The sequence below is a fragment of the Thiothrix subterranea genome (genome assembly GCF_016772315.1).
In the GTDB taxonomy this organism is placed as follows: domain Bacteria; phylum Pseudomonadota; class Gammaproteobacteria; order Thiotrichales; family Thiotrichaceae; genus Thiothrix; species Thiothrix subterranea.
In genome coordinates this window covers 2,472,838-2,530,508 of the sequence record NZ_CP053482.1, presented here as the reverse complement: position 1 = coordinate 2,530,508, position 57,671 = coordinate 2,472,838, and the positions used below count along the sequence as shown (strand labels likewise).

The 57,671-nt window shown below is 52.2% G+C and carries 57 protein-coding genes and 2 tRNA genes (2 of these 59 only partly in view); 21 read left to right on the top strand and 38 right to left on the bottom strand.

What is annotated here, in order from left to right; translation table 11 throughout:
* The 3 genes in view from HMY34_RS12480 to HMY34_RS12470 are tightly spaced (at most 11 nt apart) and all read left to right on the top strand, a layout consistent with a single transcriptional unit that may run on beyond the window.
* Positions 1-498 carry the 3' portion of a DUF1538 domain-containing protein gene (locus HMY34_RS12480; protein WP_202715810.1) on the top strand. It extends 1,278 nt beyond the left edge of the window, so the window shows 498 of its 1,776 coding nt (coding positions 1,279-1,776); the start codon falls outside the window, past its left edge; the stop codon is at positions 496-498.
* Positions 495-872 (top strand): P-II family nitrogen regulator, encoded by a 378-nt coding sequence (locus HMY34_RS12475; protein ID WP_093064316.1) that lies wholly within the window; start codon positions 495-497, stop codon positions 870-872. The genes HMY34_RS12480 and HMY34_RS12475 overlap by 4 nt, the downstream gene beginning before the upstream one ends.
* Positions 873-883: 11 nt before the next feature.
* Positions 884-1,240 carry a hypothetical protein gene (locus HMY34_RS12470; protein ID WP_202715809.1) on the top strand — a complete coding sequence of 119 codons (357 nt, stop codon included), beginning with the start codon at positions 884-886 and terminating at the stop codon, positions 1,238-1,240.
* An 87-nt stretch (positions 1,241-1,327) separates the two neighbouring features.
* Here HMY34_RS12470 and HMY34_RS12465 read toward each other — a convergent pair.
* Together HMY34_RS12465 and dusA are read right to left on the bottom strand one after the other, a co-directional pair.
* Positions 1,328-1,403, bottom strand: a tRNA-Asn gene (locus HMY34_RS12465).
* Positions 1,404-1,448: 45 nt separating this feature from the next.
* Positions 1,449-2,417 carry a tRNA dihydrouridine(20/20a) synthase DusA gene (gene dusA / locus HMY34_RS12460; RefSeq protein ID WP_202715808.1) on the bottom strand — a complete coding sequence of 323 codons (969 nt, stop codon included), beginning with the start codon at positions 2,415-2,417 and terminating at the stop codon, positions 1,449-1,451.
* A gap of 90 nt (positions 2,418-2,507) precedes the next feature.
* Here dusA and HMY34_RS12455 point away from each other — a divergent pair, with 90 nt between their 5' ends.
* Positions 2,508-2,702: a hypothetical protein gene (locus HMY34_RS12455; RefSeq protein WP_202715807.1), complete on the top strand. Its 195-nt coding sequence runs from the start codon at positions 2,508-2,510 to the stop codon at positions 2,700-2,702.
* 33 nt (positions 2,703-2,735) lie between these two features.
* Here the strand turns inward: HMY34_RS12455 and mutM are convergent, their stop codons facing one another.
* Positions 2,736-3,548: a bifunctional DNA-formamidopyrimidine glycosylase/DNA-(apurinic or apyrimidinic site) lyase gene (gene mutM, locus HMY34_RS12450; protein ID WP_202715806.1), complete on the bottom strand. Its 813-nt coding sequence runs from the start codon at positions 3,546-3,548 to the stop codon at positions 2,736-2,738.
* 70 nt (positions 3,549-3,618) lie between these two features.
* On the opposite strand from mutM, the gene HMY34_RS12445 reads away from it, so the two are divergent.
* From HMY34_RS12445 to HMY34_RS12435, 3 genes are all read left to right on the top strand, one after another.
* Positions 3,619-4,890, top strand: a complete 1,272-nt coding sequence (locus tag HMY34_RS12445; RefSeq protein WP_202715805.1) for an O-acetylhomoserine aminocarboxypropyltransferase/cysteine synthase family protein — start codon at positions 3,619-3,621, stop codon at positions 4,888-4,890.
* 36 nt (positions 4,891-4,926) lie between these two features.
* Positions 4,927-5,421: a thiol peroxidase gene (gene tpx, locus HMY34_RS12440; RefSeq protein WP_202715804.1), complete on the top strand. Its 495-nt coding sequence runs from the start codon at positions 4,927-4,929 to the stop codon at positions 5,419-5,421.
* A gap of 73 nt (positions 5,422-5,494) precedes the next feature.
* On the top strand, positions 5,495-5,950 hold the full coding sequence (locus HMY34_RS12435; RefSeq protein WP_202715803.1) for a hypothetical protein: 456 nt from the start codon (positions 5,495-5,497) through the stop codon (positions 5,948-5,950).
* A 90-nt stretch (positions 5,951-6,040) separates the two neighbouring features.
* Here the strand turns inward: HMY34_RS12435 and HMY34_RS12430 are convergent, their stop codons facing one another.
* The 3 genes from HMY34_RS12430 to HMY34_RS12420 all read right to left on the bottom strand — a co-directional run bounded on the left by HMY34_RS12430 (position 6,041) and on the right by HMY34_RS12420 (position 11,148).
* On the bottom strand, positions 6,041-6,904 hold the full coding sequence (locus HMY34_RS12430) for an RpnC/YadD family protein (RefSeq protein WP_202715802.1): 864 nt from the start codon (positions 6,902-6,904) through the stop codon (positions 6,041-6,043).
* 66 nt (positions 6,905-6,970) lie between these two features.
* Positions 6,971-10,111, bottom strand: coding sequence for an efflux RND transporter permease subunit (locus HMY34_RS12425; protein WP_202715801.1), 3,141 nt, complete (start codon positions 10,109-10,111; stop codon positions 6,971-6,973).
* Entirely contained in the window at positions 10,111-11,148 is a 1,038-nt protein-coding gene (locus HMY34_RS12420) for an efflux RND transporter periplasmic adaptor subunit (protein WP_202715800.1), read from the bottom strand. The genes HMY34_RS12425 and HMY34_RS12420 overlap by 1 nt, the downstream gene beginning before the upstream one ends.
* A gap of 133 nt (positions 11,149-11,281) precedes the next feature.
* On the opposite strand from HMY34_RS12420, the gene HMY34_RS12415 reads away from it, so the two are divergent.
* Together HMY34_RS12415 and HMY34_RS12410 are read left to right on the top strand one after the other, a co-directional pair.
* Positions 11,282-11,686, top strand: a complete 405-nt coding sequence (locus HMY34_RS12415; protein ID WP_202715799.1) for an SCP-2 sterol transfer family protein — start codon at positions 11,282-11,284, stop codon at positions 11,684-11,686.
* Positions 11,687-11,771: 85 nt separating this feature from the next.
* Positions 11,772-12,395: a DUF302 domain-containing protein gene (locus HMY34_RS12410; RefSeq protein ID WP_202715798.1), complete on the top strand. Its 624-nt coding sequence runs from the start codon at positions 11,772-11,774 to the stop codon at positions 12,393-12,395.
* Positions 12,396-12,477: 82 nt separating this feature from the next.
* On the opposite strand, the gene HMY34_RS12405 is transcribed toward HMY34_RS12410, so the two are convergent.
* Positions 12,478-12,927, bottom strand: coding sequence for a hypothetical protein (locus HMY34_RS12405; protein ID WP_202715797.1), 450 nt, complete (start codon positions 12,925-12,927; stop codon positions 12,478-12,480).
* Between the two features lie 306 nt (positions 12,928-13,233).
* Between HMY34_RS12405 and HMY34_RS12400 the strand changes: the two genes are divergently transcribed.
* The gene (locus tag HMY34_RS12400) at positions 13,234-14,427 is read left to right on the top strand and encodes an ammonium transporter (protein WP_202715796.1); all 1,194 of its coding nucleotides are present in this window, start codon (positions 13,234-13,236) and stop codon (positions 14,425-14,427) included.
* A gap of 40 nt (positions 14,428-14,467) precedes the next feature.
* On the top strand, positions 14,468-14,842 hold the full coding sequence (locus HMY34_RS12395; RefSeq protein WP_202715795.1) for a PGPGW domain-containing protein: 375 nt from the start codon (positions 14,468-14,470) through the stop codon (positions 14,840-14,842).
* Here the strand turns inward: HMY34_RS12395 and HMY34_RS12390 are convergent.
* The 22 genes from HMY34_RS12390 to HMY34_RS12285 form a co-directional block, all read right to left on the bottom strand.
* Positions 14,839-18,693 carry a DUF3683 domain-containing protein gene (locus HMY34_RS12390; RefSeq protein WP_202719192.1) on the bottom strand — a complete coding sequence of 1,285 codons (3,855 nt, stop codon included), beginning with the start codon at positions 18,691-18,693 and terminating at the stop codon, positions 14,839-14,841. The genes HMY34_RS12395 and HMY34_RS12390 overlap by 4 nt on opposite strands.
* A 97-nt stretch (positions 18,694-18,790) precedes the next feature.
* On the bottom strand, positions 18,791-19,369 hold the full coding sequence (locus tag HMY34_RS12385; RefSeq protein ID WP_202715794.1) for a Uma2 family endonuclease: 579 nt from the start codon (positions 19,367-19,369) through the stop codon (positions 18,791-18,793).
* A 30-nt stretch (positions 19,370-19,399) separates the two neighbouring features.
* A complete protein-coding gene (locus HMY34_RS12380; RefSeq protein ID WP_202715793.1) occupies positions 19,400-19,894 on the bottom strand; it encodes a hypothetical protein in 495 nt (164 codons plus the stop codon).
* Between the two features lie 70 nt (positions 19,895-19,964).
* Positions 19,965-20,975 (bottom strand): porin, encoded by a 1,011-nt coding sequence (locus HMY34_RS12375; RefSeq protein WP_202715792.1) that lies wholly within the window; start codon positions 20,973-20,975, stop codon positions 19,965-19,967.
* Positions 20,976-21,284: 309 nt separating this feature from the next.
* Positions 21,285-21,677, bottom strand: a complete 393-nt coding sequence (gene rpsI, locus HMY34_RS12370) for a 30S ribosomal protein S9 (RefSeq protein WP_202715791.1) — start codon at positions 21,675-21,677, stop codon at positions 21,285-21,287.
* 17 nt (positions 21,678-21,694) lie between these two features.
* Positions 21,695-22,123 carry a 50S ribosomal protein L13 gene (rplM, locus tag HMY34_RS12365; RefSeq protein WP_202719191.1) on the bottom strand — a complete coding sequence of 143 codons (429 nt, stop codon included), beginning with the start codon at positions 22,121-22,123 and terminating at the stop codon, positions 21,695-21,697.
* A 306-nt stretch (positions 22,124-22,429) separates the two neighbouring features.
* Complete coding sequence (locus HMY34_RS12360) at positions 22,430-23,512, bottom strand: glycosyltransferase family 2 protein (protein WP_202715790.1); 1,083 nt, start codon at positions 23,510-23,512, stop codon at positions 22,430-22,432.
* A gap of 16 nt (positions 23,513-23,528) precedes the next feature.
* Positions 23,529-24,434, bottom strand: a complete 906-nt coding sequence (locus tag HMY34_RS12355; protein ID WP_228287844.1) for a glycosyltransferase family 2 protein — start codon at positions 24,432-24,434, stop codon at positions 23,529-23,531.
* Complete coding sequence (locus tag HMY34_RS12350) at positions 24,434-24,616, bottom strand: hypothetical protein (protein ID WP_202715789.1); 183 nt, start codon at positions 24,614-24,616, stop codon at positions 24,434-24,436. The genes HMY34_RS12355 and HMY34_RS12350 overlap by 1 nt, the downstream gene beginning before the upstream one ends.
* Before the next feature lie 13 nt (positions 24,617-24,629).
* On the bottom strand, positions 24,630-26,693 hold the full coding sequence (locus HMY34_RS12345) for an HAD family hydrolase (protein WP_202715788.1): 2,064 nt from the start codon (positions 26,691-26,693) through the stop codon (positions 24,630-24,632).
* Positions 26,678-28,039: a glycosyltransferase gene (locus tag HMY34_RS12340; protein ID WP_202715787.1), complete on the bottom strand. Its 1,362-nt coding sequence runs from the start codon at positions 28,037-28,039 to the stop codon at positions 26,678-26,680. Before HMY34_RS12340 ends, HMY34_RS12345 begins: the two co-directional genes overlap by 16 nt.
* Before the next feature lie 51 nt (positions 28,040-28,090).
* Positions 28,091-28,978, bottom strand: coding sequence for a class I SAM-dependent methyltransferase (locus tag HMY34_RS12335; RefSeq protein ID WP_202715786.1), 888 nt, complete (start codon positions 28,976-28,978; stop codon positions 28,091-28,093).
* Positions 28,947-29,876, bottom strand: a complete 930-nt coding sequence (locus HMY34_RS12330; RefSeq protein ID WP_202715785.1) for a lysophospholipid acyltransferase family protein — start codon at positions 29,874-29,876, stop codon at positions 28,947-28,949. The genes HMY34_RS12335 and HMY34_RS12330 overlap by 32 nt, the downstream gene beginning before the upstream one ends.
* Positions 29,857-31,056, bottom strand: coding sequence for an ABC transporter ATP-binding protein (locus tag HMY34_RS12325; RefSeq protein WP_202715784.1), 1,200 nt, complete (start codon positions 31,054-31,056; stop codon positions 29,857-29,859). Before HMY34_RS12325 ends, HMY34_RS12330 begins: the two co-directional genes overlap by 20 nt.
* Entirely contained in the window at positions 31,053-31,829 is a 777-nt protein-coding gene (locus tag HMY34_RS12320) for an ABC transporter permease (RefSeq protein WP_202715783.1), read from the bottom strand. The genes HMY34_RS12325 and HMY34_RS12320 overlap by 4 nt, the downstream gene beginning before the upstream one ends.
* Positions 31,822-32,601: a peptidylprolyl isomerase gene (locus tag HMY34_RS12315; protein ID WP_202715782.1), complete on the bottom strand. Its 780-nt coding sequence runs from the start codon at positions 32,599-32,601 to the stop codon at positions 31,822-31,824. Before HMY34_RS12315 ends, HMY34_RS12320 begins: the two co-directional genes overlap by 8 nt.
* Positions 32,602-32,810: 209 nt before the next feature.
* A complete protein-coding gene (locus HMY34_RS12310) occupies positions 32,811-34,772 on the bottom strand; it encodes a hypothetical protein (protein ID WP_202715781.1) in 1,962 nt (653 codons plus the stop codon).
* Between the two features lie 146 nt (positions 34,773-34,918).
* Positions 34,919-35,317, bottom strand: coding sequence for a hypothetical protein (locus HMY34_RS12305; RefSeq protein ID WP_202715780.1), 399 nt, complete (start codon positions 35,315-35,317; stop codon positions 34,919-34,921).
* Positions 35,307-37,577, bottom strand: a complete 2,271-nt coding sequence (gspD, locus tag HMY34_RS12300; RefSeq protein WP_202715779.1) for a type II secretion system secretin GspD — start codon at positions 37,575-37,577, stop codon at positions 35,307-35,309. Before gspD ends, HMY34_RS12305 begins: the two co-directional genes overlap by 11 nt.
* A 126-nt stretch (positions 37,578-37,703) precedes the next feature.
* A complete protein-coding gene (locus HMY34_RS12295) occupies positions 37,704-38,501 on the bottom strand; it encodes a hypothetical protein (RefSeq protein WP_202715778.1) in 798 nt (265 codons plus the stop codon).
* Positions 38,485-39,090, bottom strand: coding sequence for a type II secretion system protein GspM (gspM, locus tag HMY34_RS12290; protein WP_202715777.1), 606 nt, complete (start codon positions 39,088-39,090; stop codon positions 38,485-38,487). Before gspM ends, HMY34_RS12295 begins: the two co-directional genes overlap by 17 nt.
* Positions 39,080-40,135, bottom strand: coding sequence for a PilN domain-containing protein (locus HMY34_RS12285; protein WP_202715776.1), 1,056 nt, complete (start codon positions 40,133-40,135; stop codon positions 39,080-39,082). Before HMY34_RS12285 ends, gspM begins: the two co-directional genes overlap by 11 nt.
* 194 nt (positions 40,136-40,329) lie before the next feature.
* On the opposite strand from HMY34_RS12285, the gene HMY34_RS12280 reads away from it, so the two are divergent.
* The 4 genes from HMY34_RS12280 (at position 40,330) to HMY34_RS12265 (ending at position 44,092) form a co-directional block, all read left to right on the top strand.
* Positions 40,330-40,417 (top strand) — tRNA-Ser (locus HMY34_RS12280).
* Positions 40,418-40,577: 160 nt separating this feature from the next.
* Positions 40,578-41,423: an ethylbenzene dehydrogenase-related protein gene (locus HMY34_RS12275; protein WP_202715775.1), complete on the top strand. Its 846-nt coding sequence runs from the start codon at positions 40,578-40,580 to the stop codon at positions 41,421-41,423.
* A 28-nt stretch (positions 41,424-41,451) separates the two neighbouring features.
* A complete protein-coding gene (locus tag HMY34_RS12270; RefSeq protein WP_202715774.1) occupies positions 41,452-43,788 on the top strand; it encodes a hybrid sensor histidine kinase/response regulator in 2,337 nt (778 codons plus the stop codon).
* Positions 43,769-44,092, top strand: a complete 324-nt coding sequence (locus tag HMY34_RS12265; protein WP_202715773.1) for an Hpt domain-containing protein — start codon at positions 43,769-43,771, stop codon at positions 44,090-44,092. Before HMY34_RS12270 ends, HMY34_RS12265 begins: the two co-directional genes overlap by 20 nt.
* 11 nt (positions 44,093-44,103) lie before the next feature.
* Here HMY34_RS12265 and HMY34_RS12260 read toward each other — a convergent pair whose 3' ends face one another.
* The 3 genes from HMY34_RS12260 to HMY34_RS12250 are packed head-to-tail and all read right to left on the bottom strand — an operon-like array spanning position 44,104 to position 46,485.
* Positions 44,104-45,126, bottom strand: coding sequence for an ATP-binding protein (locus tag HMY34_RS12260; RefSeq protein ID WP_202715772.1), 1,023 nt, complete (start codon positions 45,124-45,126; stop codon positions 44,104-44,106).
* The gene (locus tag HMY34_RS12255) at positions 45,123-45,812 is read right to left on the bottom strand and encodes a response regulator transcription factor (protein ID WP_202715771.1); all 690 of its coding nucleotides are present in this window, start codon (positions 45,810-45,812) and stop codon (positions 45,123-45,125) included. Before HMY34_RS12255 ends, HMY34_RS12260 begins: the two co-directional genes overlap by 4 nt.
* Before the next feature lie 16 nt (positions 45,813-45,828).
* Positions 45,829-46,485: a hypothetical protein gene (locus HMY34_RS12250; protein WP_202715770.1), complete on the bottom strand. Its 657-nt coding sequence runs from the start codon at positions 46,483-46,485 to the stop codon at positions 45,829-45,831.
* A gap of 160 nt (positions 46,486-46,645) precedes the next feature.
* Here HMY34_RS12250 and HMY34_RS12245 point away from each other — a divergent pair, with 160 nt between their 5' ends.
* The 4 genes from HMY34_RS12245 (at position 46,646) to HMY34_RS12230 (ending at position 51,857) form a co-directional block, all read left to right on the top strand.
* The gene (locus tag HMY34_RS12245) at positions 46,646-47,149 is read left to right on the top strand and encodes a helix-turn-helix transcriptional regulator (RefSeq protein ID WP_202715769.1); all 504 of its coding nucleotides are present in this window, start codon (positions 46,646-46,648) and stop codon (positions 47,147-47,149) included.
* A gap of 104 nt (positions 47,150-47,253) precedes the next feature.
* Positions 47,254-48,333, top strand: a complete 1,080-nt coding sequence (locus HMY34_RS12240) for an efflux RND transporter periplasmic adaptor subunit (RefSeq protein ID WP_202715768.1) — start codon at positions 47,254-47,256, stop codon at positions 48,331-48,333.
* A gap of 3 nt (positions 48,334-48,336) precedes the next feature.
* Positions 48,337-51,432: an efflux RND transporter permease subunit gene (locus HMY34_RS12235; RefSeq protein WP_202715767.1), complete on the top strand. Its 3,096-nt coding sequence runs from the start codon at positions 48,337-48,339 to the stop codon at positions 51,430-51,432.
* 17 nt (positions 51,433-51,449) lie between these two features.
* Positions 51,450-51,857, top strand: a complete 408-nt coding sequence (locus HMY34_RS12230) for a hypothetical protein (RefSeq protein WP_202715766.1) — start codon at positions 51,450-51,452, stop codon at positions 51,855-51,857.
* A gap of 4 nt (positions 51,858-51,861) precedes the next feature.
* Here the strand turns inward: HMY34_RS12230 and HMY34_RS12225 are convergent, their stop codons facing one another.
* On the bottom strand, positions 51,862-53,409 hold the full coding sequence (locus HMY34_RS12225; protein WP_202715765.1) for a hypothetical protein: 1,548 nt from the start codon (positions 53,407-53,409) through the stop codon (positions 51,862-51,864).
* Positions 53,410-53,745: 336 nt separating this feature from the next.
* On the opposite strand from HMY34_RS12225, the gene HMY34_RS12220 reads away from it, so the two are divergent.
* Together HMY34_RS12220 and HMY34_RS12215 are read left to right on the top strand one after the other, a co-directional pair.
* Complete coding sequence (locus tag HMY34_RS12220; RefSeq protein ID WP_202715764.1) at positions 53,746-54,258, top strand: DUF302 domain-containing protein; 513 nt, start codon at positions 53,746-53,748, stop codon at positions 54,256-54,258.
* A gap of 11 nt (positions 54,259-54,269) precedes the next feature.
* Positions 54,270-54,782 carry a DUF302 domain-containing protein gene (locus HMY34_RS12215; RefSeq protein ID WP_202715763.1) on the top strand — a complete coding sequence of 171 codons (513 nt, stop codon included), beginning with the start codon at positions 54,270-54,272 and terminating at the stop codon, positions 54,780-54,782.
* Between the two features lie 46 nt (positions 54,783-54,828).
* Here the strand turns inward: HMY34_RS12215 and HMY34_RS12210 are convergent, their stop codons facing one another.
* From HMY34_RS12210 to HMY34_RS12190, 5 genes are all read right to left on the bottom strand, one after another.
* Positions 54,829-55,509: a DUF2202 domain-containing protein gene (locus HMY34_RS12210; RefSeq protein WP_202715762.1), complete on the bottom strand. Its 681-nt coding sequence runs from the start codon at positions 55,507-55,509 to the stop codon at positions 54,829-54,831.
* 47 nt (positions 55,510-55,556) lie between these two features.
* Positions 55,557-56,318, bottom strand: a complete 762-nt coding sequence (locus HMY34_RS12205; protein ID WP_202715761.1) for a DUF2202 domain-containing protein — start codon at positions 56,316-56,318, stop codon at positions 55,557-55,559.
* A gap of 84 nt (positions 56,319-56,402) precedes the next feature.
* Positions 56,403-57,014, bottom strand: a complete 612-nt coding sequence (locus HMY34_RS12200) for a cytochrome b/b6 domain-containing protein (RefSeq protein WP_202715760.1) — start codon at positions 57,012-57,014, stop codon at positions 56,403-56,405.
* Between the two features lie 11 nt (positions 57,015-57,025).
* Positions 57,026-57,553: a diheme cytochrome c gene (locus HMY34_RS12195; protein WP_202715759.1), complete on the bottom strand. Its 528-nt coding sequence runs from the start codon at positions 57,551-57,553 to the stop codon at positions 57,026-57,028.
* A 4-nt stretch (positions 57,554-57,557) separates the two neighbouring features.
* Positions 57,558-57,671: the final stretch of a DUF1924 domain-containing protein gene (locus HMY34_RS12190; protein ID WP_202715758.1), read on the bottom strand. It continues 303 nt past the right edge of the window; 114 of the gene's 417 nt are visible here — the last part of the coding sequence; the start codon falls outside the window, past its right edge — the gene reads right to left on this strand; its stop codon occupies positions 57,558-57,560.

The window sequence follows — 57,671 nt, the reverse complement described above, 5'->3', positions numbered from 1 at the left end:
GCGTGGTTGCTGGGGTTTGGGGCGACCTTGGCAGAACCCGCCCTCAATGCCCTCGGTTTGACGGTTGAAACGCTCACCAACGGTGCATTCCGCAAATCCTTACTCATGTATGCAGTATCATTTGGCGTAGCGTTTGGCATTGCCTTGGGAGTCGCGAAAATCATCTTCGACCTCCCGCTGGCCTGGTTGCTGATTCCGGGTTATTTATTCGCGGTCATCCTCACTTACCTGTCTAGCGAAGAATTCGTCAATATCGCGTGGGATAGCGCCGGAGTCACCACCGGCCCCGTGACCGTGCCACTGGTGTTAGCGATGGGGCTGGGCGTGGGTAATGCGGTCGAGGCAATTGAAGGTTTTGGCATTCTTTCAATGGCGTCGATTTGCCCGATTATCTCGGTCATGCTCACCGGCTTGTGGATACGCTGGAAAGTCAGCCGTAAGCAACGTTACTATGACCAAGCCCCCAAACACGCTTCAACCCAAGGTAAACCCGCATGAGCAAACGTGAAATTGTTGTCTTGACCGATGTCGCCCTGATCACTGCGATTGTGCAACGCGGTCTAGCGGATGAAATCGTCAAAGCCGCCCAAGAAGCAGGCGCACAAGGGGCAAGCATCCATTACGCACGCGGGCGCGGGGTGCGCGAACGCCTCGGCATTATGGGCTTAGCCATCGAAGCGGAAAAAGAAGTCATCAATATTGTGGTGTCCACCGACCAGCTCGACCGCGTGTTTGAAAAAATGTATTTAGCAGGCAAAATGGATACGCCCGGCATGGGCTTTATGTGGGTCACGCCGCTGGAAAAAGCCGCCACCTTCATTCCCCCCGAAATCGTCGAACGCCTCACCGATTACCCACGTCAAGGCTCATGAGTCCGCCCAACATGTTAAGCGTTACCCCCACCCTCATTTCACAAAAAGTCATTACCTGCATCCTGCCCAAAGGCCGCGCCATGAAGGTAGCCAAAGCCTTAACCAAAGAACGCGGGCTGACCGCAGTGGATATTCATTACGCACGCGGCAACGGGCGATTAACCCCGCTACGCTATCGCGGCATTGGCGAAACCTCGGAAAAAGAAGTGCTGACGGTCGCCGTCCCCACCGAACAAGCGGACGAGGTGTTTGCATACATCTACGAACTAGCTGAGATCAATCGCCCGCACGGTGGCTTGATGTACATGCACGGCTTACTCGCCGCCACGCCTTACACCTTGCCGGAATTGCCCGAAGAAGAGGCATAATGGTCACAAGCTGACGCACAAAAGCCCTTGCAGATTGCGACCTGCAAAGGCTTTTGAATCATCATGGTACACCATGATATAGAATGTTGGCTCCTCGAACTGGACTCGAACCAGTGACCCACGGATTAACAGTCCGTTGCTCTACCGACTGAGCTATCGAGGAACTGTCGGTTTGAGGCGCATATAATATAGAGCAAACAGAGATCGGTCAAGCAATTTTTTCAGCCGCATTACACAATAATTCAACACCCGCGTTTTGCTTATGCGCATTCTCGCTAATCAGCCGCCGAAACGACCGCGCTCCCGGCATCCCCTGAAACAAACCGAGAATGTGACGGCTCATGTGGTTCAATGCCACACCCGCTGCTTGTTGCGCCTGCACATAATCCAAAAACGCTGCCAACACCGCTTTGCGATCCTGAAACGCATCATCTACCCCGTAAAGCGCCGAATCCACCTGCGCCAACAACCACGGATTATGGTAAGCCTCGCGCCCCACCATTACCCCATCGACGTGCTGCAAATGCTGCTGGCATTGTTCCAGCGTCGTAATGCCACCGTTGATAATAATCTCCAGATGCGGAAACGCTTGCTTGAGTTCATACACCAAGTCGTAACGCAAAGGCGGAATCTCGCGGTTTTCCTTAGGACTCAGCCCCTTCAGCCACGCCTTACGCGCATGAATAATAAACGTCTGGCAACCGGCTTGCGACACCGTGCTAACAAAGTGATGCAAGCCCGCGTAATCATCCTGATCATCAATCCCAATCCGATTTTTGACCGTCACTGGAATATTCACGGTGGCTTGCATGGCGCTGACACATTCCGCAATCAAATCCGGTTCCGCCATCAAGCAAGCGCCAAACGCGCCTTTTTGCACCCTCTCGCTAGGGCAACCGACGTTAATATTCACTTCATCATAACCGTAACTTTCCGCCAGACGCGCACATTCCGCCATTTCCTGCGGCTCACTGCCACCCAATTGCAACGCCACCGGGTGTTCTTCTTGATTGAAGCGTAAATGACGCTCAAGGTCGCCATGTAAGAGTGCGCCGGTCGTCACCATTTCGGTGTACAGCACCGATTTTTTGGTCAATAAACGGTGAAAATAACGGCAATGGCGGTCAGTCCAATCCAGCATTGGCGCAACGGTAAATTTCCTGTTCAGCTTAGTCATATAATATTCTTATTTAAGAGCGGCTCTGTTTATTTCGCTTAAAAAACAATCGAATCAATCGCACAACGGCACATTAAGCAAGGGGCTTTTATGTTGGATACAGAAGTTATCATGTATTTTATGATCGGGTTGGTCATTATCGGGATTCCCTCCTTCCTTTTCTACCGCATTGGCATGGATATTGGTGTGAACAAAGGCATCCGCAGGCAGTTAATTCGCGAATTGATGGCGAATGGCGTGCTGGAAGAAGCCGATATGTCGATCAGGGGTACGCGCCATACTTGACTCAGCGGCAAGCCGCAAGGCGATTTCCCTTCATCAAGTTTGGCAGATGGGGCAGAACCAAGTGGAACGCTGCCCTTGGGTGATTTGAACAATGGGATTCTGGCACACGACGCACGGCAACTTAGCCCGGTCGTAAACCTTCAGCTCCAGCTTAAAATACCCCGGCGCCCCATCTTCACGTACAAAATCACGCAGGGTTGTTCCCCCGCATTCAATGGCATAGGTCAGAATCTGGCGGATAGTTTGCGCAAGTTTAGCGTAACGTTCGCGGGATACGCCCCCCGCCGCCAGCCGTGGGTCTATCCCCGCTAGAAACAGCGCTTCGTTGGCGTAGATATTGCCTACGCCAACGACAATGTGCGCATTCATAATGAACGCTTTCACGCTCACACTGCGGTTACGCGAACGTTCAAACAAATAATCCCCATCGAAACCGTCTTCCAACGGCTCCGGCCCCAATTCGCGCAATAAAGCGTGTTGCAGCGGGTCGCCCTCTGCCCACAAAAACGCCCCGAAACGGCGCGGGTCGTGGTAACGCACCGCCTTGCCACTGTCTAACACCAAATCAAAATGGTCATGCTTACGCGGCGCTAAATCCGCCTCCACAATCCGCAAACTGCCGGACATTCCCAAATGAATCAGCCCCACGCCCGCATCGGTATGCAGCAAAATGTATTTGCCCCGCCGCGTCAACTCATGCACCACCTGCCCTGCCAATGCGCCAACCGCATCCGGCACAGGCCAGCGTAATTGCGGCTGACGGATGCACACGTTCTTCACCGTATGCTCCTTTAACCAAGGCTCAATGCCACGACGGGTGGTTTCGACTTCGGGCAATTCAGGCATCGCATATCCTTTCTGTGGTCAATATTATGGACGTATGTTATACCTTATGACTCCACCAAGGAGGACTCCCATGAAAAAAGAAACACTATCCATCCACGCTGGCTATACCACCGACCCGACCACCAAGTCGGTAGCCGTGCCAATTTACCAGACCGTGGCTTACGAATTCGACGATGCCCAACACGGCGCGGATTTATTCAATCTCGCAGTACCCGGCAATATTTACACCCGCCTGATGAACCCCACCAATGACGTGCTGGAAAAGCGTGTCGCTGCACTCGAAGGCGGCGTGGGCGGCTTAGTCGTCAGCTCCGGCATGGCAGCCATCAATTACGCCATCCTCAATATCGCCGAAGCGGGCGATAATATCGTCGCCACTCCGCAATTGTACGGCGGCACGTATACATTATTTGCACACATGCTCCCCAAGCAAGGCATTGAAGTGCGCTTTGCCGAAAACGACAGCCCTGAAGCCATCGAAAAGCTGATTGATGCCAAAACCAAAGCCGTTTTCTGCGAAACCATCGGCAACCCGGCGGGCAATATCGTCGACATTGAAGCGATTGCCAGCGCCGCGCACAAACACGGCGTCGCGGTGATTGTGGATAACACTGTCGCCACCCCGATTTTGTGTACCCCGATTGATTACGGCGCGGACATCGTGGTTCACGCCCTCACCAAATACATCGGCGGTCACGGCAATTCACTCGGCGGCATTATTGTCGATTCCGGCAAATTTCCTTGGGCAGAAAACAAAGAACGCTACGCCGCCATTAATAGCCCCGAACCGTCTTACCACGGTGTGGTATACACCGAAGCCCTCGGTGCCGCCGCTTATATCGGTCGCGCCCGCACCGTACCCTTGCGCAATACCGGCTCGGCACTCTCGCCATTCAACGCCTTCCTGATTCTGCAAGGCTTGGAAACGCTGGCACTGCGCATGGAACGCCACTGCGATAACGCCATTGCCGTTGCGCATTACCTGAAAAATCATGCCAAGGTCGAGTGGGTGAATTTTGCTGCACTGCCCGATGACCCGTATCATGCATTGGCGTTGAAATATTTCAACGGCAAACCTGCGTCACTGATGACGTTTGGGATCAAAGGCGGGTTTGATGCGGGGGTGAAATTCTACGACCAGTTACAGATGATCAAACGGCTGGTGAATATCGGCGATGCAAAATCACTGGCTTGCCACCCCGCTTCCACCACGCACCGCCAGTTGACCGAAGCGGAACAATTGCGGGCAGGTGTCAAACCCGAAACCATCCGTTTGAGTGTTGGCATTGAACACATTGACGACATTATTGCCGACCTCGAACAAGCGTTTGCAAGCGTATAAATACAGATTCACATCAATCACTCAAGGAGATTTCAGATGGCAACCATCACCTTACAAGGCAACCCCATTGATACCTGCGGCGAACTGCCCGCCGTGGGCAGCGCAGCCCCTGCGTTTACCCTGACCAAAACTGACCTGTCTGACGTTACCCTGCAAGACTTTGCAGGCAAAACGGTGATCCTCAACATTTACCCCAGTGTGGACACAGGCGTTTGTGCCGCATCCACCCGCAAATTCAACGAACTCGCCAGCGGCAAAGCGGATGTGGCGGTATTGTGCGTGTCGGCTGACCTGCCGTTTGCGCATAGCCGTTTCTGTGGCGCAGAAGGCTTGGACAATGTGGTGTCCCTCTCCGACTTCCGCAACAAGGATTTTGGCAACGCTTACGGCGCAACCATTACCACGGGTGTGTTAGCTGGCTTGCTCTCCCGCGCTATCGTGGTCATTAAAGACGGCATGGTCACTTACACAGAACAAGTGCCGGAAATCGCACAAGAGCCGGACTACGACGCAGCCCTCGCCGCAGTATAAATATCAAGCAGATAGCAGCAGAAATTCGTAATCTTGACTAGACTCGTATCAGCCCCTTATTGCAGGAACTGATATGAAAACCAAGCTTGCGCTGCTGCTATCCCTCTTGTTGGGCATTAGCGTTACCACCCCCGCGATGGCTGCCGAATGCACCTCATCGTTTTATTGCTATGGCAATACCGCCAATTCAGTCGTGCGAGTCACCCCTCGCCCGCCACCCATTCCACCGCCGAATCGACGGGTGGTACAACAGCGCCAACAAGCACAATTGGCATTGCGTAATCGCCCGACCACCACGCCGCCGCGCATTGCCACACGACCCGCGCCTGTGCCGCAAATGCGGATTGCACCACGTCCAACGGCTGTGCCTGCGCCCGCCCCCGCTGCACCCGTCAATAGCTGCCAAAATGCAGCGAATCGTGCGGCGCAAATTGAAAGCCAAGCGGTACTTGCATCAAAACGCAACGACCGGCAAACATCCATCAGATTGTTCCGCGAAGCGGCGAACCTACGCCAAGCTTGCCGTTAACGCTTAATGAAAAGCCGGAACATGTCCGGCTTTTTCGTCTCAGGGCAAGCAGTCACCTATTGGTACGGTCTGCTTTCTGATTATTCGATGTTAGTGTTGAACCCGCAATTTTTGGACTTCTTCCAGTGATAAGCCTGCAATACGGGCAATATCAGCTTCTGGGATTACGCCCAGTTGTAGCAAACTGCGGGCGACTTCTTGAGCTTTTTTGAATTCGCCTTCTTTGCGACCTCGTTCGATACCCTGTTCAATGCCCTTCTCGATACCCTTTTCGATACCATCCCTCATGCCCCAGCTATAGGAGGCAAATTTGGTTACATCCACTTGTGTTAGCATTTGTTCAGCCTCTTTGATGTTAGGTTGCAGGTCACGGTTTTCAGCGAGGGTTTCGAGCATCTCGAAGTAGTTGCGGAAACCACGTTCGTCTTCGCCCATGAGTTCACGTAGGCGCAATACGATGTAGTTTACCATATCCTGTGTTGGTTTCCCTTTGAAATCACACAGGATTGCCAGAACCAAAGCATCGGGTGTGTCTTGCTCCAACAACAGACTGCAATCGACGTTGTGCATATCGAGGATGGGGTAATGGTAGGCAAGCGTTGGGGCATTGAAATGGTCGGGCATGGTTAAGCGGTCACGCCCGATGTAAATCAGGTGTTGGTGAATGGAATAGCCAGGATGCGCCAGTTGAATGTCGGTGAAGTAGCGCAACATCCGCAGCGGCATACTGCTGTCGTTTTGGTTTTGGATTTCGATGTGCAGGATGAAATCTTGACCGTCGGCTTGGCGGCGCATCCGCGCCACGAGGTCGGCACGGCGTTGTTCAACGCGCTGCTGTGCGGTGTCGAGCAGTTCTACGCTGTCCATCTCCACGCCTAAGCCTAGCAACAGGTTGGCAATGTCGGCTGCCAGATGACCGAGTACGGATTTGCTGATGATGTCTTTGTTTCCCATGCGAGAAGTGTAGCAGGGGATAGGCTGTTTGTTGGGGCATTCTGATGGAATGCTAGTTAGCATCAGTTAATGTTTAAGTTTCGACCGACTCGACACCCGATACAACACCGGAATCGCAAACAGCGTCAGCACGGTTGAAAACCCAACCCCCCACACAATGGCCGTCGCGACTGGCCCCCAGATCAGTGACTTACCCCCCAACCCGGTGGCGAGTGAAAACAAACCCGCCATCGTGGTCAATGACGTAATCAACACCGGAATCACCCGCCGCCGCGCTGCATACACCGTGGCGTGCAATACACTCATCCCCAATTCAAGCCGGTCATTCGCCGCAGAAATCAACACAATCGCCGAGTTCACCGCAATCCCCGCCAACGCCACCACCCCGTACAGCGTGTACAAACTCAACGGATTTTGCGTCACCAGCAAGCCATACACCACCCCGGTAAACGCCATCGGCACGGTCGACAAAATCAGCAATGGCTGCCAATAACTGCCAAATTGCGTCCCCAAAATCAAATACATCAAGCCAATACCAAACAGGAATAACATCCCGATAGCATCCATGCTTTCCTGAATATCATCGAGTTGCCCCGCAAAATCCAAGTCAATATTCGGGAATTGCGCCTGATAAGGTTTCCACCCCTCCAGCAAGAGCTGATTCGCCTGCACCGCATCCAGCGCACACTGCGCATAATCCGGCGCTGCCCCGCTGAACATCGGTTGCAAGCGGCATTCGTAAAATGGCTCATCCGGGCGTTTCACCAAATCCGCCTCCAAGGTAATGGCGCGGCGGAAATTGTAATGGCGAATATTGCCCAACGACACGCCTTTTTGTTCCTCCACCAATTCGCGCAACGGTACGCTGCCACCATCCGCAGTCGGCAAGCGGAAATCCAGCAACTGATCCACCGTGCGCAAATCCCCCTCTTGGCGTTTGACGCGCACCTCTAGTTTTTCGCCCTGATCCTGCATATCCGCGACCACTTCGCCATCCACCAGCAAGCGCAAGCTACGGCTGACCTCATCCGGCGACACCCCGGCGCGGCGGATATTGTCGTGGCGCAAGCGCAAAGTCATTTCCATCTGACCGGGGCTGGCATCGTCGGTAATGTCTTTGAAACCCGGATTCGCATTCAGAATTTGCTTGAGCGCAGCCGTTGCACCCTGAATTTCGGCGTAATTATCGCCACGCACTTTCACGCTGATTGGCTTAGCCGCAGGTGGCCCGCCCGCCAATTCCAGAAACGCAATATTCACCGCCCCCGGCACATTCACCACATCGGCACGCATCCCCTCGATAATGGCTTTCACCTCCCGCGAACCGTCCGAGATTGGCTTGAGGCTCACCACCATTTGCCCGTAACGCGCCCCGTACAGCGGCTCAGTTTCGGTAAACATCATCCCCGCATAAGCCACCACCGAACGCGCATCCTCCGGCTGCAAATGCTTTTTCACCTGCTGCTCGACTTGTTGCACTTTTTGCATGGTTTCATCCAGCGCGGTGGAACTCGGCATTTCCACGTTCACATAAAACAGCCGCAAACTGTCCGCCGCAAAGAAATTCAGCGGAATCAGCCCTGCCCCGACAATCCCCACCGCCAGCACAAACATTAACGCCACCGCACTCAATGCCGAACGCGGGTAGCGCAACACTTTCACCAGCAAACGTGCGTATTTCACTTGCAGCCAATGCGTGCCACGATTGCGCATTTGCTGAATACGTGATGGCTTATCAAAGCGCATTTTCATGCTGGCAACGTGCGCGGGCAGCATCCAAAACGCCTCAATCAAGCTAATTGCCAGCGCCAATGTCACCACCATCGGAATCACTTGCATGAATTTGCCCAAAATCCCCGGTAACAACATCAGCGGCAAAAACGCCGCAATCGTGGTCAACACGGCAGTCGTCACCGGCAACGCCACCTCGCGCATGGATTCCACCGCCGCCGTGACCGCATCCATGCCGTGTTGCAAGCGGTAATAAATGGATTCGACCACCACCACCGCATCGTCCACCAACATCCCCAACACAATCACAATGCCCAGCAACACCGTCACATTCAGGGTTTCACCCATGCCAGACAACACCCAAAACGTCGCCGCCAGCGTAAACGGAATCCCAATGGTGGTGAGTGCGGCAATCCTGAACCCCAGAAATAACCAAGTCACGAATAACACCAGCACAAACCCCAGCAAGGCATTGCTTTCCATAATGCCGATCGCTTCACGGGTGGGAATGGTTTGGTCATCGACTAATACCAGCTTCACCCCGCTGGCACCGATTTGCTGATTACGCGCGTCAATATAAGTTTTCAGGCGCTCCACCAAATCCAGCACATTGGCTTTGTCTTCCTTCAGCACCGCAAACAATACCGCCGGTTCGCCATCCAAACGCACTTGTTGGGTGGCTTCGGCGCGGGCGCGTTCCACACTCGCCACCCGTGACAACGACACTTCGCCCTGCACACCGGGAACGGGCAATTCGCCCAAGGCTTGCGGGTCGCTGGTTTTGCCGCTTAAGCGCACCAACCAACTTTGCTTATCCACATCCAAACTGCCAGCGGATAAATCCCGAAACCACGCACGTACCGTATCGCTCAATTGCCCCGGCGTTAACCCTAAGGATTCGAGGGCGACGGTATCAAAACGCACTTGCAGTTCGGGAGCATCCAACGCCACCGGGTCAACCCGATCCACGCCCTTAATCTGCTCCAAGGCTTTTTCGATATTTTTGGCTTGCACGCGCAAATTTTCATCATCAGCAATGCTTTGCACCGCAATCATCGCGGAGGGGAACGCATTCGCCGTGGTAATTTCCAGCACAATCGAATCCATTGCTTCTGCTGGCAGTAAGCTCTCGACGTTCTGAATTTCACGGCGCAAATCGGCGAGGCGCTTGTCGAAAGTACGCTCATCAATGTCTTCAAAGCGCACCAATAGGCTGGAAATATTCGCCCGGCTATTGCTCGACACAAATTTCATGTCCGGTATGCCACGAATCGCCTCTTCTAGCGGGTCGGTAACGCGCTTTTCCACGTCTTCCGCACTCGCCCCCGGCAACGCGGTGATAATCGAAATCCAGTTGAAATTAATCGTGGGGTCTTGCTGGCGCGGCATCGCGTTATAAGCGGTGAAGCCGATGAACAACACCAACACGAAAGTGAGATTCGCGAGAACATGATTTTGTATGAGGCGGCGATACATCAGGGTTTCTCCACCGTCACGGCTTGCCCATCCCTTGCTCGCAAGCGGTTTTGATCAATCAAGCGCACCGAAGTGGGCAAGTCGATCAACACCGGCTGCCCTTCTTTCGCATCGGGAAGCGGGTGAAACTTTGCCATGCCATCCACTTCCAGCATCACCCCCAAACCACCTTCGCGGCGCACCACCCAACTGGCGGGCAATGCCTGTAATTTACCTTGCCACACCACCCGTCCACTGCGTCCAACGGCTAAGGAATGTTCGCCTTTGAGAGTAAAGCGCACTTCTTGCGTGCGGGTATTTCCGGCGATTTGCCCAACCACCGCACGGCGTTCCAGTGGAATGCTCACACTATCGGCAACAAAGCGTAATTCCGCCCCTTGCGTTTGATCCTGCACTTCATCCACCGACAAACTGGCGCTCACTTCCAAGGCTTTGTCTTGCAGCAGTTGGAACGCGGGTGTGCCGGGCGTGGCTTGTTGCCCGACTTGCACGTCACGGCGGGTAATTTGTCCGGCAAATGGCGCTTTGATGGTGCAACGTGAAACTGCAAGCTGGGCGGTGTCGGTTTGCGATTTGGCGACAGCCACTTCTGCTTTGGCTGCTTCAGCATCGGCAGCAGCTTTATCCAACACTTCAGCGGGAACGACACCCGTGTTACGCAAACGCTGATTGCGCTGAAGTTGCGTGTTCGCTAATTGGTAACGCGCATTCGCCGCATCCACGCCTGCTTTGGCTTGGCTCAAGGCGAAAACATGATCGCGGCAGTCCAATTCCGCCAACACCTGACCGGCTTGCACGGTATCGCCGGTATCCGCTCGCAATTGGATAACTTTCGCAGAAATTTCAGCACTGAGCGTGCTATCGTTCAAACTGATCAGCGTTGCTGTTACACTACGCTCAGATGCTTGCAAAACCTCCCCCAAAGGTCGCACGGTCACCGTTAGAGAGTCCGCTGGGGTATCAGCCACGCTGAAACCGGTCAGAGAGAACGTGACTAGCGTCGTGAGGAGCGGGAGGAGCAAAGATTGGCGCAGCATCGGTATTATCACTTTTAACAGGTTGCGAAACGTAAGGATGCAAGATATATAAAGCTTTGTAAATTTCAGTTTTATAACGTCGCATTACACACCAACGTTACCGTTATTATCAACACAAACTAGGAGAGGAACCATGCCACAACTTTTTTCTGCCGACTGGATGAACGAACTCAAGGATCTCTGGAACGGCGATCCTGATGTTAAAGACAAGCTTGCCGCCATTGGGTTCAATTCCACCATCGCGTGTGGCTTGAAAGGCGAAGCCAAGCCCATCGGGGTTTTCGTGGTCGAAAACGGCGAGTGTGTTCGCGCGGGCGATTACAACGGCGAAACCTTGGATTGGGACATGCGTGCAGATCGCAAAGATTGGATGAAATGGACCAAAGAACCCATGGGCATGGTCGGTTTGGGAACGGCTTACACGTTTGGTAAGCTGAAATTCCTGTCAGGTGATTACGGCTCAATGCTCAAAAATCCTGCGATGGCAGGGCCATTCGTGAAATCTTTCGCACTGATGGCGAAGATTGACACGCAATAATTAAAACATTCGCCGTTTAGGGAATAAAACCCCCAGGGAAGTCATCATGCAATGGCTTCCCTCGATATTTACGCTAGGAGATTTCATGAACTTTATTCGCAATATTCTCGCCATTATTGGCTTGGTCGCCATTGTTGGCGGCGCATTCGCTTACACCAAATTTGCCCCGATGATGGCGCAAATGGGTGATATGGACATTGGCGCTGAAAAAGCCGCGCTCGACAGTTTCGACCCGAAGGCCAAAGATGTTTACATGGAAATGTGGACTAAGCTGAAAGCCAGCGGCAATTCGGCGGATGCTACCGTGGTTAAATATTCATTGGCTGACGGCGTTACTTGGCAAGATGCTGAAGAATCCATGAAATCCATTGCTAACAAGCTCAATATTAAAGCCGTTGGTGAATTGCCATTATCCGAGCAAGTGCAGCTTGAAACCGGCAAGGAACAACGCTTCCTGAAAATCTACCAGTTCTGTAACCCGCAAACGGCAATGAAAATGGTGGATTTCAGCGATGCATTCTCGGCTTACCTGCCGTGCCGCATTGCGATGATCGAAGACAAAGAAGGCAAATATCACCTGTATTCCCTGAATATGGACATGATGATTTACGGCGGCAAAACCCTGCCACCAGAGCTTCATGCCGAAGCGCTTGGGGTACAAGAAATCATGACCGCGATTATGAAAGGCGGCGCGGAAGGCGATTTCTAATTCGCTACACGCATTGAATGTTCCATCAGTTTTCACGGGTGCAAAGGTAGAGACGCAAAATTTTGCGTCTCTACGGTGGGGATTAATTGGGAGTGGGGGTCGTGATGGTTTCTTCCTCCGTCGGTCCAAAGATTACACCCAGCGTCACCAACACGATACTGGCGTACCACATCCAAAAGCCCATGCCCAAATCAACGATTTGCATATTGGCTTTTTGCCCCGGAATTTCGGTAAACCAGAACGCTTGACCGGCTAATAACACCCCTAACACCACCACGACCATCGCCCGATTCGGGTAGCGCGACATCAGTAACACCCCCAACAATTCCAGCAAATTGGCATACCATGCAAACTGGAATAGCCCAAACCCCAACCACCCTGTCGCGGCAACCCAATAGCCCATTACCACGCCATGATTGGTGTAAAACGTCACTTGGGTAAATGACATTACCCACAATAAGCCGCCTAAAAACAAGCTCAAGCCGGGTAATGACAATAAATCGAATCTGATGATGCGCGACACTGTGTTCATCCTGAGTTTCCAAACGTATCCATACACCGTAATCATATACGCAAACCGGTCAGTGACAAGCCTATTGAGCAAAGGCTATACGTCACATCTCTTGCGTGCATTCATGCTATTTTGGTGCAGATAATGCACTAAAGAAATGCAATAAAATCACAATGCACAATAACTGTGATTATTTAGCACTCCAAAGCAATCTCCAGCAAAAAAACTGCACCAACTTCACTCATTTTGTGCAGCACACCCTAGTCATTGATTATCAAGCGGTTATGATGGCAACTCTTTTGGCTCTTCAGGTGTGAGAGGTTAGGTATGGAGCAACTGGTTTCCGCATTAAATACCCTGTTCGTGTTAATGGGTGCTGTCATGGTACTGGCAATGCACGCGGGCTTCGCTTTTTTAGAAGTCGGCACAGTCCGTCACAAAAACCAAGTGAATGCACTGGTAAAAATCATTGTGGATTTTGCCGTGTCCACAATAGCGTATTTTTTCATTGGCTATTACGTCGCCTATCAAGTCGGTTTCTTTGACAGCGCCAGCATTTTGGCGGAAAAGAACGGCTATGATTTGGTGAAATTCTTCTTCCTCCTCACCTTTGCGGCAGCCATTCCCGCCATTATTTCCGGCGGCATTGCAGAACGCGCCCGCTTTTACCCGCAATTGATTGCCACTTTTATTATCGTGGCGCTGATTTATCCCTTCTTTGAAGGCATGATTTGGAACAATTTGTACGGGGTGCAAGCGTGGATCACCGGCTTATTCGGCGTTGCTTTTCATGACTTTGCGGGTTCCGTCGTCGTTCATGCGATGGGCGGCTGGATTGCATTGGGCGCCGTGATCTTATTAGGGCATCGGCACGGGCGTTACACCAAAGACGGCAAACCCATGTCGGCACATCCACCTTCCAGCATTCCATTTTTAGCGATTGGCGCATGGATTCTGACCGTCGGCTGGTTTGGCTTTAACGTTATGTCTGCTCAAAAAGTGGAAGGTCTCAGCGGTTTGGTGGCGATTAACTCCTTAATGGCGATGGTCGGCGGCATTATTGCAGCGTTAATTGCAGGCAAAAATGACCCTGGTTTCGTCCACAACGGCCCCTTAGCCGGTTTGGTTGCGGTGTGTGCAGGCTCGGACTTAATGCATCCTTTAGGCGCATTAGTGGTCGGAGCGGTGGCAGGGGCATTGTTCGTGTGGACATTCACCTTGGCGCAAAACAAACTGAAAATCGACGACGTATTGGGCGTATGGCCATTGCACGGGTTGTGTGGCGCATGGGGCGGCATTGCGGCGGGCATCTTTGGGTTAGAAGCACTCGGCGGCGTGGGTGGTGTCAGCTTCGGGGCGCAAGTTGTCGGTACGTTGATCGGTATTGCGATTGCCACCGCTGGCGGCTTTGTGGTGTATGGCATCCTCAAAGCCACAATGGGCATTCGCTTGTCACAAGAAGAAGAGTACAACGGCGCTGATTTGAGTATTCACAAAATCAAGGCTAACCCGGATAACTAACGTATAATCAACCCCATCGTCCATGACCTTGGGGTTTTTATTGGAAACGTTGTTTATCTGGCTCGGTGCAATTTCTGCCATTACGTTTGTATTGTCGCTGCTGCTCTTGCCGTGGTTTGTTGCACGGATTCCCTGCGACTATTTCACCCGCCCGCGTGACCCGCATCGCTGGCAGGTGTTGTTGCAACCCCGCGCTATCGTCCGCAATTTGCTCGGTTTACCCGTGCTATTAGCCGGGATTGCCATGCTGGTGTTACCGGGGCAAGGCTTGCTCACCATTATGATTGGCTTGGGGATTATGAATTTTCCCGGCAAATTTGAGCTGGAAAAATGGATCGTCACCCGCAAAGGGGTGTTGCAGGCATTGAATTGGATACGGCGGAAGGCAAAGCATCCGCCGATCTCCGCGCCTTAAAGCAACACTTTCTCTATCCCGCCATGCGTCGCCTTGCCGACAAACCCTTGCTGCCAATCATTGCCCAGCAAGTAATTCGCCATTTCCACCACGATGTAATCGGTTTCCATGCCGGTATCATCCGCGTAACGCGACAACCCTTGCTGACAAGCCGGGCAGGACGTGAGGATTTTCACCTTACCCTCCTGCGCCATGTCACTGCCGGTCAGCTCTTTGATACCTGCTTTGAGGCTTTCGGCTTTGCGGAAACGTAACTGGCTGGCAATATCCGGGCGGCTAATCGCAAACGTCCCCGCTTCCCCGCAGCAACGTTCGCTCAAGACCACGTTAGAACCCGTTAATTCCTGCGTGACTTTCAACGGGTTAACCTGCTTCATCGGTGTGTGGCAAGGGTCGTGGTATACGTATTGGATACCGCTAACCCCATTCATTTTCACACCCTTTTCCAACAAATATTCGTGAATATCGAGCAAGCGGCAACCGGGGAAAATCTTGTCAAACTCGTATTTGAGCAACTGATCCATGCACGTCCCGCACGATACCAGCACGGTTTTAATGTCGAGGTAGCTCAAGGCATTCGCCACGCGGTGGAACAAAACGCGATTTTCGGTGGAAATTTGTGTCCCCTTTTTCAAATCGCCGCCCGCGTTTTGCGGGTAGCCACAGCACAAATACCCCGGTGGCAATACCGTGGTCGCGCCGGTTTCGTACAGCATCGCCATCGTTGCCAAGCCCACCTGACTGAACAAACGTTCCGAGCCGCAACCGGGGAAATAGAACACCGCATCGCCACGTTTATCCGCTGTTTTCACCGGATCACGCAAGATCGGAATCACGCTATCGTCTTCCAAACCCAGCATCGCACGGGTAGTTTTCGCGGGCAGTCCTTTCGGTAACGGCTTTTTAATGAACTGAATCACCTGTTCTTTGATCGCCGGTTTACCCAAGGTTGAGGCCGGACGTTTATCAGCGCCTAACAAATTCGCCGCTTTCGCCAAGGAATACGCGAAACGCTGCGCTTTGTAACCGAACTTGATCATCCCGGTACGCATAATATTGATTTGCGTCGGGTCTTTCAGATTCAGGAATTGCATCGACGCCCACGTCACCGGACTGGTCTTTTTCTTGCCACGTTCGCGCAAAATACTGCGCATCCGCACACTGACTTCGCCGAAGTCGATATTCACCGGACAAGGGTTGAAACACTTGTGGCACACCGTGCAATGGTCAGCGACATCGTTCATTTCATCGAAATGCCGAATCGAAACGCCACGGCGCGTTTGCTCTTCGTACAAAAACGCCTCAATCATCAAGCCCGTTGCCAGAATTTTATTGCGCGGCGAATACAACAAATTGGCACGCGGAATGTGCGTATTGCACACCGGCTTGCACTTACCGCAGCGTAAACAATCCTTAATGTCGTTGTTGAGCGCACCTAACTCATTGTGTTCCAACAACAAAGCCTCGCGCTCGACCAAGCGTAACGACGGCGTGTAAGCATTCTGCAAGCCCGACCCCGGCAGCAATTTACCTTTGTTGAAATGCCCTTGTGGGTCAACGTCTTGCTTATACGCGGCAAACTCGTTGATTTCACGCGCATCCAAATACTGGAATTTGGTAATGCCGATGCCGTGTTCGCCAGAAATCACCCCATCCAATTCCCGCGCCAGCACCATAATCGCATCCACCATGCGCTCAGCTTCGTGCAACATGCCGTAATCGTTGGAATTCACCGGAATATTGGTGTGCACATTTCCATCGCCCGCGTGCATGTGCAGCGCCACGAACAAACGGCTGGTGCGAATCTTGCGGTGGATTTTTTCCATCGCCTGCATCAACGGCTCTAATTCACGCCCGGCAAACATTTCCTGCAACGGTCGAATAATTTCCTTGCGGTAAGAGATGCGCAAATCGCGCCGCAACAACAAATCAATCACCCGATCGTGCGGACGTTGCGCAGCTTTCGCGGTATCATCCAGCAAATCCTGATGCGCGGCGGCCGGTGCATCGAAATGCGCGAGAATTTGTTCCCAACGCACTTTGCGTTGCTGAAGGTAATCCACTGCGTGTGTCAGCTTGTTTGCCCAAATGGAACTGCGTTCAGCACTGGCTTCGTAATCCGCCACGGCCCGCAATTCCGGCAAATCGCCAGCCAAATGTTCCAGCAAGCCGTCAATCATGCGCAACTTATTTTGCATCGACTGGCGGATATTGAGGGTTTCGATGCCTTCGGTGTAACGCGCCAAATTGTGCAGCGGAATCACCACGTCTTCGTTGATTTTAAAAGCATTGGTGTGCGCCGCAATCGCCGCCGTGCGCGAACGGTCTGCCCAAAACTGACGACGCGCTTCCGGGCTAATCGCGATGAAACCTTCGGCATTCCGCGCATTCGCCAAACGCACCACTTCGGCAGCCGACTCGGCAACAGCCTTTTCGTCATCGCTCACAATGTCGGCAATCAACACCATTTTTGGCAACATGCCGCGAGCGCCTTTCGGGGTATATTTCACCGCTTTGACGTAGCGTTCGTCGAGATGCTCCAAGCCGGAAAGCAGCACGTCATTGCGCCCGTCGAGGTAATTTTTCACCTCCACAATCGCGGGGACGGCTTCGTGCAAATCCGTGCCGTAGAATTCCAGACAGACGGTACGAATTTGGTCGGGCATCCGGTGCAAAATGAATTCGCCGGAGGTGATTAAACCGTCACAACCTTCTTTCTGAATACCGGGCAAACCGCCAAGGAATTTATTGGTGACATCCTTGCCCAGCCCTTCTTTGCGGAAATAGCGCCCTTCAAAGGTGAGAATTTCCGGCTCACCTTTGCGGGTTTTGCCATCGGCGAGGAAGCGTTGCACCGAGAATTGCACGGTTTGCTGATCGTGGATTTTGCCGAGATTGTGATTCAGGCGCGTGACTTCCAGCCAATCCGCATCCGGCGTGACCATGCGCCAAGAGAGCAGATTGTCGAGACTGGTTCCCCACAAGACCGCTTTTTTGCCACCGGCATTCATGGCGATATTGCCGCCAATGGTAGAAGCATCTTGTGACGTCGGGTCAACCGCAAACACCAAACCGTGCTTGCCTGCCAAATCCGACACGCGACGGGTAATGACCCCTGCCCCCGTGCGCACGACCGCCACGGTTTTATCCACACCCGGCAAATCGTTGCGGTATTGCACTTCACTGAGGGATTCGAGCTTTTCGGTATTGATCACCGCGCTACGCGCATCCAACGGCACTGCACCGCCGGTATAACCCGTGCCACCCCCTCGCGGAATCACGGTCAACCCCAGCTCAATGCATTCGCCAACCAACGCCGCCATTTCTTCTTCGGTATCCGGTGTCAGTACCACAAAGGGCAATTCTACCCGCCAGTCGGTCGCATCGGTGACGTGAGACACCCGTGCCAAGCCGTCAAACTGAATATTGTCTTTACGGGTAATTTTTTGCAGGCGCTTGCGGGTTTTTTCGCGCAAATCGTATTCCGCCCGGAACATTTCCGCAAACTGTGCCAAGGCACTGCGGGCAATCTGCATCAATTCCAGCGTTAAAGCATTACCGTTGGCACGTTCTTCAATCTTTTCCACACGCCCATTGAGGGTGTCAAACAGCGATTGCCGCCGCTTCTGGTTTTCCAGCAAATCATCGTGGATGTAAGGATTGCGCTGCACCACCCACATATCACCGAGGATTTCCAGCAACATGTGCGACGAAATGCCGGTTTCACGCTTTTCACGCAATGCCTGCAAAATCTCCCACGCGCGTGCGCCCAACAAGCGTTGCACGATTTCTTTGTCGGAGAATGAAGTGTAGTTGTACGGAATTTCCCGAATCGGGTGGGTAGCTGTCATGGCGTTCACGAATGCTCTGCTGCAAAGAGGCGTAGTGTACCGCGCTGCACCATTGAAAAAAACCTGTTATAACGGAAGGTCATTCAGCAACAGCCTATTAACGCTCAGGGACATCCATATCAGCGTAGACATCACGCAATTGCAAACCACACTGTAAGGATGAGCAATCAATCAACAGGATTTCATTTTCCTCAAGAATACCGCTTTCCCACTCGCCATTCGCATTGCGTTGAAAATATTCCACTTTACGCACATCCGGTGCAGCAATCAGGTAATAGCGCAAGGATGGAATTGCCAGATAATGACGCAGCTTTTCGCGGTAATCGACCGTCTTGGTACTGGGTGAAGTCACCTCAACCAGCAAACAGGGATTGCGCTTATGGTAAGGGTCATCACCCTTGCCCTCACAGGTCAACATCACATCGGGATAATAGTAAAACTGCCCTGCATTCACCTCAAGACGCATATCGCTCATAAACACACGGCAGGACTGTTGACCGCGCAAAATATTACGCAAATAACTACCAATATTCAGCGTCACTAAATTATGGTTTTCACTCGCGCCCGACATAGCGTAAATATAACCATCCACAAATTCGCTTTTAAAACCTGCTGTTTGTTCCAGTGCCAAATATTCAGCGGCGGTATAGGTAACTGGCTGTTTTAATGCACCCATGAGTACTCTCCTCTGCGATCTATTGCTTCATCATACCCACAAGCGCTTGCCTTGGGCAATCTGTGCCATGACCTCGCGCTGGAAGTCTGGCGGGCCATAAGCAATCGCTTGTTGATCTTTTTGAAACTTGCCATTCACAATTTCTTGTTCCAAATAGACCAAGGGGCGACCGTGTTGCTCGGCAAACTGTTTCAGCCAATTCAAGGCTCGCGGGGGAATGCGTTTGCCAACAGGAATCGCCACATCGACCGGCACGCCGCGCCATTGGAATTTGTTGAACAGCACCATGACTTTAGCTTCATTGGGTTTCATCCAATCCGGCAGCGGGCTGTTGGGGATAATCCAACCGCAGTTGAAATTGTCACAAGGGTCAATCGGGCGATTGGCGTAATCGTTGCAACCTTTGCCGGTACTGTGCGGGCAAGGGCAACCGGGGTAGACATCCGCCCCCTTGATATTCATTTGTACCCAGCCGTCGCAACAGGCGGTACAGGGCTGGCATTGACGGTTTATAGCGTGTTTCATAGCGCTTAATTATAACGCGAAAAGGCTCCCGAAGGAGCCTTTTCTTTAACTGTCAACTAAACCCGAAGGATTAGAATTCAGTAACAACACCCAGTACAGTTGCAGTGGTCTTAGTAGCGCCTGCTTCAACTTTAGCTGTGTTTTTGTTCTCAGTGCCGAGAATGTATACGCTGGTTTTCTTACCCAAACCGTAATCAAAACCGATAGCAGTCATTTCTTCCTTGCCGTTGGAGCCTGCCGCAGCGCCAGAACGCTCGCTCTGAGCAACCGCCGCTTTGAAGGAAACTGCACCCATCTTAGCAACGCCAGACAACATCATAGCTTCGTCTTCTACAGCAGTAGCACCTGAGCTATTTTCCATAACGAAGTTGACAGCATGACCAGCTTCAGCTTTGTAACCCAAACCTAAGTTCACATGCTCAGCAGCAGAAACACCTGCGCCAGCAACTGAACCACCATCAACATCGGTATAACCCAAACCAGCATAGAAAGGACCAGTGCTGTAGTTAGCCATTACGCTGTTAGCTTCAGAAGTACCATCAAAACCAGCACCAGTAGAAGTTGCAGCAGCAAAACCTACAGGACCAAACTTGTTGATATAAGCTACGACGTTGTTGATACGGTGAGCATCGGCATTAATGATGTTTGCCATATCAGCATAGGTATCCGCAAACACATCCAAACCAGCAGTAGCCAATTTAGCTGGTGTGTCATGACGACCTAAACGAACCTCACCGAAACCACCTTTCAAACCAACGAAAGTATTACGAGCACTCAAAGGAGCACCAGTAGTACCAGCAGTACCTACGTTACCGCCAGCAGCAGCGCCGCCGCCGTTATCACCATCTATATCCAAGCCGTATTCCAGGCCGTAAGTAGCGCTCATGCCATCGTTCAGTTCGGTAGAACCTTTGATACCAAAGCGTGAAGAGTGGCTTTCAACAGCAGTAGTTTTAGTGCCAGCAGCATCTTTAACTTCGCCTGCGGAAGCGTGCAGTTTGCCGTACAGAGTAGTTTCAGCCATTGCAGCGGCTGGGGCGATCAGTGCAGTAGCAACTGCGATTGCGAGAATGTTTTTCATGAGTCGACTCCTATTAAGAAGGTTTGTCCTGTCTTTAAAATTTAATCTTCGATTTGTTCAATCTGACGGAAGTATTTATACATCCCTTGCCAGCGTCTTGCAACAGCTTTTTTGCAAATACGCTACAAAGTTTACTGTAGATGTTGCAAAAATGCCACATGATTTGCTAATCAAAGCATCACTTCACCGACAAACGGTAGCTATTAAAATTTCAACACGTTAGACGCAACAAAGCCACAGGCAGTGATGCGCTGTGGCTTTGTTGATACACGCATTAACGCTTTCAGAAAAACTGAAAACCCAACCGCATTAACGCTTAGAGAACTGTGTCGCGCGACGTGCTTTGTGCAAGCCGACTTTCTTACGTTCAACTTTACGTGCATCACGAGTCAAGAAGCCTTCAGACTTCAGTTCGCCGCGCAGGGTTTCGTCGTATTGCAGCAACGCACGCGCAATGCCAAGGCGGATAGCGCCGGATTGACCGGTGATACCACCACCCGCAACCGTGACATTGATGTCGAATTTCTCAGCCATGTTAACGGTGTACAGCGGTTGACGCACGACCATGCTGGCCGTTTGGCGACCGAAAAAGTCACCCAATGCTTTACCGTTAACCGTGATCGTACCGCTACCTGCACGCATAAACACGCGAGCCGATGAAGATTTGCGACGACCCGTGCCGTAATATTGTGTTTCAGCCATTTCTCATTCCTGCCCGATCAAAAGTCCAGCGCTTGTGGCTGCTGTGCTTGGTGGTTATGTTCTGTGCCAGCGTAAATTTTCATCTTACGGTACATGGCGCGACCCAATGGATTTTTTGGCAACATGCCTTTGACAGCGAGTTCAATGACTCGACCCGGTGCACGCTGTTGCATTTTTTCAAAGGTGAAAGCACGCATATTACCGATATAGCCGGTATGGTGATAGTAAGTTTTGTCTTTGGCTTTGTTACCAGTGATACCAACTTTGTCAGCATTGATAATAACGATATAGTCGCCAGTATCAACGTGCGGGGTATATTCTGGCTTGTGCTTGCCACGCAAACGCCGGGCAACTTCGGAGGCCAAACGGCCTAGCGCCTTGCCTTCGGCATCAACGACGAACCAATCGCGTTTTACCTCAGCTGGCTTTGCACTGAATGTTTTCATCTTGCTCAATCCACTTCTTAAATCTGTTTTGCCGATCCGCCCCAAACCTTGAGAAGGTGGGGGAACGAAGAAACGCGGCATTCTAGGGGAAATGCTGGAAATTCTCAAGTGTTTAGCACTTAACTCTCGACAAAAAAATGCCTCACACCAAGGGAGAGGCAACAATAAAGAGACAAGCACATGAAAAAACCAGCGACCAAAACTACCGTATTCAAAATAAAAAAACGCGGCCCGTGTGAGCCGCGCAATTACCACCAAAGGAGGATGGAGGAGTGTTAAATCGGTAATGAACAATATATGAATATACTAATATTCAAGCTGTTCTCTGTCAAGATTCTGTAACAAACTTTTTGCTGTTTTATCACACTTTTTGTGCTTAAGCGCACCCAAAGAGGGCGTATGCAAGACGCCCCTACCCATTCCTACCCGTAGGGGCGTCTTGCATACGCCCTCTTCTCTCCTCCAATACGCACGTTGCACGCTAATCATCCGGCAAATACTGGCGGGTAATTGCTGGTAACGCTGCCCCAAACGGAAACCCATCAATTTCACGAAGGTCTGCAACGCCGCCAGCGGCAATAACCCTTTCTGACGCACATATAAATACTGAATCAGCGAACGCACATACGTACCCGCCTCACGATCGGGCGCACCCACCGCTTGCATCAAGGGCTGTTCCGACGCATGGAAAACTCCCACGTCAAAATAACGCCGGAAAATCTGCACCAACGAATAACGGTGCGAATGTTCCACGGTACTTTCCGCCGAATACACCGTTTTCCACCCCGCCAGCAACAACCGCGCCGCCACATAACTGTCTTCACTCACAATAATGTGTTCGGGAAAGCCACCGATACTGCGCAACGCACTCGCCCGATACACTGCGTATACATCCGAGGCAAACGCCGCCCGATACCCCAAAGTTTTAAAACTTTCCCGGTCACGCACCGAAGACGTAGCGGGGTAAGTGAAGCCACGCGCATGACGTTCTAAATGATCCGCATCCGCACGCGGTAAATGCCGCCCGTACACCATGCCCACATGGCTATCGTCAGCGGCGTGCTTGAGCAATTGTTCCAGCGAATCCGCTTGTTTGAGGATGGCGTCTTGCGTCAAATACACCAGAAATTCCGCATCAGGGCACAATTCCGTCGCCAACTGGCGCGTGCCACCGTGACTAAAGTCGCGCGGATGAATCCGCTGCACTTCCAAACCTGCTGCCGCAGCCAGTTCAGCCGTGTGGTCTTCTGAGAGTGAATCAATCACCAAATAACGCCCGGCCTGCACGGTTTGGTGCTGAAGCGCCTTAATCCATTCCGGCCACAAACGCCCCGCATTGCGAGTTAACACGATCACTGCCACATCAGGGCGCTGAATTATTGTTGTCATGGTATCTCCCCTGTTGTTATGCAAATAGCAGCAGCGCCACATTATTCAATACACCCGGTTTGAACAGCCGATGGTGTAAAATGTGTTGCCGCCGTTTCCAACCGTGCAAATAGCGTAGCCCCGCCACTGCCGTCACCAATTTGAAATCCTCGGCATTCAGCCGCTCGCCAAAACGGTGCAAGAACACTTCCGCTTGCTGACTCCAACCATCCACCCGTGCACTTAAGCCATTGACAGTGGCAGGTTCCGCCCCGATCGCATTCTCATCATGCTGGCGATACAGCAATAAAGGGTGCGGCAATGCCTGTATTTGCCCAAACCACGCACACACCAACGCCAACCAGCGATCATGCTCCAGCGCATACAATGGCACTGGAAACGCCAACTCTGCTGCGGCGCGATTAAATGCCGTGGCGCACCCTGTCACTACATTGTTCAGCAAATACGCCTGCTTGCGCTGCGCCACCTCAAAATCGCGGTAATCCCAAAACGATACCGCTTGTATGGCGCGTGCCTCATCCACCACCACCAAATCCGAATGCACCAACAGCGGCGTTGCCTCACCGTACTGCCCTTCCAAACGCCGCAACGCGGTGTATTGCAGTTCCACTTTTTCGGGAAACCACACATCATCCTGATCACAAAACATCAGACACGGCGCGGTGCTGGCTTCCACCAAACGGCTAAAACTCAGCTTGCACCCCAAATGACTGCCATCCAGCAACAAACCCGCCAACTTATCGGGGTGTGCTGCTTGCCATTTCAATAAAATGCGCAACGTTTGGTCGGTCGAGCCATCATCCCGAACCAGCAATTGCCAATCTTGAAACGTCTGTTTTTCCAGCGAAGCCAATAACTCCGGCAGCCAACGCTCACCGTTCCAGGTGGACAGTAAAATCTGTACCCGTGCGTTATCCATCATCACACCGACTCAAGCCACCCGCGCCACCATTTAGCAGCCGCCCGATCCAGCACTGCCAAACGCAAGCGCGTGCCATACCAAATCAGCATGGCTTTAATCCCCGGACTAAAACAGCGCCCCCGCCCCGATGAAAACCGAAACGCCAACGCATACGCGAACAATTTCAATGGACTCACGACCATAACAGCCCCTTTATTATTTTTTTACGGCGTGCAAATACGCGACACGAAACGCGAAATTCGCCATGCCGGTAGGAATTTTTTCAAACAGCGCATAACGCCAAGCACTGATTTCCAAGCGCTGCCACAAACGACGCGGGCGTAATAAATCGCCCCAACCCACCGCCTGATTCGCCAGCACCAACACATGGTCATGCCCAAAATCTTCGGTATGCACCAACTTCGTCAACTCCCGGATTTCTTCTGTCGTTGGGTACACCACCGCACGCTCCAGTAAACCATGCACATAAGGCAACAATTGTTGACTAGCGTACCCCGTCAGTTGCTGAACAGCGCGAAAATGCTCCCAATGGTGCAAGATGCCTTGCTGCATTTGCGCCACCAAGGGGTTACACAATATTTCCGCGTGCCGATCCGGGGCAGTATCCGCTTTCAACACCGGCACAACCCGCCCATCCTGTTCGGCATACGCAATCGTGGTGGCCTCGTGCGAACGCGCCCCTTGCTCAAAAATCTCCTCAAACTCTGCCGGAATCCGCTCACACGCATTGCCACGCCGTGAATCGTGCACAATGCCTTCGCAGGTATTATTCTCACCAAAATCCGCGTACAACTTCGGCACAAACGCAAAGTAATAGCCATGCAGTTGCGGAAAATCCGCACGCGCCCCAAACGCCTGCTTGAGGAATTTCTGCACCGTGCCATTCCAACCAATATCCACCAAGGCGATGTGCCGATGGTCAAAGAAACCCACTTGCTCCAAATAGCGCTGCAATAACGCCCGGTGCTGCTGACCCGTGGCACGAATAATCGCCTGCACATCCTGATCTTGCAGAAAATGCTGCAAGCGCACGTCATCCCAATCGTGAAGCGGCGCACTGAAATCCACAAAACCGTGCCGTGTTGCCAAAGGTTGCAACGCCGCTTCCGGCAAACCGTATACCTTGCAAACCGATGCTAAGCCCTGTTGTTTCGGGTTATAAAACGCCACCACCGCCTGTTCGCGCGTCAAACCGTCAGCCGTTGCTGCGGCGGTAATCACGCGGCGCGACAAATACACGTATTCAGCAGGAATCGTCATCCCGGTGGTGCGATACAAACGCTCAAACAAAAACCCATCACGCGCCACAAACAGCAGCTTTTCCAACGGCTTGCCTGCATTCGCTTGCTGTTGCAAACGTTCCTGCAAGCCCTGCATAAACACACTGAACGCTGGCCCTAACACATCACGCCCGTAGCGAAAAAAGAAATCACGCGGTTTCAAACTGTCTCGCTGATGGCTACGGGTTTCCACGCATTCAAAAAAATGCCGCCCCTGCCAGATGCCGCCACGTTGCGCCATTTGTGCGGACAAGGTTTGACGTTCGCGGCGACGCAATTCGGCTTTCTCATACAGCCAAATGCCTTGAATGCCAGTGCGACACGCCATGCGCCGATCGGAAATCGGATTGTCACCGATATGCACCACCTGTTGCGCCGCCAAACCTTTGACTTGCAACATTTTCTCGAACAATCGCCCGCTGTATTTCCCCAGCTTAAAATCCGCCGAGACATACACAGCGGTAAAATAATCGACAATGCCAAGGCGTAGCAGCAATTCGTGCAACATCTCGCCATCCAAATACATATCGGAGATGGCGATAATTTCAATGCCTTGTTCGCGCACCCAATCCATGAATACCTGCGCATCGCGTTTGACGTGCAAGGTAGCGGCTTCCAAATCCAATTCGGTTTGACGGATAAACGGCGCTAACGTCGCATCCGCCTCCAACCCCAGCGCCTCCACCCAACGGGTAAGCATATCGCTGTAACAACATTCATGGTCAAAACCCGCTTGCACCGCTTCCGCTCGCAATGCCTGCTCCGCTTGCTGCCGCGCTTGCCACACCGTTTCCGCCGCAAATCCAGTACGCGCACTCACTGCGCGACAGACAGCGTGTTGCACTTCAACGGGGTCGCCTACGTAACGCCCCAGCACGGTGTCAAAAATATCCAAGGAAATCATCCGAATACCGTGGAGACGCGGTTCCAGCCAGGTCCGAACGTGCCGCCAATCGCGTACAATCAGCTTTTCAGGCATACATCACCTCCGCTCCACCATTGCTTGCAACGCCGTAAGGGGCTTAACAACGCCTCGCCTAAACGGAATGCCCGACTGTTGCGCAACACCTGTTGTTGGTGTTGCAAGTGTTGAATCAAAGTGTCACGTTCGCGTATCCAGCCATCACGATCAGCGATCCATTGCTCTCTGTCCGTCATCCACCGTGCTTGATTCCCCAATATCGCCGCCTGTTGCTGAATCAAAGTATCGCGTTCCGCAATCCAGCCATCGCGCTCCGCCACCCAAGCATCCCGCTCGACCAATAAACGTTCACGCAATGCTAATTCAGCCGCTTGTTGCTGAATCAAGGTATCACGCTCAGTAATCCAACCATCTCGCTGTGCCACCCAAATATCACGTTCCATCAGCCATTGCCGGTGTTGTGCCAACTGCTGCTGTAACGCGCTAATAATGTGGTCGCGTTCCGCAATCCAGCCATCACGGTCGTGAATCAATGGCAATAATTCCTGCTCACGCGCCTGCAACCGCTGATGCACCAGCGTCAGCCATTCTTCGCGGGTATAACGGTACAAATCCTGAAGTTGGGAAGAAACCCCTTCTAGCTTCCCCTTATCAAGGGAGGAACAATGCGGCAACCAACGCAACAGCAATTGCATGTTTTCTTCAATCGCCGCCAACGGCTTTTCCCGAATGGTATTGCTCTCATGCAAACGGTAGCCCAATAACTTCTCACCGTGCAGAAAACGCACCGTAAACCCCGCTTCCAGCACCCGCAAGGCATACTCGTAATCGTGCACATAACGCAACTCGGAAAAGCCCCCTAATTGCGCATACACCCGCTGATGGAAAAAGAAATTGGAAGTCGTAATCAGAAAATTACCGCGCAATAAAGTTGCCTGAGTATCGGCGTGTGTAGCGTAGTGTTGTTTCAAGCCCTCAAACCACGCTACCCAATGCGGCTCGGCGGCTTCTTTCGGTTGGGAATCGGCATCCAGCACCGCGACATCGGTGCTAATAAAATCCAGCGACTGGCTTTGCGCCAGCGTCACCAACCGTTGCAGCCGCGTGACATCCCACACATCATCGGAATTCAGAATTGCGAGGTAGTCGCCTTGTGCCAGCCGCAACCCTTCATTTAACGTTGCCGGTGCGCCCTGATTATGCTCATGCCGAAAGCAACGTACCCGCGCATCCGGCTGTGTGGCACACGCGGCCTGAATCACTGCCCAAGAGTCGTCGGTTGAAGCATCATCAATCACAATCAGCTCGAACGCGCTAAACGTTTGCGCCAAAACCGAATCCAGCGCTTGCTGTACCCACCGAGCATGATTGTATACTGGCAGGATCACACTGACCTTAACCACAACATACCCCAACTTGTTATAATTATTACGGTTTAATCAACCATCACTGTATCATTCCAGCGTGAATCGTGACTGAATACTGCGCCACGCCGTTGCCCCACGGCGTAGCATCTGCCAACTGCGGGTCGAATACACCCGCTCCAATTCAGCGTGAGCCAATGCCAATTCCGAATGCATCCGCCCCCACGTTTGCCAAGACGCATCAATCGGTTTTAAGTGCTGCGCCTGACTGCTTCTTTCCGCGATACGTGCGGTTTCCGAAGCCAAAGGGCTGCTGGAAATAATGAACTGGTACGCAATGGCATCCGGCTCATGAAACTTTGCCAACGCCGCCGGAGTCGGTTCCAAGCCTGCGGCTTTCAGGTAGCGCGTGATCACTTCATCCGGCAAATCATGCCAAGTATAGTCAATATCATTCACCACAAAATCGGCATCTTCCAACAACGCTTGCACGCTTTCGGCGGTGAAAAACTTCAGGTGGGTGGCATCCAAAATACCGGCCGTTTCGTAATCAAAGCGCCCGTTCAATAATTCCAAGCGTACCGAGGAATGCGCAATATTGGGGATTGAAATCAATATTTGCCCCTCATCCAACAACAAGGGTTTGAGCCGTTGCAACAAGGCTTCGGGGTGTTGCAGATGCTCCAACACATCCACCAAAGTAATCACGTCAAATTTTTCGCCTTCGAGCGCATCGAGGCTGTGCGGGTCATCCAAATCTTCGGTGAATACATAATCACAATAGCGCTGGGCTTGCCAGACAATATCGGGGTTATGATCAATGCCGATAATGTGCGCTTCGCAGCGTTCACGCAGCAAACGTGACATACTGCCATCGCCACACCCCAGCTCCAGCACTTGGGCATAACGCGGCACGCGCCGCACAATTTGGCTATGGGAATGGTTGTCATCCAGCGAGTGAGCTATCACCTGAGTCATTATTATTGCTCCGTAGCAGAGGCAGTGCAGGCCATAACCACCAGTGACCGGGGCTTTCCCGAATCCGCTGTTCCAGTTGACTGGCAAGCTGTTGCATCAATACTGTTTCGTCATAATCATACGGATCCAGTAACGCAGAAAATTCTGCTCTCACCCGACCCCCGCCCAAATCACGCATAAAGAATGGCGCGATCACTGCCTTGGTTTTTTTTGCAATTCGATAAATACCGGCAGGCAGGTCAATAGTACCGCTTATAAAATTAACTGTCACTCTTCCTTTATGCGCTTCTGTGTATGGAACATCAAAAATCAATGCAATTAAGTGATCGTTCAATGCCCGATAGAGCGGACGCAACTCGTCCCCCTCCACCAAAAACGTGCCGCCCAAGGCTTGCTGCAAACGCTGCAACTTAAACAAACGGTAACGGTATTCCGCAGGGTGCAAGCCGTGGCTATTGGTATTACCCCCGTCGCGGGTAATTGTCCCCGTGGTAAAACCGTGCGCTCGCATCGCAGGCCCTGCCATCCAGAACCGTCCGAAATGCCCACCCGTCAACAGCACCCGCCTCCCCTGTCGCCGCGCCGCTGCAATGGCTGCAAAGCCTTCCAGCTCCACAATTTGCTGAATCGGCTGGTGTTGCAAATACCAGGTATCCAGCGCTTCTTGCTCCACCATGCGGTAATAATCATCAAGCCAACCCGCGAGTTGTGCGTCACTCGCTTCAGGCAATGCGCTGCGCATTTGGGCGCGAATCGACGCCGCCTCATCTGCCTTGTTACGCCGAAAAATCGTCGCCTGTTGCGCCGCCAATCCATAACCTAACACGGGCGGCAAGTGCGCATACAGCGGCAATAACACCTGATAACGCAAGGAAAAATCATCCGCTCGCCAGCGCATAGCCCACCTTTTCCCAACGGTGCGGCAACACCACTATGCCTACGCCTTGATGTTGCCCCGCTTGTTGCACCCGAAAATAGCAGCAACGTTCCCGCGAATCGTAAACATGCACCCCACTGCCATCAATCAGCCACACTTCCAAACAATAATCACCCGACAACAATGGCAAACGCTCAATCACAAATTCTGCCGCGACGATACCATCCGCCAGCGGCTGCATTTGCACCCCATCGTGCAAGGTACTGATGCCATAACATTGCACATCATCGTTACGGCGAATCACAATCCCAACGTGAACATCAGCAAGCGGACGATCGCCTTGGCTGGCTTGGATGCTGAGGCGGAACGGATCGTGGGTTTGAAAAGTGTCTTGGTTCAGTGTGACGGCGAGTAAAGAAACCCCTCCTAACCTCCCCTTGTCAGGGGAGGGACAAGATTGGGAGGGGTTTCTTCCTCTCACACTATCCTGATACGCATCCACCACCGTTTGCGCATCCCCCAGCATCCGCACCCTGCCCTGCTCCAACCACACCGCCTGACGGCACATTTCGCGCACCTGATACAGATTGTGCGAACAGAACACCAAGGTCGCGCCCTTCCCCAAAATCGCCCGCATCCGATCCAAGGATTTCTTCTGGAAGTATTGATCACCCACTGACAACGCTTCATCCACGATCAATACTGCTGGCTCAATCACCGCCGCTACCGCAAACACCAAGCGCACCACCATGCCGCTCGAATACGTTTTCACCGGCTGCTGCGCAAACTCACCCAATTCCGCAAATGCCAAGACTTCTGGCAATTTCGCCGCAATCTCCGCCTGACTCAGCCCACGCAATGCCAAACCCAACCGCGCATTGTCCACCCCGCTAAACTCTGGCTGCAAACCTGTACCCAACTCCAGCAACGCCGAACGCCTGCCGCGAATTTCACACTGACCTTCCGTCGGCGGCAAATTACCCGCCAGCATTTTCAGAAACGTGCTTTTGCCCGCGCCATTATCGCCCACAACCCCCAGTGAATCGCCCGCTTGCACCTGCAAACTCACCCCTTGCAAGGCATAAAACGGCACATGACGTGGACGCCGCAACACCCATTCCAACAAGGCATCACGCGGATGCGCATAACGCCGATACGCCACCCCCGCCACCGTCAACCGAATCGCCCAATCGGTACTCACAGCACATACCTCGCCCGCAATAGCAAGTGCTGGAACAGCCACCAACCCAATGCCAGATTAGCGCTTGCCAGTAGCAGTAACCCCAAAAAGGCTTCCCACAAAAACCGCCCTTCCAGCAACGCCGCACGGTAGCCCTCCACCAATTGCGCCAACGGATTCCACGCAAACCACGCCTGAAAACCCTCTGGTACGACGTTCAACGGGTACACAATCGGTGAAACCAGCAACAAAACCGTCAACAACGGCGGCATCATCTGCCGTAAATCGCGCAAAAACACCCCCAACACCGCCAAACCATACGCAAATGCCAGCGAAAACAGCAGCCGCACCCCCAAAAATGGCAGGTAAAACACCACACTCAATGACTCCAAACGCCCCTGCACCAGCAACCACAGTAACAACAAGCCCACCGACAACCCTTCCAATACCAACGAAACGCCCACCGGCAACAGCGGCAACACCGCAGGCGGCAACGGCGAATTCAACAATAAATCCCGCCGTTCAATCAGAAGCGCAGGCGCACGGGTTAACACCTCTGCCAAGGCATTAAACGCGGTTAAACCCGCCAATAACCATGCCGCAAACTGTGCTGAATCGGTGTTTGTCCCTAGGCGCATTTGCAAAATCTCACCGAATACCCATGCGTAAATCACCAACATAAACAACGGCGGTATTAATAACCAAAACACCCCCAATGCTGTGCCAACATAACGCTCACGCAATTCCTGACGAAACAACTGCCAAAGCAATGCTGGGGCAATGGTTTTATTCATCAGCTTGCGGCTTTAAAAAAACTGGATTAACGGTGACATCACGTTTAAATTGTTCACGCAATTGCTGGGTTAACTGTTTCACTTTGTCCGTGCGGTATTCACGTTGTAACTCTGCAATAATATTGGGTTTGACTTGCTCGAACGTTAGTGTTTCTGGCTCTTTGCGATCCAAATATTGCAATAAGTAAGCGGTATTGCCTAACACCAATACACTGCTTAACGGATCTTTTTTACCAAGTTTAGTAGCTTCATCATAAAGAGCATCCGGTACTTCACCGCGCCGAAACCAAAATGAATCGCCTTCGCGCATTTTATGCGAAGCGCTAGGTGAATTGGCAATGGCAGCGGCTTTAAAATCCAACGTACCGGCTAATACCTGAGTGCGAATTTCAGCTAATTTCTGCTTAACGGCATCCAGATTGTCTCCCACGATCGGCATTTCCACGGTGCGCACGCGCAAACGCAATGGCAATTGATACTTGTCGTGTTGATGCGCTAAATACAATTCTTGCGCACGACTGGTGAAATCCGGCATACCGGCTTCGCTGGCTTTTTCGAGTGCTAAACGCGACAGTTCCGCTTTACGAAACTCATTGACGCGCTCGTCTAACTCTGCCTGCCGCGCGGCATCTTGATCAATCCCTTGTTTGATCAACATTTCACGAATGTACAGATCTTGGAGGGTGGTTTGACGGGTTGCAATATCCATATCCTGCAAATCCAAAGATTGGAATGCCAAGGCAGGCTTTAACAAATCCTCTGAAAAAGTCATTTGTGAGTCTTTAAAAACCCATGGCGATACAGATGCAGTATCATCTGCCCAAATTAAGGGTGCAACAGCACACCACAACAATACGAGATATTGGTGTTTCATCATAGTTATTCAGCAAGCAAAACCGAAAAAACTTCCCTCTAATAAATTAAAGGGAAGCCATTGTCTCAACCTAATCGAACCAAGAAATCATTACTTAACAGTAAACATTACTTCGCATCGCTTTCACTGTGTACACGGATATAAGTATCAGTGCCTTGTGTCTTCTTGTGTGGCAATACGTCACCAAACAAGCTAGTCGCGCCGCTTTTCACATTGCCTTGAATCAAGGCAAAACCAGTGCTAGGCACACCATTGTAAATACCGTTGGTGATACCAAACCCGTTATCTGCCGATTCCCACGGGCAAGACGGCAAGGTGTCATTGGTATTGGAACGTTCGCTGGTAGAACCCAACCAAGTCGTGGCTTTGTCATCTTTATCGACCAGCTCATTACCTGTTTTAGGATCAACCAATGGGCGCATTCCATTGTCCACCAATACCGTGCCATCCAATGCCAAATAATGTGCGCTATTATCTTGCGTCATTAATGTTTTGTACGGGTTAATGGGTGCGGTATTTAGGATCAACCCAGTTTTGTAATCCACTTTACATACGCGAGTTTCAGTATGCGGCCACCACATGCTCAGCCAATAGTCATTCGCATACGTCATGCGCGACCAACCACTGACGAAGTTATTAACGTTGACGAAATCGTCTAAGTCATACTTGCCAGCCGGATCCAACACGCCCTTCTCATTCGCAGTACGTGTTTTACCCGCAGGCAACATGTGATTGCTCACTAAGGCGGTTTTAGTGGAATTATAGTCTTTGTCTTTGCTGGTAAAGGTCAATACATTGACCTCACGTTCTAAGACACGCGGGATAAAGACGTTAGGTGAGAAGTTTGCATCTTTAATACGGGTTTCTTCACGGTCATAAATATCACGGTCGAATGAAGCCCGCACATCAGGATAACGTTTGCAATCGTTATTGCCTAAATCTTGCGGTTTGATTTGTGCACCGTGGGCGTCTTCACACACGTATTCGCCAGTCGGCTTATTGCTGGAATCCAGAACCTTAACTTTGGTCAACTGTTCTTCGCTGTGACGGTTGAAGATACCCAATTTTTTCATTGGGAATGTCACTACCCAGTCAGTATGACCATCATAACCCGTTGATGGATCAACAAAGTACTCATTCATAATATTGCGAGACAATAAGGCATGAGCCACTGGATACGGGTTCAAACCGCAAGCCGGTGTAATCGGATCCCCATCATTTAAACAAGGGTCATTTTCCAGTTTATTCCACAGCGTTGTAACCCACGTTGGATTACTGTTATTCGCACCGGGAACCAATACTTCACTGGTCATGACATCACCGGAAGCCAACGATGGAATATCAAAGTTCAGTGGATCATCAGGCAATGTATGCTGTGAACTTTTGCTGTAATTGTCCAACGCTACCGGGTCAATCGCATTAGCCGTACCGTTGGCAACGTCAATAATTGCGGAGGAACCAAACAAACCACCAGCCGGTGGGTTCAAACCAGTTCTGGATAATTTTACTGCGCCGTTGGCTACAGCGCTACAGTTAGACGGTTTGCCAGCATTGTGTAATGCACCGGCTGCGATTGCGCCATCCTTGACTTCACCCATTTCGATGACTTCGACATAGCCTTCCAACGTATCTTCAGCGGTCACGTTAGTGAACATCTGATAGCCTTTGAAGGCTTGCTCTGATTCACAACCCGGATCCGCACAAGTAGCAGCCATTTCCTCTGGGTAAGTACAGCTACGGTCAGTCGTGGAAATCGAACCAACACCGTTAGCGTCTTTTTGAATGCTGCCAGTCCAAACGTCTTGAGGCGACATATAAATGTTGAAGTCCAATACGTCTTTACTGGTTTTCCCTTCATTAAAGCGAATACGGACGGCTTTGGTTTGATCAGTGGAGTTCACCAGATTAATATTGGTGACATACCCTTCCTGCGCATTAAAATAAGGGAATAGCAGAACCTGTCCCGTGCCTTCTGGATTAACATGCACTGCCTGAACGCTCGTGATGCCCCCCACAATGCCAAGAATGCCAGTTGCGACACTGATGGCGACTTTATTTTTCTTGAACACTTACGTGCCTCCTTGTTCTATCTTTATATATTGTTGACGGAGTATTGAAAGATTTGTTGTTTAAATTTACGGATTTTCAGACTCACACATTCCTGAAAACGACTCAATCATTATACGTTATTAATCAATATTTTTAATGAATACCTTTACTTTTTCACGTACCGCCAGTCTGAAAACCAACTGTCCTTGATCCATGTTTCTTTCACAATATCGCTGGTATCCACGGGCTGACTTAGCCCACGCATTTTCAACGACACCGTGACCTTAACATCAACCGAACAGCGCTTGCCGGATGCTTCACACTCGACTTTTTGCACCTGCGCTTTGCTCCACAACCCGGTGCTCGGCGTATTCCGCTGGAACACATCAAACGGCGTCGTGGCTTGAAACGCCTCGGTGTAGTACCCGTATGCCTGCTCAAGATTACCCTTGATCAATGCATCCCAACGTTGTTCTGCGTACCCAGTCAGCACCGACTCTGCTGGGCTGCACGCTGCCAGCAATGCACTTGCCAGCAACACAGAGACTGTATTTTTAATCAACATATTGCCCCTTCAATTGCGGTAAAAACTTATCGCCATCCATCAAACCCTGCATACGTTCGCGCATTTCCTCGCCGGTTTTGACCAAATCGCGCTGGCTCTTGATCGCCGTGGGGGTAATCAACACCAGTAATTCGGTGCGTTTGCCGCCGCTGCTATTCGCGCTGAACAAATTACCCACCACCGGCACCTTGCTCAAACCCGGCACGCCGTTGCGCCCTTGGGTATTGTTATCGCGAATCAAACCGCCCAACACAATGGTTTCACCGCTTTTAACCGCGACCGTACTTTTAATATTACGCTGCAAGAAACTGCGGTTGCCGGTGGCGGAATCAATTTCGCCCACGTCCGTAATGTCTTGCTGAATGTCCATTTTCACCAAACCGTTGCTGTTCACCTGCGGCGTCACTTGCAAAGAAACCCCGGTGTCTTTGTATTGCACCGTGGTCGCCGTGGTCAAGCTCGTGCCATTGCCATTCGGCGAAGAAAGGCTGCCCGTAAACACCGGCTGCTGATCCCCCACTTTAATCGAAGCGGTCTGATTATCCAGCACCAAAATCGACGGCGATGACAAGACCCGTACTTTCGATTCCCGTGCCAAGGCATTCAGCGCCCCCATCACCCGTTCCGCGCCCAAGGTTGCCGAGAACGAGAAGCCACCCGGTGTCATATAACCATTGCTACCCGAAGCCAGCCCACCAACACCATTAGAACCAAAGGCGTTGCCGTCATTCTTGAAATACCACTGCAAACCGTATTCCAAGCCATCGGTCAAGGTCACTTCCATAATGGAGGCTTCCACTTGCACCTGCATCGGCATCACATCCAGCCGCTTGAGCGATTCCTGAATCTGGCGATAAGCATCTTCGGTCGACATAATCATCAACGAGTTGTTGGTCTTGTCTGCCACGATGCGTACTTCCGCATCCGGGTTAATGCTCACCCCGCCACTGCCGGAATCACCCAACATGGTTTTCAAAGGTTCAGCCGCCACCGGCTGACCATCAGCCCCCACGGTGGCTGGCTCTAAGCCCGGCGCAAGGCTGGATGCATTGTTCCCCGGTAAAGCGCTTTTGCCACTGCTGCTTTTCTTGCCGCCAAAGATTTGATTCAGCATATCCGCCAAGTGCTCAGCGTTACCGTTTTGCACGTGGTAAACGAACAATTGTTGACCCGCCGTTTGGCTGGCCTGATCGAAACGGTCTACCCAGTCTTTCATATCCTTCAAGTAATCGGCGTTGGCAGAAATAATCATAATGCTGTTCATGTGCTCAATCGGCATGATTTTAATCATGCCTGCCATCGGGCTATTGCCGCTTTCCCCAAACAGCGCATCCAGATTTTTCGCCACCACGCCCGCTTCGACGTTTTTGACACGGTACAAACCGACGGACATGCCTTTCAGCACATCCACGTCAAAGGTCTTAATCGTCGCCATTAAATTCGCCAGTTCGGAGCTAGTTCCCGCCAATACCAACATATTGCGGTTTGGGTCAACCCGCACAAAGGCGTCTGGGCTGGCCAGTGGTTCCAGTATTTTTTGCATTTCCGCCACCGGGATATAGCGCAACGTTACCACCTGCATACTGTAACCAGGCTTAATCTGACCGGTGGATGGCATAAAACCACGCCCCTTCAGATTGGCACGCGCCGCGACCCGATAATTGCCGGTATCGTCTTTATAAAGCACCGCCCCTTGGCTTTGCAGCAAGGATTCTAAGGTAGGAATTAAGGCACTGCGATCAATCGGATCAGTGGAATTGATGGTCACTTCGCCCTCGACCCCCGGCTCCACGGTGTAGGTTTCTTTGAGAATATCCCCTAACACCACTTTCACCACTTCACGGATACTGGCACGCTCGAAATTGAGGGCAATGCCCGCTTCATCGCCACGTTTACTGGCAGCGGCGGCGGGACGTTTCACATCAGTACGGTAATAATCTTGGCTACCGAGGATCAATTCCACATCTGCGTCTTTTCCAGAGCGCGAGGTGGCATTACCCGCTGACATCGAATCCCAAGCAGGTGTTACATGATTGTCTTCTTGATAGCCGACTGTTTTGATGCCGCCCGTGTCGGCTGGGCGCAACACCGGGCGTGATAGACCGACGGCAGCGGGTTCCAATTCTTTCACTGCGTTACTGCGCTGGAAACCGGCACTTTTGATATTGTTGCGATAACCCGGACTGCCTTTGATGGATGTGCAAGCGGACATGAGTACCGCTACGCTGACCAGCCCTACAATGCTGCTCTTGTGTTTCACAAAGCTAACCCCATTTTTTTATTTTTATTCTAAGACCCGATCTAACTAACGCCGTCAGGTTTGATTTTACTTATACTAATGGTTTGTAAATTTAATAAAAAGTACTGTTTGTCGGATAATTTATGCCTATTGTGAGGGTGGCGGTGCTGACGCCGGGTTCTCACCGGTTAAACCGCCCCAACGTGAAGCCATCAAACGTTGCCGTGCCTCCAACGCATCTTGTACCGATAACGCAGGCGGCTGCTTTTGCGCATCCGCCGGAAATGGCATCCCCACCGCTGCCGCCATATTCGCTATATTCGCCGCATTCGCGGTTGGCAAGGTGGATGGTAACGGTGCGGCGGCGGCTGGTTGCGTCACTGCCTGCTGTTGCGCGACCACTTGCTGCCGCACTATCCGGGCTTGTGCCATTTGCGGGTTTTCTTGCGGCGCGGAAAAATCCGCCACTAACGGAATTTCTTGCTGCTGATCGCCAAGTGCTAAGAACACACGGTCAGGATCAATGCCCTTCACCGCCCAAGCGCCCCAGGTATCCCCGGTGCGTAGCTGCACCGTGCCGCCCGCTGCATTTTCCATCATGGCAAACAAGCTATTGCCCAAATCCACGATGCCGATCAAACGCCCTTCCGGTAGCGTGGTATCGACAGGTGTGGACACAATCACCGGCGCTTCCAGCTTTTCGGGTTCTATTTTTTTGCGGCTTTCCCAAAACAAGGGAGCACTCACCATTTGCGCATAACGGTTTAAATCGGGCGCATCCAGCGCACTGGCATCAGGGATTTTCACACTGACAGCACTGGATTGCTGCGACTGTTCGGCTTCCAACAGTTTCAGGCTCACCAAACTCCAGCCGGTGCTACCTAACAATACTGCCGCACCCAACCACAATAAAGATTGTATCGGTGGTTTAATCAAGCGCTTCATATTGCACCTCCCCGCCGCGCCAATAGGTTGAAATTTGCACTTCGGCTTTCACCATTTGCGTTTTTTCGTCCTCAGAACCCATGGGTTTAACATCAAGGCTTTCCACAAACATGAGCGGACGCGCTTGATACGCCTGATGCAAGACTTCACGCAATAACGCCGGTTCGCTCTGAAAAACCGCTTTCACCATCACCCGTTGATACGCGGTATTCGCTTGCTCTGCCTCGGTTTGCTGCGCATCCAATACTTCCGAACTCAGCAATACGCCGTTGTCACGGGTAATCACGGTTGCCAGATTCTTCTGCAACTCTTTGGCCACCTGCGCCGAGGTCATGCCTGCGGGGTAAAACAATTTATCCAAACCGTTTTGCTGCACGCGCTCGTATTCCGCCATGAATTCCGGCGTAGCGGCTGCCATTTGCCGAAAGCGGGTAAGCTGTTCATAGCCGGTTTCAATGCGTTCGCTCAACTCCCACGACTTTTGCACGCTAGGAATCACCACCAGAAACAGCCCGATGACCAGCAACAACGCCAATAAACTCCAGGCCAGCAACACCTGATGCTGCTGCCAGAATGCCTTATTCAGCATGAGGAACCTCCAAGGTCGCTTCGATATGGAAACGGTCACGCCCATTGTCTTTATTGCGGGTCACAGGCGATTTAAAACGCACTGCGGTAAACTCAGCCGCATCTTCCAACGTATCAATGAGGCTCAATGCCATCCCCGATTCGCCACGAATTTCCAGCTTATCGCCTTGCATTTCCAAACGTTCCAACCAAGTATGTTCGGGAATCATTGCCGACAGGGTTTCCACCACATCCAACGCCATGGGTGAGGTTTTGCGCTTTGACTCTATAAAGGTTAGTGCCTCTTCAGCAGCCACCAGCTTTTCACGAATCGCCAATTGTTCCGCTGAATTGCTGCGCACTTCGGCTAAGGCGGTTTCAATCTGATCCACCCGGCGGTATTTATAACCCAATGGCACCGCCAACGAGAGCACCAATGCCCCCAGAAAAGCGTACAGCGGAATCCGCGACCAACCTTGTGTATTCTTAGAATCTTGGCGAGCGGCGAGATTAATGCCTTTATCGGCCCCTGCGACCGACACCACCCGCACCGGCTCTACCCCAATATCGGCTAATAAGCGGTTAAAGCGTTCCACCACATGCTTGGGAACTACAAAAATGTCCGCAAGGATTTCTTTGCGGCCTTTATCGTGCTGCGCCACACGCGCATCAAACAGCGCACTGTCAGCCGTGAACGGCGTCAAGCGATCCAATTGATAACTCAATACTTGTTGCAGATTTTCTTTAACGGCTTCCGGGAAATGGTGTTGCAGCGCCAATACTTGGCTTTTCCCCAAACACAATTCCACCTCATAAGGCTTGCCGTTAGCGGCAGCGGGCAGCAAATCGCTGTGTTGAGTATTGCCACCTTGTAATGCAAATTGACCGCGCATTTGTGATTTGCCGTCCTGCGACCACTGCACATCGACACTGTGTCCGTCGTGCGTGTGCAAGACCAAGCGCGGCAAGGCGGTGCGAAACAGTTTGCGAGCGGCGTTAGGGAGACCGTTGTATAAGCCTTCACCCCACCAGCGTATGAATGTTTGAAATGTTGGAATCAATGCCATGGCTGTTTATTTAGCTTTTATTTATTGTTATGAACCCCGTATTTCACTCTAGCGCATCCCCGCCACGCTGTCGAACCTTAGCCGACCAACTGCATATTTCGCCCTGCCGCGTGAAAATCCGGTTCCACGGTTTACAAGCCACGGCTGCTGCGTTACGATTGCGCCCTTGATTTTGCCCTTGTGTAAAATCTCGCGGAGAGGTGTCCGAGTGGTCGAAGGAGCACGCCTGGAAAGTGTGTATACGGCAACGTATCAAGGGTTCGAATCCCTTTCTCTCCGCCAATATTTAAAAGCCCCGTACAGTCAATGACTTACGGGGCTTTTTTTTGACCAAAAATAACTTATTTCAATTAAATAGTTTTATTGATACCATTCTGATAAATACTAGACACAATGTTCACGCAGCTACTAATACATTCAAAAATAAGCGGGGATACAGCGCATGAAACACCCATTACTGATGGCATCAGCTTACATCTTATGCAGCACACTGAGCTTGGCTCATGCTGAAACACCAACGATCAAGATCAATACACTCAAAGCCGCGCCCCAACTCGACGGTTCAGCCGAGGATTGGCAAGACATTGCTGCCAGTACGATCAAGCTCACCTATGTCGGTCAACCTGAACGCACCAAAACCGTCTTATTGAAAGCGGGCGTTTTCGGCGATGAAGTCTTTTTCCACACCGAATGGGAAGACAGCACCCAAGACATTCAGCATAAACCCAGCATTTGGGATGAAGCCCAACAAAAATACGTCGAAGGCTCCCAACTCGAAGACCGCTTTGCCATGGAATTTGCCATGGAAGGTGATTACGACGCCAATTGGTTGTCTGGCAAAGAATTCACCTCTGATATGTGGAACTGGAAAGCGGCACGTACCAACCCCATCGGCATTAGCCATGACAAAATCACCGTCATCAGCAAACAGCCCATGGCTGAATCGTACAAAACCACCTTGCCAGACGGTTCAAACTTATACATCAATCGCCCTACCGACATGGGCGTTGAACCCTATGCAACCAAACGCTATTTTAAAAAACAACAAGACTTAATGCCCAAATACGTTCCACAGGAAAAACTCCCTGCCGGAGCCGATGACGTCAAAGCAAAAGGCGTATGGAAAGACGGACGCTGGTCTTTGGAACAACGCCGCAAGCTCAATACGGGTCATGAGGATGATGTGCAATTCACCGTAGGCAATCCCGTCAAAGGCGCAGTGGCAGTGTTTGACCACGATGACAGTGCCCATCACTTTATTTCAGAGACACTGACTTTTGCGTTTTAACACCCACAATAACAACGAATAATTGATTATGCGCGTTTTCAATAACTTACGGATACTGCAAATTATTGACAGTACGTTTCTTATCGCATTGTTGGGAATTATTGCCGTATTGCTGTGGTTTCATCTCACCGACATATCCAGCCAAGTGCGCCAGAATATGCAGGTGTCGAATACCTCGTTGCAGCAATCCCATGCCTCATTCATGCGCCAGCTCGAACTGGAAACCGCCATTGATCAACAACGCGCAACGTTTGACCAGTTAAACGATGAATTCTTCAAGTTTGCGTTTAACCCCGACAGTACGCCGGATAATCTGCCGCTGTTGCACCAACTTAGCCAAACATTGCAACAACAAGGTCAACAACTCTTAGCCGTCTGGCCAATTGATGACCGCCCAGACCTGAAAGCCAACTACGAAGAAGTCATTGGCATCATGTCCAACCTTAGTACCGAGCTAGAAGGCTTGAACTCCCCGCATTGGCGGCAACTCGCGGCGGATGCACGCGATACCGCCAATCAAGCGAAGGATTTGATGGCAGAAATTGAAAAAATCGACAATCAATTAGGGCAAGAAATTGGCGATACCATTCTGCAATCCATCCAAAGTACCGATGCCAGCACCACACAGATGGCGGAACAACTCACGTATTTAAAACAACGCGCCTTGTGGGGAACACTGGGCATTATTGTGTTGCTGATTATTAGCCGCTTGTATTTTTCGACGCGCTTCCAACACATGACCCAAACGGCGCAAACGGCGCAAAAAATCGCCGAAGATGCGGTCAAAACCAAAGCCCGCTTCCTCGCCACCATGAGCCACGAAATCCGCACCCCGATGAACGGCGTGATCGGCATGACGCGCTTGCTAATGAATACGCCCATGAGCAAAAAGCAAACCGAATTCGTGGACAGCATTCACCTCAGCGGCGAACACTTGCTCACCGTCATCAATGACGTGTTGGATTTTTCCAAGATTGAAGCGGGCAAACTCGATCTCAAGCGCGAACCGTTTGAATTACGTGCGTGTATTGAAGAAATTCTCAACCTGCTCAATGCCAAAGCCCTCGAAAAAAATCTGGAACTGGCTTATGCCGTGGGGCCGTCTATTCCGCTGTTCATCGAAGGCGACATGGTGCGTTTGCGGCAAATTTTAACCAATCTAATCGGTAACGCCATCAAGTTTACCGACAGCGGTGAAATCACCGTGTTTGTTATCCCGCGCAGCCATCACAATGACGCTTACGAACTCGAATTCCAGATCAACGACACCGGCCCCGGCATTCCAGCCGACAGGCTAGAAAACATTTTCGAGCAATTCAGCCGTGCTGATGAAACCCTCAGCCGTCGGCACGAAGGCACAGGGCTGGGGCTGGCGATTTCACGCCACCTTGTCGAGATGATGGGCGGCAAAGTCTGGGCAGAAAGCACGGTAGGCGTCGGCAGCCGTTTTCATTTCACCATCAAAACCCGCCAAGCCAACGGCAAACTCAAACCGTTTTTGCACACCAATATCCCTGAAATTATCGGCAAGCGTCTGTTAGTGGTAGAAAATAATCCCGCCAGCAGCCAAGCCATGCAAGACGTTTGCCATGGCTGGGGTGCGAGCGTAGACACTGCCAGCACCGCTGCCGATGCCATCAGCCGCCTCGCCATCGGCAAGCCTTATGACATTGCCCTCATCGAAAGCAACTTGCCCGGCGATGCCCCACTGGAATTAGCAAAATACATTCGCCAACGCTTCAGCAAGCAAGAATTGCCGCTGATTCTGATTGCGCCCCCCAATGACCGCCACCCCAAAGAAACGGTGCGCGAACTCTACAACCTGTACCTTACCAAGCCGCTGACCCGCAGCCGTTTATTTGACAGCCTCATGACGGTATTGGGAGAACTCAATCTGGTCAGCAATCGCCCAGAAAAATCCCCCCTCAAATTGGGCGAACGTTTGCCACTCAGCATTCTGTTAGCAGAAGACAACCCCATCAACCAAATTGTCGCCTCGTCCATCTTGGATGAAATGGCTTACAAAGTTGACCTTGCCGAAAGCGGCCTCGAAGCCCTGCAAGCCCTGCGCAAAAAAGCCTACGACGTGATTTTCATGGACATGCAAATGCCGGATATGGACGGCCTCGAAGCCACCCGCCGCATTCGCGCGGATTTCCCGCTGGATCAACAACCGATCATCATTGCCATGACCGCGAATGCCATGGAAGGCGACCGGCAAGAATGCCTGCAAGCAGGGATGAATGATTACATTAGCAAACCCGTATTGCCCGAAGCTGTCGAAATCGCCCTGCAATACTGGTGCACACCCAACAACCGCTATCAGCCTCGCGAGGAAGCCAATCATGCCATTAGTAGCTACTGAAGCACTCCAACAGCTCCCGGCCGCTATTTTACCGCGCCTCATTCAACTGTTTGGCAGCACCACCCCGGCGATGCTCACCAATATTCGCCAACACGCCGACAGCGGCAACCTCATCGAACTCGGCAAAGCTGCCCACAAACTCAAAGGTTCGTGCGTCAGCCTCGGCGCGGTGCAAATGAGCGACCTTTGCAAAACCTTGCAACACAAAGGCGAAAGTGGCGATGCCAGCGGCGTTAATGCCTTGGTCACGGAACTGGAAACCTTGTATCCCGCCACCTTACAAGCATTGCAACAAGCCGTTTAAAAGATACTGGTTTAAAACGTAACCGTTACGCGCAAGCCGCCCAGTTGCGTGGAACGCGCAAACACCAACGTGCCACCGTACAATTTGGTAATGTCTTTGCAAATCGACAGCCCCAACCCGTGGCCTTCGACGCTTTCATCCAGCCGCACCCCGCGTGCCGCCATTTGCTGTAATTCAGCCTCGGTGCGCCCGTTGCCATCGTCTTCCACGCTAATCTGCACTTTGCCCGCGACACGGCTGATTTGGCAACACACCTGTTGCTGCGCCCATTTGCAGGCGTTATCCAGCAAATTTCCCAGCAATTCCAGCATGTCTTCGCGGTCGCCGAAACGGGTAATCGTCGGGGCAATCTCCAGCGTAATGCAGCGCGGGGATTTGTGGTGTACCTGTGCCAACACCTCCACCAGCACGGGCAATTCCACACGCGGGTCAAAGCGTTGCGTGGTATTACCAAGACCTGCCATACGCGCACGTTTAAGTTCACGCTCGGTCAATTGGCGGATGCGTTCGGCTTGCAATTGCGCCTGCTGATGGCTGGTCGCTGATATGTCAGCATCAAGGTGTTGCGTGAGTAAATTGAGCGGGGTTTTCAGCGCGTGCGCCAGATTGCCTAACGCATTGCGGGAACGTTCCAAACGCTCCTGCATCAAGCTTAACAGATGGTTGAATTCCTTGATAATCGGGTAAATTTCCGCAGGCACGGCCTCATTGAGCTTATTGATATTGCCCGCATCAAGCTGTTGTAATTCCGCACGAATGTAATCCAAACGTCGAAAAGTTCGGCGGATAACAATACCCTGAATCACCAAAATCAATGCAATACCCGCTGCCGCCAATAACGGAAATAACCACTTGAAACGCTGCGGACGGTGTTGCGTCGCGTCTGGCACAAACACCACCCCCGCCGAATGCACATTTTGCGTTGTTCCTTCAAAAAACCAGGGCAACGCCAGCCCTACCCCCCAAATCAACGCCATCACCAACACCAAAATAATTGCAAGATTGACCTGCAACTGACGTTCCAACGACTTCATACGGGTAGCTCCGGCTTGTCAGGATCAATAAAAATATACCCCTGCCCACGGCGCGTTTGAATACGCCAATCCCCCAACTTGCGGCGCAAATGGCGCACGTAGACTTCGATCACATTGCTATCACGGTCAAAATCTTGCTCGTAAACGTGTTCGGTTAAACGTGATTTGGTGAGAATCCGACCGGGGTGCAACATGAAATAGCGTAACAAACGAAACTCTGTCCCCGTCAACTCGAAAACCTCACCGGCTGGCGTGGTAACTTGCTGGTGTGCCTCATCCAATTGCAGCCCGCAGCAATGCAGCTTTTGGTCGGGAACTGCCGCTTGCAAATTACGACGAATCAACGCCTGCACCCGCACCAACAATTCCTCAAAATGAAACGGCTTGCCGAGGTAATCGTCTGCCCCGGCTTTGAAACCGTCCACCCGTTCGTGCCAGGCATCGCGTGCGGTGAGGATAATCACCGGCACACGATTGCCGCGCTGCCGCCAGTGTTGCAAGACCTCCAGCCCGCTGCGTTGCGGCAAACCGAGGTCGAGAATCACCGCATCGTAAGGCGTTTCGTCGCCCATGAATTCACCATCCACGCCATTGTTGGCAATGTCCACCGCGAAGCCTTCACGTTTCAAGCGCGTGTGCAAACTGCTGCTGAGTTCGGTGTCGTCTTCGACCAATAATAGGCGCATGGCTTTCCTGTTAACGTTACGTGTTTTTCTGGATACCTTTGGGAACGGGTTTCAACCGTGCCGCAATATACGTCTCGATCGCACTGCGGTCGATCGCGCACGCTTCGCTGGCAATGACCGCTTCGGCGAGTGGGCTGAAATCCACTTTGATATTGCCTTCAAAAAACTTGCCACTGATGCCCGTCGCATGGGCTTTTAAGAGCTGATAAGCGCACGCATCGGTAGCGACTTTTTCAACCAAAACATTATACCCAGAAACCGACACCCGCGTTTCATAACGGTGTTCGGTTTTCATGTAGGCATCGGCTAAGAACAGCTTATCCCACTCGCGGGGATTGCCGCCATTCGCCATAGACGTTCCCATGAACTCGATGTGTTTCTGGAGGTTTTCGGCTTGTTCTGCCGTTTGCGTGGCAATCAGCCATGATAGGGAATAGCTGGTATCCTCAAAACGAGCGCTCGGATTTTCCGCCGTGCCCGTATTGGTGTAAGCCGCATGATGGCTGGCAAGGTAATCAATGTAAGACTCGGTGGGTGCGCCGCCATCGCCATTACCGCCCGTCGCATTGCTCGCGCTGTTACCATTGCCGCCACCACCGCCACAACCGGCAAGTGCCAATAAGGAACACAACGTGACCACATACCCTGCCGCCGTACTCTTTTTCATTTTCATGCTGAACAATCCCATTCTCTGTTATCTGTATTACGAAAAGCGCGGGACTGTAACGGTTCAACCTGAAATGAAGCTGAAAATCTATTCCTTACTTTGCAGATGCCAGCGCATCCCCTAAAATCACCGCTCTTCCCTTCACAGCCCAATGGCCTATACCAACATGTTTCGTGCAAGAGATTTATTCATTATCGGCCTACTGTTTGTCGTTGCCGTGCTTCACACTTACGGTTTTACCCTTGATGTGCAAAAAGCGGATCGCCATGCTTTGCACATGAGCGTTGATGCCATCGTTGTGGTCATCTCCTTCGCGGGCGTAGGCTATTTGCTCTGGGAAAACTACCGCAAACATCAGGAAATCGAAGCCCTTAACCACCAGTTACACCATTCCCACACCCGTATTTCCGACCTGCACAAAAAACTGCAACAAGCGGGCAAAGGCTACATCGTGGTCATCCACGAACAACTCGACGCTTGGGAACTTAGCCCGACCGAAAAAGCCGTTGCGCTATTGTTGCTGAAAGGTTTGAGCTTTGAAGAAATTGCTGCCATCCGCAACACCAAGGAAAAAACCGTGCGCCAGCAAGCCATTGCCCTCTACCGCAAATCGGGGCTGAACGGGCGACACGAATTCGCCGCGTGGTTCTTTGAAGACTTTTTGAACTGATCAACAGTAGGGCAAATGCCCTAAAACGCCTCCGGCTGACCCTTTGCCGCCTGCCAAAGATTAATATAGGCTAATATACTCTGATCAAGACCCAACCAGAGTGAATGCCCGTGTTCCATAAAATAACGCCTAGCCTATTGAGCTTAGCCTTGCTGCTTCCCAGCATCGCCACCGCCGCCGTCATTATTCCCATGCCAGCGGAACAACGCAGTGCGCTCGGCATCGAGGTCACGCCACTCACCAGCAGCGCCAGCGCCAACACCGCGCTGGAAGTGAATGCGCAAGTGATGTTACCGCCCTCCAGTGTGCGCGTGGTCGCCGCACCCGCCGATGGGCTAATCACCACCTTACTGCATCAAGCCGGTGAAACCGTGAAGGCTGGTGACAAAGTAGCCTCGCTTTCCTCCCCCGACGTGGTGGAAGCGCAACGCCAATACCTGCAAGCCCGCCTCAAATACCAACTCGCCGCCGACAATGCCGCCCGCGACCAACGGCTGGCAGATCAAGGGTTAATCGCCAAAAATACCTGGCTGCTGACCCAAAACGACGTAAAGTTAGCGCAAGCCGATCAGGAAGCCGCGATTGCCACCTTACGCTTGCTAGGCGTTAAACCCGGCAGCGACAGCGCTGAAATCACCCTAACCGCCCCCATCAGCGGCTGGATACTGGAAACCATGGTCGAACCGGGGCAACGGGTCGAAGCCCCCGCCGCGCTGGTCAAAATCGGCAATTTGCGCCAACTCAGTTTAGAAATTCCCCTCACTCCCGCCCAAGCCAAAGACGTGCAAGCGGGGCAAACCGTCACCATTCGCGACAGCCAACTCAGCGGCACGGTTCGCGCCTTGCAACCCGCTTTGGATAATGCCCAAAACGTCATCGTGCGAGCGGATATAACGCAGGAAGACAGCACCACGCTACATCCGGGGCAAACCGTCAAAGTCACCTTGCAAAGCAGCAGCAATACCGATGCCGCCGCCGCCAGCATCCCCACCAGCGGCTTGGTCTGGGCGGGTGATCAAGCCTATGTATTCACCGAAAGCACCGAAGGTTTCACCCCAACCGCCGTCAAAATTGTGCAACAAAACGACAGCCAAGCCACCATCAGCGGCTTGCCAGCCGACAGCCGCATTGCCACCAAAGGCGTTGCTGCCCTCAAAGCCAAGTGGCAAGAGGCGGAGGAATAACCCATGCTGAATTGGCTCACTGAATTTTCCCTCGCACAACGCTGGCTGATCCTTGGTCTGACCGTGCTGCTGACCGTGTTTGGTGTCCGCACCTTTCAGGAACTGCCGATTGATGCGTTTCCCGACGTATCCACCACGCAAGTCAAGCTGATCCTCAAAGCCCCAGGCATGACCCCCGAAGAAGTCGAAGCGCGAATCGCCCAACCCGTCGAAACCGAATTGCTGGGGATACCCAACCAAGTCGTGTTGCGCAGTGTCTCCAAATACGCCCTCACCGACATCACCCTCGACTTTGCCGAAGGCACGGATATTTACTGGGCGCGTAGCCAAGTCGCGGAACGCTTTGCCAACGTCAAAAACGATTTGCCTGACAATGTGACTGGCGGTTTAGCCCCGATTTCCACCCCGCTCTCCGAAATTTTCATGTTCACCGTGGAAGGCGACTTGCCGCTGCAAGACAAACGCACCTTGTTGGACTGGACCATTCGCCCCCAACTTCGCGCCCTGCCCGGTGTTGCCGATGTCAACGCCCTTGGCGGACGTGCCACCACCTTTGAAATCACCCCCGATTTAGCCGCCCTCAACGCTCGTCACTTAACCTTGGACGATTTGCGTACCGCGCTGAACACCAATATCCGCAACGATGGCGCGGGGCGCGTCAATGAAGGCGAAGAAACGTGGGTGGTGCGTATCGAAAGTGGCATCAACGGGCTGGACGACTTGCGCCACATTGTCATCAAAAGCGTGGACGGCGTACCCGTCACCGTCGGGCAAGTCGCGCAAGTCACCCTCGGCGAACTCACCCGTTACGGCGCAGTCACCCAAAATGGCAAGGGCGAAGCGGTCGAAGGCTTGGTACTGAGCTTGCGCGGCGCAAATGCAGGGCAACTCACCACCAACATTAAAACCAAACTCGCGGAAATCAGCCAAACCTTGCCGCCCGGTGTCACCATTGAGCCGTTTTACGACCGTTCCACCCTCGTCGACAAAGCCATTCACACCGTCAGCAAAGCCTTGCTGGAAGCGTTTGTATTGGTCGGCATTATTTTGTTCGCGTTCTTGGGTAATTTACGGGCGGCGTTCGTGGTGGCATTGATTTTGCCGCTGTCGGTGTTAGGCACGTTCATTTTGATGCGCCAATTTGGTTTATCCGCCAACTTAATGAGTCTGGGCGGTTTAGCCATTGCGATCGGCTTGCTGGTGGATGCGGCGGTGGTGATTGTCGAAAATATCGTGGCACATCTGGCGCATGACGATGAAAAAGCCAAAACCCCGCAACGGCAAAAAGTCCTGTGGGCGGTGCAAGAAGTCTCCTCCCCCGTCAGTATCGGCATTGTCATTATTGCCTTGGTGTTCCTCCCGCTGCTGACATTGGAAGGGCTGGAAGGCAAGCTGTTTTCGCCGGTCGCGCTGACGATTGTTTTCGCCCTGTCCATTTCCTTGCTATTGGCATTGACGGTGATTCCGGTACTGGCTTCGTGGTTGCTGAAACAGGCTGCGCACAATGATCCGTGGCTATTGCGTGTATCGCGCCGCGTGTACTTGCCGGTGTTAGATGCCGCGTTAAAACGCCCTAGCTTGGTTTACATCCTGACCATCGCGGTGATGTTAGGCGCAGGCGCTACTTACCCCTTGATTGGTAAAACCTTCATGCCGACGATGGATGAAGGCGACTTGCTGGTGCAATTGGAAAAACTGCCCTCGATCAGTCTGGATCAAAGCGTCGCAACCGACTTGCGAGTGCAACAAGCCTTGTTGGATAGCATCCCAGAAATTGAGCGCATCGTCGCACGGGTCGGCTCGGACGAACTCGGTCTTGACCCGATGAGCCTGAATGAAACAGACAGCTTTCTGGTATTAAAACCCCGCGAAACGTGGCGAACGCCGGATAAAGAATGGCTGCAAGAAGAAATCCGTCAAGTGTTGGAAAAATTCCCCGGTGTGGGTTACAACTTCACCCAACCGATTGATATGCGCGTCTCCGAAATGCTGACCGGCAGTCGTGGCGATGTTGCCATCAAAATTTTCGGCACGGATCTGGCGGTATTGGGCGATCTGGCACAACAAATTGTCACGATTTTGGAGAAAATCCCCGGTGCATCCGACGTTTACACCCAGAAAAACGCGGGGGTGCAATACCTGCGTGCCGAAATTGACCGCCAAGCCGCCGGACGCTTTGGGCTATCGGTAGACGACATTGCCAGCCTGCTACGCACCCAGCTCGAAGGTGAAATTATCGGTATAATCCAGCAAGAAGGGCGACGCATTCCGCTGCAATTGCGCGGTTCTGCCGAATTGCGCCAAGCGCCCCAAGCCTTGCAGCAAATCCGCCTGACACTTCCTGATGGGCGCATTATCAGCCTTGATCAAGTGGCAAAACTCGTCCGCACCGAAGGCCCCGTGGCGATTAAACGCGAAAATGCAGGGCGTTTCGTGGTGGCACAAAGCAATGTGGCGGGGCGCGATTTGGTGAGTTTTGTGGAAGAAGCCCAAGCTGCCGTCGCCGCCAAAGTGACCTTGCCGACCGGCTACAGCATTACGTGGGGCGGGCAATTCGAGAACCAGCAACGCGCGGCGCAACGCTTGCTCATTGTCGTGCCGATTGCGCTTGCCATGATTGGCTTGCTGCTGTTTCTGACGTTTCGGGATGTGCGCCAAACCGTTCTGGTGATGGCGAATGTGCCGTTGGCGTTGATTGGTGGCATTTTTAGCTTGGGGATTTCTGGGCAATATTTATCCGTACCCGCGTCGGTAGGCTTCATTGCACTGCTGGGGATTGCGGTACTCAACGGCGTGGTATTGGTGACATTTTTCAACCAATTGCACCAGCAAGGCTACCGAGGCACGGCGGTGGTACGCGAAGGGGCGTTGCGCCGCCTGCGCCCGGTATTGATGACCGCCAGTATTGCCGCTTGGGGTTTAGTGCCGTTGTTATTTGCCACCGGTCCCGGCTCGGAAATTCAGAAACCGCTGGCAACGGTGGTGATCGGTGGATTGCTTAGCGCGACGATGTTGACGCTGATTTTGTTGCCACTGCTGTACCGCCAGTTTGTGCTGAAGGGTGAAAAATCCCGTATGCCTGCCGAACAACACCCTTAATTTAACGGAGACTCCCTATGTTTAAACCTAGCTGGCTGGTGGCGGCTGCGCTATTGCCGCTCATGACGGCTTGCACCACTCACCCGCTGGTGGCAGACAACGCCGAGACGCTGTTTACCACCAACACACAAGCGGCAGCCGTGGCATTTCGCTCCTTGCGGGTGGAAAGCGATGCGAATGGCGCGAAAACTGCCATCAAAGGGCAAATCCACCGCACCGGACGCAATCCCGTACACTTCGGGCATGTCGATTACACGGTGCTAGATACCAACGGCAAGGTGCGCGAAACAGGCTGGGTAGAACATTCTTCTGCCATCCGCCTGCGGAATACGCATCGACCGTCGTTGTTCAGTATTGGGTTGAAACAGCCGTTAGCCGTGGGGGAAAAAGTGCAGTTGACCTACCACACAGGTAGCCATCCTTAACCCGTTATGCGCCAAACTGGAGGAAAAACGGCACAAACAAGGCTTTCACTTGCTTGGTACGCGCCACAATCGCAGCCGCATCATTCGCGGCCAACGCAGCGGCTAAGGCTTCCAGATTCTTGGTTTGTGCCGTCAGGGAAGTATTCAACGCTGCCTGTTTTTCGGCACTGAAAGCGTAGAGCGCAGGGTCGAGCTGTTGCACGGCTGTGACCATTTTTGGCATTTCAGCCTGCAAGACTGGCAGGGTTTGCGCAATAATCGCGGTGATTTCAGCGGTCAATTGGCTGCCATCCATCACATTATTCACCGCCGTCAATGCAGGCTCAAAACCGTGATGGTAACGGGTAATCGGATCCATCACCCACGCATAATTTTCCAAGGTACGCAGTGCCAGCAATTGCATCCGAATATCTTCCAGCGGTTCGTGCGCGGGCGTGATGTCGCTGGGGAAATCGCCTGCTGCCAAGGCTGCCGCCAACGCGGTTTTTGAGGCGGCAATATTGGCGTTGATGGCGCTGAAATACGCCGTCCAATTCAGCGGGGTTTGCAAGGTCACGGGATAACGGCCGGGCGTGGTGGCTGAACCCAACACATTCCAACGGGTTTCCAAGGTGGTTAGCGCGGTTTGGGCGGCTTGCACATTTTCAAAGGTGGCGGCGGTGTTATTGCTGGCAAACAAGGCGGGAATGTAGGCTTGATCAAACGCGACCCATTGCGGCGCAGAAGGGCTGAGAAAATCGCCATACGCGAGGAACAACTTCACAAACAACGGCTTCACTTTGTTCGCGGCGGCTAGGATAGCAGCATTATCATTGAGCAAGAGCGCGTCTTGCAGTGCCGTATTATTTTGCTTGGAAGCACTTACAGCGGCTTGTATCCCTTGGGTTTTTGCAGGGGAAAAACCGAACAGCTCGCTGTCAATCTTGCGTGCTGCCAAGGTGTTAAAGGCGTTGGTGTAGTTAGCCAGTTGCACGGTCAAATCGGCTTTGTGCTGCTGTGTCAGCAAGGTAGGCGTGGTTGCACCCGTGAAGGCGGCGACCACATCGCCCATGCTCCGATGTGCCAAGGTCAGGGTATCCATCACATCGTCAACACCATTATCACGGCGCATTTGCAGCATAACGGTGCGGATGTCTTCGAGATGTTCGTGGGCAGCACTAAAATCGGCGGGGTACGCGCTGACTTGATCCAGCGTATTGTTGGCGGCTAACAAGTGCGTATCCACGGCAGGTTTGGCAGTGGCTGCGGGTGGAAACGTGGCGGCACTGTTAACCACGAAGGCTTGCCAGCGGCTATCCAAACGGCTCAAGGCGGCTTTGCCTGCGGCGGCAACCGGCTGGGGGGCAGCCGTGTTATTGGTGTAAAACAAGGCAGGTACGTAAGCACGGCTCACTTGCGCCATTTCCGCTGTCAATGCGGGGGTCATGCCTGTCGTGGGGGTGCTGCTCAGTGTGGTGGTATCAGTGGCGAGGTTGGCGGGGCTGTCTGAATTATTGCAAGCAAACAGGCTCAAGGTCGCCAATAAGGTCGGGAAAACAATACGGTATTGCATAGCGGTAACACTCCATCCTAGTGAACATTTATCTTTATTAAAGACATCAGCCATTGCAGTATAGTCTTAAGGAACTGCACCATCGGCTTAATTTTTGTCTAAAAACTCAGCACTTAGGACATTTTCCGGATACTATTTCACAATAGCGTAAGCCTGTTACTAAAACATCCTCACCAGAAACCTTAATTATTCTGATCAGAACAACCATTAATTTATAAAATAATAATATGCTTATCTATCTAGTGAACTAATTTTATTCGGGTAATTTTTTTAAGCTATGCTAGGCTTTAGTTATATTAAATTTACAAATGAAGACCGCTTAGGAGATCCCACGTTATGCTAAAAAAAGTTATCACCCTGTTTGCACCCATCGCCCTCGCCAGCATGGTTGCCTTTTCATCCGTTCAGGCATCCCCTACCCCTGATGCTTCGGGCATGTTTTTGGAAGATGTATCCCCGGTGAAAGGTCAGGCTGCCTTTGTCAACGCCATAAAGCTATTCAAGGAAGAAGTGACTGCTGCGGGCTGGTCATTACTCGGCACAGATAATGTGGCGGGTGTCTTGTCCGAGCGTGGTTTTACTGTCCACCCAGTCATGGTGTTTTCCGTTTGTAGTGGCAAATACAGTTCCAAACTGTTGGCAAAAGATGAAACACGTTTCATTGCCTCCATGATCCCTTGCAGGGTCGCCATTTACATGAAATCCGATGGCACAGTGGTCATTTCGCGCATGAACTCTGTCGGTATGGCACAAATGATCGGTGGCGAAGCTGGCAGCGTCATCCAGCAATCCGGTACTGATATGGAAGGTATTATTGCCAAAACCATGAGCCGTTTAAGCACCAACTAACAGGGGGCAGTATGGTTGTGAAAACCTTGGCAGCTATCCTCCTGACGGTGGCGAGTTTGCATTTGGCTGGATGCGGCAACGATGACACCAGTACACCGCCAGCAACATCAACCAATAACGCACCCTTGTTTCTGGAGGACGCCAGCCCTAAAAACCTGACAGCAACCAGTGCCGCTTTTCAGGCAGCAGCAGTGGCTAATGGTTGGAGCATTCTTGGCATGGACAATATCGGCGAGATATTGGCAGAACGTGGTTACAGTGTTGCGCCAGTGCTGGTATTCCAAGCCTGTAGCGGCAAATATAGCTCCAAACTGTTGGGCAGCGATGACACCCGTTTTGTCGCCTCCATGATCCCCTGCCGTGTCGCCCTGTACCAAAAAAGCACAGGTGAAGTCATTATTTCCCGCATGAACTCCGTCAGCATGGGGGACAAGATCGGTGGGGAAGCGGGCAGTGTTATGAAACAGTCAGGGCAGGATATGGAAACCATCATCCAAAACACCCTGAGCAAGCTCAAATCCTGAAACAAACTGCCTGCTATCGGTATTGCTCCGGTAGCAGGCGCATTACTTACATCCCTCGGCCTTGCCCTCTACCTTGTCCACGCCCATTACCAGCGCCTTGTCCGCCTCGCTCATTTGGGCTGTTAACGATGGCATCCACTTCCGCTTGTGGCATGGTTTGCGCCACATACGTCACGCCTTGGCTTTTAATTTGCCCAACAAACGCTCGCAGGTGATTGCGTGACGCACGCATCAGATTGTCGTAAGTGCTGAGAAGATCGGGGCGGGTGGTTTCACGCATGGATTTTTGCAAGTCCACAATATCCACTTCCTCAATCAACGCACCGACGTACAGCGCATCCAAGGCGGAGGTTTGTCCACGCGCCATTAGCGTTGCGTACAATGCTGCCAAATCCACATTCTGGAACACGCCGACGGCATCATTGGTCACAGGGTCAGCAATCCGATAGGTTTGCAGCAAGGCTTTGACTTTATCGGTATGTTGCTGTTCAGATTGAGAAATATTGTTAAACACGGGCAATTGCCATTGCTGATACAGGCTGATGTACGCATCGCGTGCCAATTTTTCTTCCTCGCGCATGAAACGCAGGGATTGGGTTTCAGCGGCGCTCAATACCTGAGCTTGCGCTTGCTGCTGCCCGTTGCCTTTGGCAAACGTGGGTGTGGTCAACAGACCTGTGCAAGCGATGGCAATCATGCCTGCGATGAGTGTTTTACGGAATGTCATGGGGATATTTCCTTGTATTTATGATTGGGGGGTAACAGTTGTCGCCGTTATTTGCCGCATTGCTCTTCGGGGCTGTTGACGATGGCATCGACGGTGGCTTGTGGAATGACTTGCGCTTGGTAATCCACGCCGTTTTTCTCAATTTGCCCCACGAATGAGCGCAAATGGTTGCGTGAACCGCACATCAAGTTGGTGTAGGCGACAATAATATCGGCGGGTTTGCTGCCAGCGTTGGCTTCGTCGATGGCTTCTTGCAAATCGTTAATGTCAAATTCTTCGATGAAACCGCCCACCAGTAAACCGTCATTCAACGAAGTAGAGCCGCGCATGACCAAATCTTGGTACAGCCCCAGCAATACCGGGTCAGTGAATGCGCCAATGGTGTCGATCACTACAGGGTCTTGCAAATTGTAGGTATCAACCAGCGTTCCCATCACATCCATGTGTTGCTGTTCGCTGTTGAGGGCGATGTTTTGGAAAGTTTTAGTACCCCACTTGTTGAAGAGCGTGAGGTAAACGTCGCGTGCCAGCTTTTCTTCTTCGCGCACGAATAGCAGCGTGGCGGTTTCGTCGGCTGTCAGCGTAGTGGTTGTGCTGGGCGTGGTGATGGTGGTGGTATCATCCGCAACGCTGGTAGTCGCATCATCCGCATCGGTAGTGCTGGCTGTTGCAGCGTCCACAACAGACGCTGCCGCAGCCGCAGCCGTTGTGGTGAGTGCGGTAGTATCAGCAGCGCTACTACCACACCCAACCAACAACGTGACGGCACAAGCCAACAGCGCATGACGGGTCAGGGTTAAGGTTTTCATGGTAAGTCTCCAAACAATTCAATTAATGTATGTTTGTAGACTAACCGGCTTATCTGAAATGAAGCTGAAAATCCCCCAATCGCATCACACCAAATACCACCCCAAGAAACCCACGATTGCCACCAGCAACACCACACCCAAACCAACATGCGCCCGTGTAATACCGACTGCTGTGGCAGATTGCTTGTAGCCGGTAAACATCGCCCGCACCAAATTTTCCCGATGCAACACACTGCTAATCAACACCCCAGCAATGTGCACCAGCACCACCACCAACATCAGATTCGCGGCGATTTCATGCAATTCCTCCATAAAATCTTCATCACCGATTTCCCATTCCAAGCCCAGCCCGCTGACACTGATCAGCAAGCCCAACGCCAATAGCGCAAAAATCGCCACCCCACCTGCCGGATTATGTCCTACGTAATGCTGCGGCTGCTTGCTCAGCAAGCCCAGCAAATACGCTTTCACTTGCGAGGGCGTAAAGGTAAACGCGCTGAAACGCGCATACGCCGTTCCCACCAGCCCCCACACCAAGCGAAACACCAACAGCCCCAGCAAGACATACCCCAAGGCCAAATGAATATCGCGGTAACGTTCCGATTCCGCCGTCACATACGCCCCGGCAAAGGACAACGCTAACGACCAGTGAAACACCCGTGTCGGCACATCCCACACTAAAATACGTTGCAACATGGGAACTCTCCTTAACGTGGAATTTTAATGAAATCTTCGTCGTAATTGCCCTGTTCCGCCGTGGTATGGCAAGCCGCACAATTGGAAGGGCTGCTTACCCGCTTCCACACCGCAGGGGATAATTCGTCGTAATGTTCATGCACAAACCAGCGCGTTTCAGTAATGCGCAACGCCGATTTGCCCTCTGCCGCCGCGTATTTGCGCTCAGAACCGGCATTTTGTTCCAAAAATGGCAAAATCTCGGCAATGGTGGCGGCATCCAAACTCGCATCCGTGCCGAAATGTTGCCCCAGATTGCCCATGATTTCGCGCCAGCCACTGGCGGGTAATAACTTCGCTGGGTACGCAAGGTGACACTCCGCGCATTCGGTTTTCCAGGCAGGTGGCATCGCTGCCGAAGTATCGTTGCCTCCGCCTTTTTCACGGTATTCATCGCCGTCATCATCCGCCGTCACCGGCAAACTGGCGACACTGCCTAATAGCAATGCCCCTAACACCCAAGTCATCACACGGTTACGCTTGATTTTTAACATTGTCATGCCCTCATTGAATGCTCAGTAAATAGGTCAACACATCGCCTTTTTCCAGCGACGTACAGGTGCGCTCCAACACATCGTTGCAATTGCGTTTGAACCACTTTTCCACCTTTTTCGGGTT

Bases quoted from the DNA above. Each gene is read 5' to 3' on its own strand.
- HMY34_RS12475 (WP_093064316.1), top strand. From the start codon at position 495: ATGAGCAAACGTGAAATTGTTGTCTTGACCGATGTCGCCCTGATCACT.
- HMY34_RS12470 (WP_202715809.1), top strand. From the start codon at position 884: ATGTTAAGCGTTACCCCCACCCTCATTTCACAAAAAGTCATTACCTGC.
- dusA (WP_202715808.1), bottom strand. From the start codon at position 2,417: ATGACTAAGCTGAACAGGAAATTTACCGTTGCGCCAATGCTGGATTGG.
- HMY34_RS12455 (WP_202715807.1), top strand. From the start codon at position 2,508: ATGTTGGATACAGAAGTTATCATGTATTTTATGATCGGGTTGGTCATT.
- mutM (WP_202715806.1), bottom strand. From the start codon at position 3,548: ATGCCTGAATTGCCCGAAGTCGAAACCACCCGTCGTGGCATTGAGCCT.
- HMY34_RS12445 (WP_202715805.1), top strand. From the start codon at position 3,619: ATGAAAAAAGAAACACTATCCATCCACGCTGGCTATACCACCGACCCG.
- tpx (WP_202715804.1), top strand. From the start codon at position 4,927: ATGGCAACCATCACCTTACAAGGCAACCCCATTGATACCTGCGGCGAA.
- HMY34_RS12435 (WP_202715803.1), top strand. From the start codon at position 5,495: ATGAAAACCAAGCTTGCGCTGCTGCTATCCCTCTTGTTGGGCATTAGC.
- HMY34_RS12430 (WP_202715802.1), bottom strand. From the start codon at position 6,904: ATGGGAAACAAAGACATCATCAGCAAATCCGTACTCGGTCATCTGGCA.
- HMY34_RS12425 (WP_202715801.1), bottom strand. From the start codon at position 10,111: ATGTATCGCCGCCTCATACAAAATCATGTTCTCGCGAATCTCACTTTC.
- HMY34_RS12420 (WP_202715800.1), bottom strand. From the start codon at position 11,148: ATGCTGCGCCAATCTTTGCTCCTCCCGCTCCTCACGACGCTAGTCACG.
- HMY34_RS12415 (WP_202715799.1), top strand. From the start codon at position 11,282: ATGCCACAACTTTTTTCTGCCGACTGGATGAACGAACTCAAGGATCTC.
- HMY34_RS12410 (WP_202715798.1), top strand. From the start codon at position 11,772: ATGAACTTTATTCGCAATATTCTCGCCATTATTGGCTTGGTCGCCATT.
- HMY34_RS12405 (WP_202715797.1), bottom strand. From the start codon at position 12,927: ATGAACACAGTGTCGCGCATCATCAGATTCGATTTATTGTCATTACCC.
- HMY34_RS12400 (WP_202715796.1), top strand. From the start codon at position 13,234: ATGGAGCAACTGGTTTCCGCATTAAATACCCTGTTCGTGTTAATGGGT.
- HMY34_RS12390 (WP_202719192.1), bottom strand. From the start codon at position 18,693: ATGACAGCTACCCACCCGATTCGGGAAATTCCGTACAACTACACTTCA.
- HMY34_RS12385 (WP_202715794.1), bottom strand. From the start codon at position 19,369: ATGGGTGCATTAAAACAGCCAGTTACCTATACCGCCGCTGAATATTTG.
- HMY34_RS12380 (WP_202715793.1), bottom strand. From the start codon at position 19,894: ATGAAACACGCTATAAACCGTCAATGCCAGCCCTGTACCGCCTGTTGC.
- HMY34_RS12375 (WP_202715792.1), bottom strand. From the start codon at position 20,975: ATGAAAAACATTCTCGCAATCGCAGTTGCTACTGCACTGATCGCCCCA.
- rpsI (WP_202715791.1), bottom strand. From the start codon at position 21,677: ATGGCTGAAACACAATATTACGGCACGGGTCGTCGCAAATCTTCATCG.
- rplM (WP_202719191.1), bottom strand. From the start codon at position 22,123: ATGAAAACATTCAGTGCAAAGCCAGCTGAGGTAAAACGCGATTGGTTC.
- HMY34_RS12360 (WP_202715790.1), bottom strand. From the start codon at position 23,512: ATGACAACAATAATTCAGCGCCCTGATGTGGCAGTGATCGTGTTAACT.
- HMY34_RS12355 (WP_228287844.1), bottom strand. From the start codon at position 24,434: ATGATGGATAACGCACGGGTACAGATTTTACTGTCCACCTGGAACGGT.
- HMY34_RS12350 (WP_202715789.1), bottom strand. From the start codon at position 24,616: ATGGTCGTGAGTCCATTGAAATTGTTCGCGTATGCGTTGGCGTTTCGG.
- HMY34_RS12345 (WP_202715788.1), bottom strand. From the start codon at position 26,693: ATGCCTGAAAAGCTGATTGTACGCGATTGGCGGCACGTTCGGACCTGG.
- HMY34_RS12335 (WP_202715786.1), bottom strand. From the start codon at position 28,978: ATGACTCAGGTGATAGCTCACTCGCTGGATGACAACCATTCCCATAGC.
- HMY34_RS12330 (WP_202715785.1), bottom strand. From the start codon at position 29,876: ATGCGCTGGCGAGCGGATGATTTTTCCTTGCGTTATCAGGTGTTATTG.
- HMY34_RS12320 (WP_202715783.1), bottom strand. From the start codon at position 31,829: ATGAATAAAACCATTGCCCCAGCATTGCTTTGGCAGTTGTTTCGTCAG.
- HMY34_RS12315 (WP_202715782.1), bottom strand. From the start codon at position 32,601: ATGACTTTTTCAGAGGATTTGTTAAAGCCTGCCTTGGCATTCCAATCT.
- HMY34_RS12305 (WP_202715780.1), bottom strand. From the start codon at position 35,317: ATGTTGATTAAAAATACAGTCTCTGTGTTGCTGGCAAGTGCATTGCTG.
- HMY34_RS12295 (WP_202715778.1), bottom strand. From the start codon at position 38,501: ATGAAGCGCTTGATTAAACCACCGATACAATCTTTATTGTGGTTGGGT.
- gspM (WP_202715777.1), bottom strand. From the start codon at position 39,090: ATGCTGAATAAGGCATTCTGGCAGCAGCATCAGGTGTTGCTGGCCTGG.
- HMY34_RS12285 (WP_202715776.1), bottom strand. From the start codon at position 40,135: ATGGCATTGATTCCAACATTTCAAACATTCATACGCTGGTGGGGTGAA.
- HMY34_RS12275 (WP_202715775.1), top strand. From the start codon at position 40,578: ATGAAACACCCATTACTGATGGCATCAGCTTACATCTTATGCAGCACA.
- HMY34_RS12270 (WP_202715774.1), top strand. From the start codon at position 41,452: ATGCGCGTTTTCAATAACTTACGGATACTGCAAATTATTGACAGTACG.
- HMY34_RS12265 (WP_202715773.1), top strand. From the start codon at position 43,769: ATGCCATTAGTAGCTACTGAAGCACTCCAACAGCTCCCGGCCGCTATT.
- HMY34_RS12260 (WP_202715772.1), bottom strand. From the start codon at position 45,126: ATGAAGTCGTTGGAACGTCAGTTGCAGGTCAATCTTGCAATTATTTTG.
- HMY34_RS12255 (WP_202715771.1), bottom strand. From the start codon at position 45,812: ATGCGCCTATTATTGGTCGAAGACGACACCGAACTCAGCAGCAGTTTG.
- HMY34_RS12250 (WP_202715770.1), bottom strand. From the start codon at position 46,485: ATGAAAATGAAAAAGAGTACGGCGGCAGGGTATGTGGTCACGTTGTGT.
- HMY34_RS12245 (WP_202715769.1), top strand. From the start codon at position 46,646: ATGTTTCGTGCAAGAGATTTATTCATTATCGGCCTACTGTTTGTCGTT.
- HMY34_RS12240 (WP_202715768.1), top strand. From the start codon at position 47,254: ATGCCCGTGTTCCATAAAATAACGCCTAGCCTATTGAGCTTAGCCTTG.
- HMY34_RS12235 (WP_202715767.1), top strand. From the start codon at position 48,337: ATGCTGAATTGGCTCACTGAATTTTCCCTCGCACAACGCTGGCTGATC.
- HMY34_RS12230 (WP_202715766.1), top strand. From the start codon at position 51,450: ATGTTTAAACCTAGCTGGCTGGTGGCGGCTGCGCTATTGCCGCTCATG.
- HMY34_RS12225 (WP_202715765.1), bottom strand. From the start codon at position 53,409: ATGCAATACCGTATTGTTTTCCCGACCTTATTGGCGACCTTGAGCCTG.
- HMY34_RS12220 (WP_202715764.1), top strand. From the start codon at position 53,746: ATGCTAAAAAAAGTTATCACCCTGTTTGCACCCATCGCCCTCGCCAGC.
- HMY34_RS12215 (WP_202715763.1), top strand. From the start codon at position 54,270: ATGGTTGTGAAAACCTTGGCAGCTATCCTCCTGACGGTGGCGAGTTTG.
- HMY34_RS12210 (WP_202715762.1), bottom strand. From the start codon at position 55,509: ATGACATTCCGTAAAACACTCATCGCAGGCATGATTGCCATCGCTTGC.
- HMY34_RS12205 (WP_202715761.1), bottom strand. From the start codon at position 56,318: ATGAAAACCTTAACCCTGACCCGTCATGCGCTGTTGGCTTGTGCCGTC.
- HMY34_RS12200 (WP_202715760.1), bottom strand. From the start codon at position 57,014: ATGTTGCAACGTATTTTAGTGTGGGATGTGCCGACACGGGTGTTTCAC.
- HMY34_RS12195 (WP_202715759.1), bottom strand. From the start codon at position 57,553: ATGACAATGTTAAAAATCAAGCGTAACCGTGTGATGACTTGGGTGTTA.